The organism is Trinickia caryophylli (assembly GCF_034424545.1).
GTDB classification, from domain to species: domain Bacteria; phylum Pseudomonadota; class Gammaproteobacteria; order Burkholderiales; family Burkholderiaceae; genus Trinickia; species Trinickia caryophylli.
On record NZ_CP139970.1, the window covers coordinates 2177943 to 2235613 of the forward strand.

The 57671-nt window shown below is 65.0% G+C and carries 48 protein-coding genes (2 of these 48 cut by a window edge); 14 read left to right on the forward strand and 34 right to left on the reverse strand.

Going from position 1 to position 57671, the window contains the following annotated elements:
- A protein-coding gene (gene dnaA / locus U0034_RS09765; RefSeq protein WP_085229968.1) for a chromosomal replication initiator protein DnaA crosses the window boundary here: on the reverse strand, positions 1 to 106 show its beginning. 1430 nt of this gene lie to the left of the window's left edge; only the first 106 of its 1536 coding nucleotides appear in the window; it begins with the start codon at positions 104 to 106; its stop codon lies off the left edge, out of view.
- A 469-nt stretch (positions 107 to 575) separates the two neighbouring features.
- Between dnaA and rpmH the strand changes: the two genes are divergently transcribed.
- The 4 genes from rpmH (at position 576) to yidC (ending at position 3206) form a co-directional block, all read left to right on the forward strand.
- Positions 576 to 710 (forward strand): 50S ribosomal protein L34, encoded by a 135-nt coding sequence (gene rpmH, locus U0034_RS09770; protein WP_006998755.1) that lies wholly within the window; start codon positions 576 to 578, stop codon positions 708 to 710.
- A 91-nt stretch (positions 711 to 801) separates the two neighbouring features.
- A complete protein-coding gene (rnpA, locus tag U0034_RS09775; protein ID WP_085229969.1) occupies positions 802 to 1251 on the forward strand; it encodes a ribonuclease P protein component in 450 nt (149 codons plus the stop codon).
- 29 nt (positions 1252 to 1280) lie between these two features.
- Positions 1281 to 1511 (forward strand): membrane protein insertion efficiency factor YidD, encoded by a 231-nt coding sequence (gene yidD / locus U0034_RS09780; protein WP_085229970.1) that lies wholly within the window; start codon positions 1281 to 1283, stop codon positions 1509 to 1511.
- 30 nt (positions 1512 to 1541) lie between these two features.
- On the forward strand, positions 1542 to 3206 hold the full coding sequence (gene yidC, locus U0034_RS09785; protein WP_085229971.1) for a membrane protein insertase YidC: 1665 nt from the start codon (positions 1542 to 1544) through the stop codon (positions 3204 to 3206).
- Positions 3207 to 3339: 133 nt separating this feature from the next.
- Here yidC and U0034_RS09790 read toward each other — a convergent pair whose 3' ends face one another.
- Positions 3340 to 3762, reverse strand: a complete 423-nt coding sequence (locus tag U0034_RS09790; RefSeq protein WP_085229972.1) for a transcriptional regulator — start codon at positions 3760 to 3762, stop codon at positions 3340 to 3342.
- A gap of 349 nt (positions 3763 to 4111) precedes the next feature.
- Here U0034_RS09790 and mnmE point away from each other — a divergent pair, with 349 nt between their 5' ends.
- A complete protein-coding gene (gene mnmE, locus U0034_RS09795; RefSeq protein ID WP_085229973.1) occupies positions 4112 to 5515 on the forward strand; it encodes a tRNA uridine-5-carboxymethylaminomethyl(34) synthesis GTPase MnmE in 1404 nt (467 codons plus the stop codon).
- A gap of 116 nt (positions 5516 to 5631) precedes the next feature.
- On the forward strand, positions 5632 to 5949 hold the full coding sequence (locus tag U0034_RS09800) for a DUF3761 domain-containing protein (protein ID WP_085230031.1): 318 nt from the start codon (positions 5632 to 5634) through the stop codon (positions 5947 to 5949).
- Between the two features lie 166 nt (positions 5950 to 6115).
- On the opposite strand, the gene gcvA is transcribed toward U0034_RS09800, so the two are convergent.
- The gene (gene gcvA, locus U0034_RS09805) at positions 6116 to 7009 is read right to left on the reverse strand and encodes a transcriptional regulator GcvA (RefSeq protein WP_085229974.1); all 894 of its coding nucleotides are present in this window, start codon (positions 7007 to 7009) and stop codon (positions 6116 to 6118) included.
- Positions 7010 to 7425: 416 nt separating this feature from the next.
- Here gcvA and U0034_RS09810 point away from each other — a divergent pair, with 416 nt between their 5' ends.
- Positions 7426 to 8682: an MFS transporter gene (locus tag U0034_RS09810; protein WP_085230032.1), complete on the forward strand. Its 1257-nt coding sequence runs from the start codon at positions 7426 to 7428 to the stop codon at positions 8680 to 8682.
- A gap of 156 nt (positions 8683 to 8838) precedes the next feature.
- Here U0034_RS09810 and U0034_RS09815 read toward each other — a convergent pair whose 3' ends face one another.
- Both U0034_RS09815 and U0034_RS09820 read right to left on the reverse strand, forming a co-directional pair.
- Complete coding sequence (locus U0034_RS09815; protein ID WP_085229975.1) at positions 8839 to 10329, reverse strand: putative bifunctional diguanylate cyclase/phosphodiesterase; 1491 nt, start codon at positions 10327 to 10329, stop codon at positions 8839 to 8841.
- Positions 10330 to 10617: 288 nt separating this feature from the next.
- Positions 10618 to 11535 (reverse strand): LysR family transcriptional regulator, encoded by a 918-nt coding sequence (locus U0034_RS09820; protein ID WP_085230034.1) that lies wholly within the window; start codon positions 11533 to 11535, stop codon positions 10618 to 10620.
- 121 nt (positions 11536 to 11656) lie between these two features.
- Here U0034_RS09820 and U0034_RS09825 point away from each other — a divergent pair, with 121 nt between their 5' ends.
- From U0034_RS09825 to U0034_RS09840, 4 genes are all read left to right on the forward strand, one after another.
- Positions 11657 to 12661 (forward strand): zinc-binding alcohol dehydrogenase family protein, encoded by a 1005-nt coding sequence (locus U0034_RS09825; RefSeq protein ID WP_085230033.1) that lies wholly within the window; start codon positions 11657 to 11659, stop codon positions 12659 to 12661.
- 67 nt (positions 12662 to 12728) lie between these two features.
- Complete coding sequence (gene nfsB, locus U0034_RS09830; RefSeq protein ID WP_085229976.1) at positions 12729 to 13382, forward strand: oxygen-insensitive NAD(P)H nitroreductase; 654 nt, start codon at positions 12729 to 12731, stop codon at positions 13380 to 13382.
- Positions 13383 to 13556: 174 nt separating this feature from the next.
- Positions 13557 to 15101: a methyl-accepting chemotaxis protein gene (locus tag U0034_RS09835; RefSeq protein WP_085229977.1), complete on the forward strand. Its 1545-nt coding sequence runs from the start codon at positions 13557 to 13559 to the stop codon at positions 15099 to 15101.
- Between the two features lie 195 nt (positions 15102 to 15296).
- Positions 15297 to 16274 carry a M14 family metallopeptidase gene (locus U0034_RS09840; RefSeq protein WP_085229978.1) on the forward strand — a complete coding sequence of 326 codons (978 nt, stop codon included), beginning with the start codon at positions 15297 to 15299 and terminating at the stop codon, positions 16272 to 16274.
- A 21-nt stretch (positions 16275 to 16295) separates the two neighbouring features.
- On the opposite strand, the gene U0034_RS09845 is transcribed toward U0034_RS09840, so the two are convergent.
- The 3 genes from U0034_RS09845 to U0034_RS09855 all read right to left on the reverse strand — a co-directional run bounded on the left by U0034_RS09845 (position 16296) and on the right by U0034_RS09855 (position 21558).
- Positions 16296 to 18524, reverse strand: a complete 2229-nt coding sequence (locus U0034_RS09845; RefSeq protein WP_085229979.1) for a LamG-like jellyroll fold domain-containing protein — start codon at positions 18522 to 18524, stop codon at positions 16296 to 16298.
- 315 nt (positions 18525 to 18839) lie between these two features.
- Complete coding sequence (locus U0034_RS09850; protein WP_085230035.1) at positions 18840 to 19190, reverse strand: VOC family protein; 351 nt, start codon at positions 19188 to 19190, stop codon at positions 18840 to 18842.
- Positions 19191 to 19350: 160 nt separating this feature from the next.
- The gene (locus U0034_RS09855) at positions 19351 to 21558 is read right to left on the reverse strand and encodes a heavy metal translocating P-type ATPase (protein ID WP_085229980.1); all 2208 of its coding nucleotides are present in this window, start codon (positions 21556 to 21558) and stop codon (positions 19351 to 19353) included.
- A gap of 104 nt (positions 21559 to 21662) precedes the next feature.
- Here U0034_RS09855 and cadR point away from each other — a divergent pair, with 104 nt between their 5' ends.
- Positions 21663 to 22094: a Cd(II)/Pb(II)-responsive transcriptional regulator gene (gene cadR, locus U0034_RS09860; protein ID WP_085229981.1), complete on the forward strand. Its 432-nt coding sequence runs from the start codon at positions 21663 to 21665 to the stop codon at positions 22092 to 22094.
- Positions 22095 to 22207: 113 nt separating this feature from the next.
- Here cadR and U0034_RS09865 read toward each other — a convergent pair whose 3' ends face one another.
- Both U0034_RS09865 and putA read right to left on the reverse strand, forming a co-directional pair.
- Entirely contained in the window at positions 22208 to 23356 is a 1149-nt protein-coding gene (locus U0034_RS09865; protein ID WP_085229982.1) for a branched-chain amino acid ABC transporter substrate-binding protein, read from the reverse strand.
- 84 nt (positions 23357 to 23440) lie between these two features.
- Positions 23441 to 27382: a trifunctional transcriptional regulator/proline dehydrogenase/L-glutamate gamma-semialdehyde dehydrogenase gene (gene putA / locus U0034_RS09870; protein WP_085229983.1), complete on the reverse strand. Its 3942-nt coding sequence runs from the start codon at positions 27380 to 27382 to the stop codon at positions 23441 to 23443.
- Positions 27383 to 27662: 280 nt separating this feature from the next.
- On the opposite strand from putA, the gene U0034_RS09875 reads away from it, so the two are divergent.
- A complete protein-coding gene (locus U0034_RS09875; protein ID WP_085229984.1) occupies positions 27663 to 27845 on the forward strand; it encodes a hypothetical protein in 183 nt (60 codons plus the stop codon).
- Between the two features lie 333 nt (positions 27846 to 28178).
- Here the strand turns inward: U0034_RS09875 and U0034_RS09880 are convergent, their stop codons facing one another.
- Together U0034_RS09880 and hemE are read right to left on the reverse strand one after the other, a co-directional pair.
- Positions 28179 to 30464 carry a primosomal protein N' gene (locus U0034_RS09880; protein ID WP_085229985.1) on the reverse strand — a complete coding sequence of 762 codons (2286 nt, stop codon included), beginning with the start codon at positions 30462 to 30464 and terminating at the stop codon, positions 28179 to 28181.
- A 443-nt stretch (positions 30465 to 30907) separates the two neighbouring features.
- On the reverse strand, positions 30908 to 32005 hold the full coding sequence (hemE, locus tag U0034_RS09885; RefSeq protein ID WP_085229986.1) for a uroporphyrinogen decarboxylase: 1098 nt from the start codon (positions 32003 to 32005) through the stop codon (positions 30908 to 30910).
- 154 nt (positions 32006 to 32159) lie between these two features.
- On the opposite strand from hemE, the gene U0034_RS09890 reads away from it, so the two are divergent.
- Positions 32160 to 32963 carry a transporter substrate-binding domain-containing protein gene (locus tag U0034_RS09890; RefSeq protein ID WP_085229987.1) on the forward strand — a complete coding sequence of 268 codons (804 nt, stop codon included), beginning with the start codon at positions 32160 to 32162 and terminating at the stop codon, positions 32961 to 32963.
- Between the two features lie 640 nt (positions 32964 to 33603).
- On the opposite strand, the gene U0034_RS09895 is transcribed toward U0034_RS09890, so the two are convergent.
- The 22 genes from U0034_RS09895 to U0034_RS10000 form a co-directional block, all read right to left on the reverse strand.
- Complete coding sequence (locus tag U0034_RS09895) at positions 33604 to 35334, reverse strand: AMP-binding protein (protein WP_085229989.1); 1731 nt, start codon at positions 35332 to 35334, stop codon at positions 33604 to 33606.
- A gap of 367 nt (positions 35335 to 35701) precedes the next feature.
- Positions 35702 to 36127 carry a F0F1 ATP synthase subunit epsilon gene (locus tag U0034_RS09900; RefSeq protein ID WP_085229990.1) on the reverse strand — a complete coding sequence of 142 codons (426 nt, stop codon included), beginning with the start codon at positions 36125 to 36127 and terminating at the stop codon, positions 35702 to 35704.
- A gap of 78 nt (positions 36128 to 36205) precedes the next feature.
- A complete protein-coding gene (atpD, locus tag U0034_RS09905) occupies positions 36206 to 37600 on the reverse strand; it encodes a F0F1 ATP synthase subunit beta (RefSeq protein ID WP_085229991.1) in 1395 nt (464 codons plus the stop codon).
- Positions 37601 to 37655: 55 nt separating this feature from the next.
- Positions 37656 to 38531: a F0F1 ATP synthase subunit gamma gene (gene atpG, locus U0034_RS09910; RefSeq protein WP_085229992.1), complete on the reverse strand. Its 876-nt coding sequence runs from the start codon at positions 38529 to 38531 to the stop codon at positions 37656 to 37658.
- A gap of 75 nt (positions 38532 to 38606) precedes the next feature.
- On the reverse strand, positions 38607 to 40148 hold the full coding sequence (atpA, locus tag U0034_RS09915) for a F0F1 ATP synthase subunit alpha (protein WP_085229993.1): 1542 nt from the start codon (positions 40146 to 40148) through the stop codon (positions 38607 to 38609).
- A 55-nt stretch (positions 40149 to 40203) separates the two neighbouring features.
- The gene (locus U0034_RS09920) at positions 40204 to 40743 is read right to left on the reverse strand and encodes a F0F1 ATP synthase subunit delta (protein WP_085229994.1); all 540 of its coding nucleotides are present in this window, start codon (positions 40741 to 40743) and stop codon (positions 40204 to 40206) included.
- 2 nt (positions 40744 to 40745) lie between these two features.
- Positions 40746 to 41216, reverse strand: a complete 471-nt coding sequence (locus tag U0034_RS09925; protein WP_085229995.1) for a F0F1 ATP synthase subunit B — start codon at positions 41214 to 41216, stop codon at positions 40746 to 40748.
- A 137-nt stretch (positions 41217 to 41353) separates the two neighbouring features.
- Positions 41354 to 41623, reverse strand: a complete 270-nt coding sequence (atpE, locus tag U0034_RS09930) for a F0F1 ATP synthase subunit C (protein ID WP_007180033.1) — start codon at positions 41621 to 41623, stop codon at positions 41354 to 41356.
- Positions 41624 to 41700: 77 nt separating this feature from the next.
- Entirely contained in the window at positions 41701 to 42552 is an 852-nt protein-coding gene (gene atpB, locus U0034_RS09935; protein ID WP_085229996.1) for a F0F1 ATP synthase subunit A, read from the reverse strand.
- Between the two features lie 135 nt (positions 42553 to 42687).
- On the reverse strand, positions 42688 to 43227 hold the full coding sequence (locus tag U0034_RS09940; RefSeq protein WP_085229997.1) for an ATP synthase subunit I: 540 nt from the start codon (positions 43225 to 43227) through the stop codon (positions 42688 to 42690).
- A 253-nt stretch (positions 43228 to 43480) separates the two neighbouring features.
- Positions 43481 to 44629, reverse strand: a complete 1149-nt coding sequence (locus U0034_RS09945; protein WP_085230036.1) for an SLC13 family permease — start codon at positions 44627 to 44629, stop codon at positions 43481 to 43483.
- Between the two features lie 50 nt (positions 44630 to 44679).
- Positions 44680 to 45570 carry a ParB/RepB/Spo0J family partition protein gene (locus tag U0034_RS09950; protein ID WP_085229998.1) on the reverse strand — a complete coding sequence of 297 codons (891 nt, stop codon included), beginning with the start codon at positions 45568 to 45570 and terminating at the stop codon, positions 44680 to 44682.
- Positions 45571 to 45602: 32 nt separating this feature from the next.
- Positions 45603 to 46382 carry a ParA family protein gene (locus U0034_RS09955; protein ID WP_085229999.1) on the reverse strand — a complete coding sequence of 260 codons (780 nt, stop codon included), beginning with the start codon at positions 46380 to 46382 and terminating at the stop codon, positions 45603 to 45605.
- A gap of 45 nt (positions 46383 to 46427) precedes the next feature.
- Entirely contained in the window at positions 46428 to 47117 is a 690-nt protein-coding gene (rsmG, locus tag U0034_RS09960) for a 16S rRNA (guanine(527)-N(7))-methyltransferase RsmG (protein WP_085230000.1), read from the reverse strand.
- A complete protein-coding gene (mnmG, locus tag U0034_RS09965) occupies positions 47114 to 49081 on the reverse strand; it encodes a tRNA uridine-5-carboxymethylaminomethyl(34) synthesis enzyme MnmG (protein WP_085230001.1) in 1968 nt (655 codons plus the stop codon). Before mnmG ends, rsmG begins: the two co-directional genes overlap by 4 nt.
- A 349-nt stretch (positions 49082 to 49430) precedes the next feature.
- Positions 49431 to 50216 (reverse strand): ABC transporter ATP-binding protein, encoded by a 786-nt coding sequence (locus U0034_RS09970; RefSeq protein WP_085230002.1) that lies wholly within the window; start codon positions 50214 to 50216, stop codon positions 49431 to 49433.
- 1 nt (position 50217) lies between these two features.
- Positions 50218 to 52005: a branched-chain amino acid ABC transporter ATP-binding protein/permease gene (locus U0034_RS09975; protein WP_085230003.1), complete on the reverse strand. Its 1788-nt coding sequence runs from the start codon at positions 52003 to 52005 to the stop codon at positions 50218 to 50220.
- A 4-nt stretch (positions 52006 to 52009) separates the two neighbouring features.
- Positions 52010 to 53065, reverse strand: a complete 1056-nt coding sequence (locus U0034_RS09980; protein WP_085230004.1) for a branched-chain amino acid ABC transporter permease — start codon at positions 53063 to 53065, stop codon at positions 52010 to 52012.
- Between the two features lie 185 nt (positions 53066 to 53250).
- Positions 53251 to 54408 carry an ABC transporter substrate-binding protein gene (locus U0034_RS09985; RefSeq protein WP_085230037.1) on the reverse strand — a complete coding sequence of 386 codons (1158 nt, stop codon included), beginning with the start codon at positions 54406 to 54408 and terminating at the stop codon, positions 53251 to 53253.
- 503 nt (positions 54409 to 54911) lie between these two features.
- Complete coding sequence (locus U0034_RS09990) at positions 54912 to 55883, reverse strand: branched-chain amino acid ABC transporter permease (RefSeq protein ID WP_085230005.1); 972 nt, start codon at positions 55881 to 55883, stop codon at positions 54912 to 54914.
- Positions 55883 to 56767: a branched-chain amino acid ABC transporter permease gene (locus U0034_RS09995; RefSeq protein WP_085230006.1), complete on the reverse strand. Its 885-nt coding sequence runs from the start codon at positions 56765 to 56767 to the stop codon at positions 55883 to 55885. The genes U0034_RS09990 and U0034_RS09995 overlap by 1 nt, the downstream gene beginning before the upstream one ends.
- 123 nt (positions 56768 to 56890) lie before the next feature.
- Positions 56891 to 57671, reverse strand: the 3' portion of a protein-coding gene (locus U0034_RS10000; RefSeq protein ID WP_085230007.1) for an ABC transporter substrate-binding protein. 440 nt of this gene lie beyond the right edge of the window; 781 of the gene's 1221 nt are visible here — the last part of the coding sequence; its start codon lies off the right edge, out of view — the gene reads right to left on this strand; its stop codon occupies positions 56891 to 56893.

Consider the following 57671-nt stretch of genomic DNA (forward strand, 5'->3'; position numbering starts at 1 on the left):
CGGCGTCGAAGGCGACCGGGGCCAACGGTTTGATCCACGTCACGTACTGCTGGGGCGTCAATTCGCGCTCCAACAATGCGGAACAGTGTTGCCAGAATTCGTTCATCAAAGGTGACGTCGTTTTTTAGTGCACCGCGACTCGCCGCCGCCTCGACGACAGATCGGGCGAGCGCGAACGCTCCCCGCTCCTGCCGACAAGCGGCAAGGCGCGACGAAGCCCCGGGTCCGGACGGACGAGATCAGCCACAACTCCTTTCGCGACAAGCACTTGCAGCGAATGGACGAGCTGAGAGCGGCGTGCTGGATTCTTGAGACAAGGCGAGATTCTACCGCCAAAACCGGTCGGCCAGGAAGTTATCCACAGGGCCGGATCGAGCACCGGGTGCGCGGCGTCCGCGCCCGGTGCGCGCCGGCTCCCCGCTTCGACGAACACCTAACGTATTGACGACCAAGAGAAAACCGGTTTAAATAGCGGGTTCCCGCGAAAGCGTAAACAAATTTTCGACCTCGTCGACTGTCTTCGGCCCGATCCGCAGGCATCAGCGTACGCGGTCCACTTGTCCAGTGAGAACGACATGAAACGTACCTACCAGCCTTCCGTGACGCGCCGCAAGCGCACCCATGGCTTCCGCGTCCGCATGAAGACCGCGGGTGGCCGCAAAGTCATCAACGCACGCCGCGCGAAGGGCCGCAAGCGTCTGGCCGTCTGACGCGCTGACGTAGCGTCGATCTAACGTCCAGCGCGATGATGCGCGTCGTGTCCGATGCCCCGCGGCAACGCCGGGCGGCTCGCACGTCGCCATCGGGCCCAGTCCGTTGCGAGCGCAAGCCGCCTTTCCCAAAGCCGCGAGGCTCCTCAAAACGGATGAGTTTTCATCCGTTTTTCGTTTACGTCCGTGGCGCCGCTCGGCCCATTTTGTCGTTTACGCGCGGCCAACCGGCAACGAAGCACGCCTCGGGCTCGTCATCGGCAAGAAGTTCGCGCCGCGCGCGGCCTCGCGCAATCTCGTGCGGCGTATCGCGCGTGAGGCGTTTCGCCTTCGGCGGGCCGATTTCGGCGGCTGGGACATTCTGCTGCGCCTGACCACGCGTTTCGACAAGGCCGCGTTCTCGAGCGCCTCGTCACCGCCGCTCAAGGCCCTGTGCCGAAGCGAGATCGAGGCATTGCTCGACAAGGTCGCGCGCGAGATCGCCCGTCGCGAGGCGGCGAGCGCGCAGCACGCCGCGCCCGGCAATGCGGGCGGGGATTGAAGTTCGGGGTGGCTTCGCCACTTGATGGCATGCAAACGGTACTGATCGCATTGCTGCGCTTCTACAAGATTGCCGTGAGCCCTCTGCTCGGCAGCCGGTGCCGTTTTTATCCCTCCTGTTCTGATTACGCACGCGAGGCAATCCAGTATCATGGCGCCGCGCGCGGCAGTTACCTCGCGTTCAAGCGCGTGTGCCGCTGTCATCCCTTTTCCGCGGGCGGGGTCGATCTCGTTCCACCCGCTCCCTCGAAAAAGCGCTGAAGCGCCGCTTTATCGACTCTGAGACCACGCATGGATATCAAACGCACCGTCCTATGGGCGATCTTCTTCGTGTCAGCGATCATGCTGTTCGACAACTGGCAGCGCGAGCACGGTCGCCCGTCGATGTTCTTCCCGAACCCGGAGGCCACGCGCCCGGCCGCGGGCACCGCGCCCGGTTCGTCGGCGTCGGCATCGCAGGCCGGCGCGAGCGCGGCGCCCTCGGCGGCCGCCTCGGCACCGGGCGCAGCGGGCGGGCAGCCGCAGGCAGCAGCCCAACTGATCGACTTCAGCACGGACGTCTATAAAGGCCAGATCGACACGCGCGGCGGCACGCTCGAGAAGCTCACGCTCACGCGCAACAGCGATCCGAAGCAGGCCGACCTCAACGTCACGCTCTTCGACCGCACCGCGAATCACACGTATCTCGCGCGCACGGGCCTCGTAGGCGGCGACTTCCCGAACCACAACGACGTCTTCACCGTCGTGCAGGGCCCGCGTTCGCTTTCGGGCGACGCGAAGTCGTTTCAAATCAGCCTCGAATCGCCCGTCAAGGGCGGCGTAAAGGTCGTCAAGACCTACACGTTCACGCGCGACAGCTATGTGATCGGTGTCGATACGAAGATTCAAAACGTGGGCACGGCCCCCGTCACGCCGAGCGTCTACATGGAACTCGTGCGCGACAGCGAGCCCGTGGAAACGCCGCGTTTCTCGCACACGTTCATCGGCCCGGCTGTCTATACGAACGAGCATCACTTCCAGAAGATCTCGTTCAGCGACATCGACAAGAAGAAGGAAGAGTACGCACCGAGCGCGGATAACGGCTGGATCGCAATGGTGCAGCACTACTTCGCGACGGCCTGGATTCCGCAGCAAGGCGTGAAGCGCGACATCTACGTCGAGAAGATCGACCCGACGCTCTACCGTGTCGGCATGCGCGAGCCGCTTGCATCGATTGCGCCGGGGCAGACCGTGGACGTTTCCGCCCGGCTTTTCGCCGGCCCCGAAGAGGAACGCGTGCTCGAGGGCATCGCGCCGGGCCTGGACCTCGTGAAAGACTACGGATGGGTGACGATCATCGCGAAGCCGCTTTTCTGGCTGCTCGAGAAGATCAACGGCGTGGTCGGCAACTGGGGTTGGGCGATCGTGCTGCTCACGCTGCTCATCAAGGCCGTGTTCTTCCCGCTGTCGGCAGCGAGCTACAAGTCGATGGCGCGCATGAAGGAAATCACGCCGCGCATGCAGGCGCTGCGCGAGCGCTTCAAGGGCGATCCGCAGAAGATGAACGCGGCACTGATGGAGCTCTACAAGACCGAGAAGGTGAACCCGTTCGGCGGCTGTCTGCCGATCGTGATTCAGATTCCGGTGTTCATTTCGCTGTACTGGGTGCTGCTCTCGTCGGTGGAAATGCGCGGCGCGCCGTGGGTGCTCTGGATTCACGACCTGTCGCAGCAGGACCCGTACTACATCCTGCCCGTGCTGATGGCCGTGTCGATGTTCGTGCAGACCAAGCTGAACCCCACGCCGCCCGATCCCGTGCAGGCGAAGATGATGATGTTCATGCCGATCGCCTTCTCGGTCATGTTCTTCTTCTTCCCCTCGGGCCTGGTGCTCTACTACGTCGTGAACAACGTGCTGTCCATCGCGCAGCAGTACTACATCACGCGCATGATGGGCGCACAGAAGAAAGCGGCCTGACGGCCGCCCGCCCAGGCCCGGCTGCCTTCACGGCCGGCCGGGTCCGGCGCCTGAACAAAAAACGCCCTGCCGGGCGTTTTTTTTCGGGCGTACGAGCGAAAGGCGCCGATCCTATCGGCCTGCTGCCTCGAACTTATTGATCCGCCTTGTCGCCGTAGAACTGCGAAACGAGTTCCTGCACCAGATAGCGGTGATGCGGAGAAAGCGCCTCGATCTTCGATGCCAACTCGATCGTCTCGGGCGTCAGTGGATATTTTTCGTCGCGCGGCAGCGGCTTCGGCGTCGTACGCGCGGCGGCATTCGGCGGCGGGCCATAGTGGAGCCAGTGCAGGTCTACGCGCAGCCATTCGGCCAGCGTCTGCAGTTTGTCGGCGGTGGGAATCGTGCGCCCGGTCAGCCACTTGTGGGCGGTCTGCGGAGAAATCGGGTGCTCGCCGCGATGGCGCAAGTTGAAGTGCAACGCGAGCTGCGTCCCGCCCGTCACTTTTTCGGGGCTGCGCTGCAACGCGAACTTGAGGCGCTCGGAGAACGCCGCTTTTTCTTCAGCGGTTGGCATCGCAAAATTGTGCAGTCGAGCCGCCCCCAAGGAGACAACCAGTCAGGACAGGTTTAGCCCGTCCGGGCGGCCCTTTAGCCGAAATACGCGCCGCGAGCGCAAGCAGCCATGCGCCTTACCTGCCGGAGAGCCCCACGGGCAAAAGGCCGCAGCCCCTTGCAGGTTGCCGCTGCTCCCCTCGTCCGAACAATACACTATCCCAACTAAGATAAATCGGATTTGTGCTAAGCGCTGGACGGCACGCGCCGCGGGCGGCGGCGAGGCGTCGGAGGCGGCGCGCTACAATGCGGGGCGCACCCGCCGCTCGAGTCATTCGTGCGAACGTTCAACCCGCTTTTGCCTTCCTGCCATGCTTGCCGCCGACTCCGATCCAATCGTTGCCATTGCCACTGCGCCCGGTCGCGGAGGTATCGGCGTCGTGCGCATCTCGTGCGGCCGCGGTGCCGAAAAAGCCGCGGCGACACTGATGCAGGCACTGTGCGGCCAGGCGCTCACGCCGCGTCATGCGAGCTATCTCCCTTTTCTCGACGCCGGCGGTAATGCGCTCGATCGGGGCATTGCGCTCTACTTTCCGGCGCCGCACTCCTATACCGGCGAGCATGTCGTCGAATTGCAGGGGCACGGTGGTCCGGTCGTGCTGCAGCTCGTGCTCCAGCGCTGCATCGAGGCCGGCGCCTCGTTCGGCCTGCGGCTTGCCGAGCCCGGCGAGTTCACACGCCGGGCCTTCCTGAACGACAAGCTCGATCTGGCGCAGGCCGAGGCGGTGGCCGACCTCATCGAAGCGAGCACCGAGGCGGCCGCGCGCTCGGCCGGACGCTCGCTTGAAGGCGCGTTCTCGCGCGACATTCATGCACTCGTCGATGAAGTCATTTCGCTGCGTATGCTCGTGGAAGCGACGCTCGACTTCCCCGAGGAGGAAATCGATTTTCTGGAGGCGGCCGATGCGCGCGGCAAGCTCGTTCGCATCCGCGAGCGGCTCGATGGCGTGCTCGGCGACGCGAGACAGGGAGCGTTGCTGCGCGAGGGGCTGTCGGTCGTAATGGCCGGGCAGCCGAACGTGGGCAAGTCTTCCCTGCTCAATGCGCTGGCCGGGGCGGAACTCGCCATCGTGACGCCGATCGCGGGCACCACGCGCGACAAAGTGGCGCAGACCATCCAGATCGAAGGCATTCCGCTGCATATCATCGATACGGCCGGCCTGCGCGAGACGGAGGACGAAGTCGAGAAGATCGGCATCGCGCGTACCTGGAGCGAGATCGAAAAGGCCGACGTCGTGCTGCATTTGCTCGATGCGCGCACGGGCGTCACGCCTGACGACGAGGTGATCGCCGCGCGGTTCCCGCTGGGCGTGCCCGTCGTGCGCGTGCTCAACAAGACGGATTTGACGGGAGCGGCGCCGGAAGTGAGTCGATTGGCCGCCGCACGCGGCGACAGCGAGCTTTGCGAGGTTCGGCTCTCTGCGAAGAAAAGCGAAGGGATCGGCTTGCTGCGCGCCGAGCTGCTGCGCATCGCCGGCTGGCAGGCGGGCACGGAAAGCGTTTATCTCGCGCGCGAAAGACATCTGACGGCGTTGCGCGCGGCGCAGGATCATCTCGAACTCGCCGCCGAGCATGCGCAGGCGGGCAACCAGTTGCTCGATTTGTTCGCCGAGGAACTGCGGCTCGCGCAGGATGCGCTCAATTCGATTACTGGCGAATTCACGTCCGATGATCTGCTCGGCGTGATTTTCAGCCGGTTTTGTATCGGGAAGTAGCGCTCGCGCAATGCCGCGAGAGGTCGGCCGGATCGGTATCCCGGTGGCGAGCGCTCTGTATGCACTATCAGAACCGTACAGGCCACACGAACGTCAGCTCGGATTTCGGGGGTGTCATGAATGGATTGATACAGGCGGCCAGACGGCGCGCGCCGGCGGCGATCGTCGCGCTTGCTTGTGTGCTCATCACAGCAAACGCTCAGGCACGCACGCCGCCCGCAACGGGCACCTGGGAACAGCCCGACGAAAGCGACCTCACCTCGCACGGACACTACCTCAATCGGGACGGCCAGGACGTGCATTCGCCATCGAAAACAAAGGACAACAAGGCCCCGCCCGGTGCGACGGCCCGCTGTCGCGACGGCAGCTACAGTTTCAGCCGCCATCGTTCGGGCACCTGCTCCCGGCACGGCGGCGTCGCCGAGTGGGAATAAGCGAACCGCCGCCACATGCGCCGCGGTGGCACCCTCGCTCCGAGTCGAGGGAGAGTGGGAAGCCCTTCCGCGGCGGCGGCTGAACGGTCGATCGTCGCTTGATTGCGGCACCGAGGTCGGATGGACCGCCCAAAGCGCCCCGCCTTTACAGACCGCCCAGCGGCGTCTACCGCCGCGCCGCCGGCCATCGGAGGATCCACTCTCGAAACGCCGCCACCTTGGCGCGATCCTGCGTGCCCTCGGGGCACACGAGGTAATAAGCAAGCTCTTCGATATACGTGGCTGCCACGAGCCGTACCAATCGCCGGCTCGCCATTTCCTCGTCGACGAGCGCGGCCGGCAAGAGCCCCGCGCCCTGCCCCGACAGCACCGCTTTCAACAGCAAACCCGCATCGTCGAACGAAGGGCCGCGCGGGGGCCCCACTTCATCGACACCATTGCGCTCGAACCAAAGGCTCCAGGCCTTGCGATCCGCATCGTGCACGTGCGGCCACCGCGCGAGATCGGCTGGCCCCGCGGGCAACCCGAAACGTTCGACGAGCCCTGGCGCCGCAGCCGCCACCATCTCCACCGTCAACACCCGGTCGCAGCGCATGCCCGAATAGCGGCCAAGGCCATGGCGAATCGCCACATCCACACCGCTACGCGAGAAATCCACCAACGAAGTCCCCGTGACGATCCGCAAATCGAGGTCCGGATGCGCTTGCTGAAACGTCGCCATGCGCGGAACCAGCCACGCCGATGCAAAAAACGGCGTGACACTGACCGTCAACACGCCGTCGTCCGCCGTCTCCATCACGCGCCGCGATGCTTCGGCAATCTGACGAAACGCATTGCGGATCGACGGAAGATATTCGCGCCCCGCGCGCGTCAGATAAATGCCCCGTTTCTCGCGCTCGAACAACCGCACGCCAAGGTGCTGCTCGAGCGCCTTGATCATCTGGCTGACAGCGCCGGGCGTCACGCAGAGCTCCTCGGCCGCCAGCTTCACCGACAGGTGCCGTGCCGCGGACTCGAATGCCTTCAACGCGTTCAATGGCGGAATTCGACGAGTACTCATTTAGTTTTTCTAAACCAAATCAGGCAGATTTTCTCGGTTGCCCCGGCCGCATCACGGTTGGATTATAGGGACTTCAGCGCGTGTCCGTGCATCGCGACACCGCTGTCACTTAAAGAGTTTAGCTAATGCATAGGCACAGCAGGTGCCCGTGCCGGAGAAAGCCGAATGACGCCCCATTCCGACGATTGGGCCTACATGGGCCTCACCGGGATCGCAGCCTTGATCAAGACCCGGCGCTGTCCTCGCGCCAAGTGGTGCAGTCACAGCTTCAACGCATCGCTGCCCTCGATGGTGCGCTTCACAGCTACGCGCAAGTGCCGGAAAGCAGCCGGCAGCACGTCACCCGCCTCACCCATCATCGGATGGCCGTGCGCCCTTTCAATCCGCGCTCATCGCGCGAACACCGGGAGTTCATCATGACTACCGTGACTGCCGAGCGAAAGCTTTTCCATGGGTGGGTCGTCGTTGCCGCCGCTTTCGCCGTTACCTTCATCGGATTCGGCTGCGCCTATACGTTCAGCTCGTTCGTCCAACCACTGCAAGCCGAGTTCGGCGCGTCGCGCGGCTCGGTCGCGCTCGTCTTCTCGATCGCGGGATTCCTTTACTTCGCGCTCGGTGCGGCCTCCGGCCCTCTGGCGGACCGGTGGGGAACCAAACGGCTCGCCGTGGCCGGGATGTTATTGGTGGGCGCTGGCTTCGCACTCGCCAGCCATGCGAACACGATCGCCGCGGTTTACGCCTTTTATGGCCTCGGGATCGGTCTGGGCGTCGGGACGGCATTCGTGCCGACCGTCGGCGTCGTGCAACGCTGGTTCGTCAGGCGGCGTGCGTTCGCGTCGGGGCTCGCCGTCAGCGGCATCGGTGTCGGCACCCTCGTCATGCCACCGCTCGCGACCTGGCTGATCGCACGCTTCGGCTGGCGCGAGACCTATCTCCTGCTGGGCATCGTGGCCGCGGCCATCGGAACGGGCATGGCGCTGCTGCTGGAAGACGATCCGCGCCGCCGGGGCCTGCTGCCCGATGGCGACGCCCCCGATTCGGATCAGGCATCGGCGCCCCCGACTTCAGGTGTGCCGCTCGCCCGAGCGTGGCGCAGCCCGCGGTTCATCGGCCTTTATGCGGCCTGCCTCGCCAGTTCGCTCGGCGTGTTCGTTCCGTTCGTGCACCTCGTGCCGTTCGCCATCGATCATCACGTGAGTGCCGCACGCGCCGTGCTGCTGTTCGGCGCCATCGGCGCTGGCAGCACGGCGGGCCGCGTCTTGCTCGGCAATGTCGCCGACCGTATCGGCCGGGATACGTTCCTGGTCGTCGTCTATGCCGGAATGGCGGTCACGCTCGCCATCTGGGCGGCGGCTGCGAGCTGGTGGATGCTGATGCTGTTCGCCCTGTCGTTCGGGCTTTTCTATGGCGGTTGGGTGGCCGTCCTGCCGGCGATCGTCGCCGATCACTTCGGCGGCCGCCACGTCGGCGCGATCATCGGCGCGCTTTCGACGAGCGTGGCGATCGGAACGCTCGTCGGCCCGAGCGCGGCTGGGTTCGCCTTCGACAAAACCCACAGCTATGTGCTGCCTGTGGCGCTCAGCGCGCTCGGCAACGCCGCCGCGGGCGCGATCGCGTTCGCGACGAACCGCCTTGGTCGAGCGCCGAATCGAGCGTTCTGGCAACCGAACTGAGCGCAGCGCCAACGCGCCAGCCTGTAAGCAAAGGAGTCCCGTCGGCCAGCCAGCGAGCCCTTGAACATCCACCTCTACAGGCAGGCGCCCCGCGTGCCTCGCCCACGTCGCACATCCCGCGCGGGCGGGGCTAACCACTTACGCGCAGTGAACCCCTCACGACGCCATCGGTTCGAGCCCGAGGTCGAACTGTTCAGCCGGCATCGGCCGGCCGAACAGATAACCCTGCGCCTTGCCGCAGCCGAGCGCGGCCAGCAATTCGGCTTCGCTGCGTGTCTCCACGCCCTCGGCCACGACGTCGAGCGAAAACGCATGCGCCATCGAGACGATCGCGGAAACGAGCGCGAGCTTGTGCGTATCGCCCTCGAGGCCGCGCACGAACGAGCGATCGATCTTGAGCGCACGTACGGGGAATTTGCCGAGATAACTAAGCCCGCAGTAGCCGGTGCCGAAATCGTCGATGGCGGCGGCCACGCCCATCTCCGCCAGCGCCTCCAGTGCCGCGCGCACCTGCGAGCCGTCTTCCAGCAGCAGACTCTCGGTGATTTCGAGCATGAGCCATTGCGGCTCGCAGCCGCTCACGGCCAGCGCCCGCTGCACGCTTTGTACGAGATCGCACGAGACGAATTGACGCGGCGACACGTTGACGGAAACGCGCAGCATGCTCCCGCCACGCGCATTCCAACGCGCGACCGTCCGGCAGGCCTGCTCGAGCACCCATTCGCCAATCGGGACGATCGCACCGTTTTCTTCAGCCAGATCGACGAACTCGTCGGGGCCGATGAGCCCCCGCTGCGGGTGTTTCCAGCGCAACAGCGCCTCCGCGCCGATGATGGCTCCCCCGGGCAAGGCAACGATAGGCTGAAAGAGCAGTGCGAACTCGTCGCGATCGAGCGCCCCATGCAGCGCCTTCGCGAGTTCCGCGCGCTCGTGGATCGCGCGCGCGGCCACGGGGTCGTGAAAGCGGAATTGATTGCCGCCCGCGCGCTTGGCCGACTCCAGTGCCGCGTCGGCCGCGCGAAACAATGCTTGCGCGTCGCCCCCGTCCACCGGCGCGCGCGCCACACCGATGCTCGCCGAAAGCCTGATCGTGTGGCCGTCGATGTCGAAGCCTTGCGAAAGCACGGCGGCAATCCGACCCGCGACGACGGTGAGGCCGGGGTCGTCCGCGTTCGCGACCACGACGAGCGCGAATTCGTCGGATGCAAGCCGCGCGAGCATGCCGACCGATGATGCGCATTGCAAAAGCGCCGCCGCCACCGCGCACAACACGCGGTCGCCGCTCGTATGTCCGCGGGCGTCGTTGATTTCCTTGAACTTGTCGAGATCGATCAGCAGAAGGCCGACTCGTCGGCCGTCCGCCTGGGCCTCGGCGAGGGCCGATTCGAGCCGCTCGTTGACGATGGCGCGGTTGGGCAGCCGCGTAAGCGGATCGCCGCCGCGCACGTCCACCGATTGCGATGCCGCGCCCGCCTTGCCCGGCCGTGCGATGCCTGCGGTAAGTGCGGCGGATACGGGCCGCGTCGCGTCGCCCTCGGGGGCGGCCGCCCGCGTGCGCCGTCGCCTGCGCCCCGCGCCGTAGCCTATGGCCGAACCCGCGCCCGCCGCGACGAGCGCCGTCAACGCCAAGCTCACGAAGTCAGCCATGTCGGATACGCGTCCCAAGTTGTTCGGCGGAATCCCGGCGCGTCTTTGTTGCCATCGTTATCTTTGCCGCCGGCCAGGCCGCACGATGCGGCGTACCCATGAATGGTAGAAGGTCACGGCGCACCCCGCTTCTGAAAAACGTGTCGGATATTCCTGAATCGCTGCTCCGCGCATGGTCTTTTGTGCGGCTGAAAATTCCACAAGTATGCCCCAGACAAATTTCCCCTTCCGAAATGAGGGCTGAGACAGTTCCGCCCATCGCGGTGAGTGTGCCAATCGCATCCCTCGTCAGCCCCGCGCCGCCGGGGCGTCCGACGCCAGCGCCGCGAGTTTTTCCCGCAGCACCGCGTGCAGCGCGCGCGTCGCTGGCCAGAACTGCTTGCGATGCGGACAAATCAGATTCAGCGGCGTCAGCTCGCCGAGCTGCTCGGGCAACAGCACCTCCAGGCGGCCGGCCCGCACGTCGGCGCACACGTCGAGCCAGGATTTGTAGGCGACGCCCTGCCCGTCCACGGCCCAGCGGCGAATAACGTCGGCATCGTCGCAAAAGAGCGATCCCGCCACCGCCACCACGCGGCGCGCGCCGTCCGCGGGGAACACCCATTTGTCGTAGACGCGCCCCGCCCGCTCGTACAGCAGGCAGCGGTGCCGCTTGAGGTCCTCGAGCGCCTGCGGCCGTCCGTGCCGCCCCAGGTATGCGGGCGAGGCCACGAGCACGCGGCGGTTGTCGACGAGCGGCAACGCCACGTAGCTCGCTTCATCGGCCACGCCGTAGCGAATCGCAATGTCCACGGGATCGCGGAACACGTCGGCCAGTTGGTCGGACAGAAAGAGCCGCACGGAAAGCCGCGGATGCGCCTCGCGAAACGCCGTGATCCAAGGCAGCAGCACGTTGCGGCCAAGATCAGACGGCGCCGCGATCTGCAGCAGCCCCTGCAGCGCATGCGCTTCGCCACGCAACCGCTCCCCGCCTTCGCGCAGCGTCGCAAGCACCTCCTCGGCGTAGGGCAGATATTGATCGCCCTCGGCCGTGAGGCGCAGGCTGCGTGTCGATCGCGCAAAAAGCCGCACGTCCAGCTCCCGCTCGAGCCGCTGAATCGCCGCACTGACCTGGCCCGGCAGCAAATCCGCTTCGCGCGCGGCATTCGAAAAACTCCCGAGCGCAGCCGTACGCACGAAAAGCATCAAGTCGTCCAGGCGGATCATTTTCATTTCCACAGTGAAAGTGCTGCCCTATTTTCGCTATTTTTCGACAAGCCTGTCCGGACGATCATTCGGCCTGCGAGAACCGCCGCCGTACGCGGCCCCTCTTCCAAAGGAAATCAGCATGAAGGCGATCGTCTATCAGCAGCACGAACTGCCCGTCGAAGATCCGCGTTCGCTTTACGAGACGGAGCTTGCCCAGCCTGTACCCGGGCCACGCGACCTGCTCGTGAAGATTCGCGCTATCGCCGTCAATCCCGTCGACACGAAAGTGCGCCGCTCGCCAACCGCCAGCCCGCGCGTGCTCGGCTGGGATGCGGTGGGCCGGGTCGAGGCCGTCGGCCGCGACGTGACGCGCTTCGCGCCCGGCGACGACGTCTATTACGCGGGCTCGATCGCGCGGCCCGGCGCCTATGCCGAATATGGCGTCGTGGACGAGCGCATCGCCGGCCACAAACCGAAATCGCTGGACGATGCCCGTGCGGCCGCGCTGCCGCTCACTTCGCTCACCGCCTGGGAGCTGCTCTTCGATCGACTTGGCGTGGAAGCCGGTGGCGGCGAGGGCGATGCGATCCTCATCGTCGGCGCCGCCGGCGGAGTCGGCTCGATGCTGACGCAACTCGCGCGGCAGCTCACGAAGCTGCGCGTAATCGGCACGGCCTCGCGCGACGAGACGCGGGCCTGGGTGCGCGAGCTCGGCGCCCACGACGTGATCGACCACAGCGGCGGATTGTCGCGCGGGCTGCAGCCACTGGGCCTGCCATCGGTCCGCTATGTCGCGAGCCTTACGCACACCGATCAGCACTACGGCGAGATCGTCGAAGCACTGGCGCCGCAAGGCCGTCTCGCCGTGATCGACGATCCGGCCGTGCTCGATGCGATGCCGCTCAAGCGCAAGTCGATTTCGCTGCACTGGGAGCTGATGTTCACGCGCGCCCTTTTCGAGACGCCCGATATGATCCGCCAGCACGACATTCTCGAGCGCGTGGCAGCACTGATCGACGCCGGGACGCTGCGCACGACCCTTGCCGAACACTTCGGCAGGATCGACGCAGACAACCTGCGCCGCGCGCACGCAGTGATCGAAAGCGGGCGCGCGCGCGGCAAGATCGTGCTCGAAGGATTATGACCGCGGGCGCGGCTCGGCCAGGCACTCGAGAACCAAAAACCAAAAACCAAAACCCGAAAGGACTTATATGAACCTCATCGACGCACTCCACACCCGCCACACCGCGAAGGCCTTCGATGCCGGCCGCGCCCTCGCTCGAACCGACGTCGAAGCCCTCTTGAGCACGCTGCACCTGAGCCCGTCTTCCGTGAACTCGCAGCCGTGGCACCACGTCGTCGCCTCGACGCCCGAGGGCCGCGCCCGAATCGCGAAGGCCACGCAGGGCACCTACAGCTACAACGAACCGAAGGTACGCGACGCATCTCACGTGATCGCCCTATGCGTGCGCGCGGATATGGACGAGCAACATCTGCGCGCAGTGCTCGAGCAGGAAGAGCGCGACGGGCGTTTCACGAAGGATGGCGCGAAAGCCGGGCAGGACAAGGCGCGCCGCTCGTATGTCGAATTGCACCGCTACGGCCAGCGCGACATTCAGCAATGGATGGAAAAGCAGGTCTACCTGGCACTGGGCGGCCTGCTCGTCGGCGCAGCGACGCTCGGCATCGAGGCCACCCCGATGGAAGGCTTCGACCAAGCCGCGCTCGACCACGAACTCGGCTTGCGCGAGCTCGGCTTCACGAGCGTCGTACTCGCCGCTTTCGGCCATCGCAGCGAACAGGACTTCAATGCCGCGCTGCCGAAATCCCGTCTTCCGCGCGAACAGGTATTCACCTTCATTTGAGAAAACGAGCGCACGAAATTCCGGATCGGCAAATAGGTATTACTAATACGACAGCTTTTTCGAGGAAATATTCTCCACACGACCCTAATGTTTGCTGAAAGCAGGCCGTAATCACCGTATATCCAAAGAGACGCGAGCCGCCGGACTCGCGTCCGTTCCCCAAAGGAGTCGTCGGTGAAGCTGTCTTTCTCGCAGAAGCTGTGGCTGCCGCTTTTGATCAGCCTCGTTTGTCTCGCCGCATTGGCCGTCACCGATGCATGGCGCACCCGCGCAATTCGCCTCGAAGAACGAAAAGCCGATCTCGTGCATGCAACCGAAGTGGCACTGAGCGTGGTTAAAACGTTCGCCGATCAAGCCGCCGCCGGCACGATCCCCCAGGACGAAGCGAAAACCAAAGCCCTCGAAGTCGTGCGTAACATGCGTTACGGCGGCTCCGGTTATTTCACGATCCTCGATTCGCAGCCCGTCGTGCTGATGCACCCGTTCAAGCCCGAGCTGCAGGGGCGCAACATGGCCGGATTCACGGACCCGAACGGCGTGCCGCTTTATCAGGACGTCGTAGCTCAAATCAAGCGCGACGGCCATGGCTTCACCACTTATTCGTTTTCGAAGCCGAATGCGGCGGGTGTCTTTCCGAAGCTGTCGTACAACGACAGCTATCGGCCGTGGGATTGGATCTTCATGACAGGCGTCTACATCGACGACATCGACGCCGCCTTTCGCACAGCGCTCTATCAAAGCATCGGCTGGCTCGCCGTGGCGGCCGCGCTGCTGAGCGCCGTGGTCGTCGCCATCAATCGCGGCATCAGGCGCACGCTCGGCGGCGAGCCCGCCTATGCCGCGCAGATCGCCGAGCGCATCGCCAACAACGACCTCGCCGTCACGGTCGACATTGCCGCGACAGATCGCCACAGCCTGCTTTATTCGATGAAACGCATGCAGGAGCAATTGGCCGGCACGATCCGCTCGATCAAGATATCGAGCGATTCGATCGCCACCGCCACGAGCCAGATCGCCTCGGGTAATCAGGACCTCTCGCAGCGTACCGAAGAGCAGGCGGCTTCGCTGCAGGAAACCGCAGCCAGCATGGAAGAGCTCACGTCCACCGTCAACCAGAATGCCGAAAACGCGCGGCAGGCGAGCCAGGTAGCCGCACAGGCCGTGCAGGTGGCCGAACGCGGCAGCACGATCGTGACGCAGGTCATCGATACGATGAGCGGCATCAACGCGAGTTCGGACCGGATCGCCGATATCGTCGGCATGATCGAAAGTATCGCGTTCCAGACCAACATTCTCGCGCTGAATGCGGCTGTGGAGGCGGCGCGCGCGGGCGAGCAGGGCCGCGGGTTCGCCGTCGTCGCATCCGAAGTGCGCTCGCTCGCGCAACGCTCGTCAGCGGCGTCCAAAGAGATCAAGACGCTGATCCAGGATTCGGTCGAGCGCGTGCGGCACGGTACGGAATTCGTCGATTCGGCGGGCGTGACGATGACGGAAATCATGCAGTCCGTGCGGCGCGTCACCGACATCATGGGCGAGATCGCCGCCGCCTCGGTCGAGCAGAGCAAGGGGATCGGCCAGGTCAGCGATGCAGTCTCGCAGATGGATTCCGTGACCCAGCAAAACGCGGCGCTCGTCGAGCAAGCCGCGGCGGCCGCCGCCTCGCTCGAATCGCAGGCAAGCGGCCTGCAATCGGCCGTTTCGATCTTCCGTTTGCGCTGAAGCGATCGACGGCGGCGGCGCTCGTGCGGGAGACGGCCGTGCGCCGGCCGATGCCGCCGTTGCGCGATACCTCCGCCGGCCGCTCGGCAGGATCGTCCTAGCGCGGCGCCGCCGCGCGGTGCCACACTTTCGCATCGTCCTCTTCCGCCCGCCGTCCGACGACCGCCACCCACCGTCCGACGGCCACCCCGACCGATGACCGAAGACAACTACCCGATCGAAGTCGATTTTCCCGACATTTCAGCCCACGCGGCCGGCAACACCGGCGTCGAGTACGTCCACAGCTTCGATTCGGGCCTGGCCGGCCCGCACGTGATGATCAATGCGCTCACGCACGGCAACGAAGTCTGCGGCGCGATCGTCGTCGACGCGCTGCTGCGTATGGGCCTGCGGCCGCGCCGCGGCCGTATCGCGCTCGCGTTCGCGAACGTCGCGGCCTATGCGCGCTTCGAGCGTGCCCGTCCCGATGCTTCCCGTTTCGTCGACCAGGATTTCAATCGGGTGTGGATGCCGGAACGCCTCGACGACGAGGCCCTGACGTCGACGGAACTCGCGCGTGCGCACGCCATGCGGCCCGTGGTCGATACCGTCGATCTGCTGCTCGATCTCCATTCGATGCATGAAAAAAGCGCGCCGCTTATCGTCGCGGGCCCACTCGATAAAGGCATCGACCTCGCACTCGCGCTCGGCACGCCGGCTACAGTGATCTGCGATGCGGGCCATCCCGAGGGCCGCCGCATGCGCGACTACGCGGACTTCGGCCGCGCCGGCAGTGCGCGCAACGCGCTCCTGATCGAATGCGGGCAGCATTGGGAGCGACGCGCGCTCGAGGTGGCGCGCGATTGTACGGCCCGGTTCCTGGTGCTCTCCGGCGCAATCGACCAAGGCGATCTGCCGGGCGAGTGGTTCCGGCCGCTGCCCGAAACGATGTCGATCGTGCGCGTGACCGAGCCCGTAGTCGCACGGAGCATGGATTTCCGTTTCGCCGGGCCCTATACCGGGCTCGAAGTCTTCCCGCACGCCGGCACGGTCATCGGCTGGTCCGATGGCGAGCCGGTGGTCACGCCTTACGACGACTGCATGCTGGTGATGCCGTCTCTCAGGCAATTGCGGCCCGGCGTCACCGTTGTTCGCCTGGGCCGCGTCGAGCGCCGCGTCACGCGCGCGGCGTAACGCGCCCCGCCGCCAGGGCGGTCACGTGCCTTGCGCGAGTGCGGCGACCTGATCGGACGTCATCGCCCCGCGATAGATGCGCAACTCATCGATCGAGCCGCTGAAACGCGGGTCGCCCGAAAACTGCGAGCGGCCGATCCAGTTCTGCGCGGTCTTGCCGATGCGCCACGGCGCAAACACGACGTCGCCGGCGCTCGCCACGGCCGCGCCGTCGACATAGAGCGTCGCCGTCGTGCCCGCGAGCGTCACCGCCACATGCGTCCACTGATTCGTCGGCAGCGCCGCCTTGCCGTCGAGGCGACGTTCACCATGACCGCCGTTGGTCGTAATGGCGAAGCGCACCACGCCGGCTCCGCCCATCGGCGAAAGGAACATATAGCGCCCCGTACCCGCGCCGAAATCGAATACACGTGCCCAACGCTTCGCGCTCGTCCAATATACCCACGCGGCAATGGTGAAATCGGAAACGTCGGCGAGCAGGTCGTTCGGCAAGTTCGCGTAGCCGCTCGTGCCGTCGAGCACGAGTGCATTGCCGAGCTTGCCCGCGCCGAACGACGCACCCGGGGCGAGCGTGGCCGAGTGGGCGTTGCCCGTGGCATCGGCGGCCGTCGCACCGCTCGCTTCGTCGAACGGAAGGTACGTATGCAACTGAAGCGCGGTGACCGCCACGGCCTCGCTGGAATTCGCCGTCTCGCCCGATGACCCCGTTGCGCTCACGACGTAGTACCACGTGCCCGCGTCGGGGCTGTCCGTATAGGTCAGCGGATCGGCGATGCCGCTGGCAATCGTCGTATAGGGCCCGCCCGTATTCGCGGCACGTTTGACGCTGTAGCCCGTCGCGCCTGCAACGCCCCACCAGGACAGCACGACGCGGCCCGCGCTCGGGTACGCGGTAAGCCCGCTCGGCGCGCCCGCCGGCGTCACGGCATCGCGCGTGCAGGTGAGCGTGCCGTAGCCGAGCTGATCGTAGCCCCCGCTCGTCGACCCGTAGTTGCCGCCGCCGCCCTCGGGCTGGATCGCCTGAGCGAATCGGGTCGACCAGGGCGCGGCGAGTCCCTTGCGATTGACGTAGTGGTTGTAGACGAGCGCCCAGCATGGCCGGATCGTTCCCTGTGACGCCGTGGAGAAACCGGGCTGGGTCACATCGACGTTCGAATACGTCACGTAGGGGACCGTGAGATAGGTGCCGTCGGACTGCACGAGATTTGCCTTCGCCACGTATTCGGCGCCGGCAAGAAAGCGGTTGTTGTCGTGGCCGTACAAATCGATGCCCTGATTCCAGGCCATCTCGCAGATCGCGCCGCCCAACGCGATGCCGAGCGTATTGTGCCCCTGGTCGCGGCCCGTCTCCTGCCACTGGCCCAGGTAGCCCGGGTGCACGTAATAGACCGCCTGCGCGATCGCGCCATTGCCCTGGCCGCCGAGGAAGTAGTTCACGGCCGAATCGAAGAGCGTATGGTCGTCGCACAGCACGCCGATGGCCATGACCGAGGCGATGTTGCAAAGGTCCCAGTTCGCCCAGTAATGCGTGATGTCGGTGTTGTTGTGGCGATCGAGAAAGTCTGCGTTGATCGGATAGAAGATGTTGCGCATCATCGCCTGGAACGCGGCGAAATCGGCCGGGGCCCAGCCGGCGTAGTCGCGCATGATCTCGCCGGCGTTGGCGAATTCGTAGCCGTAGATACCGGCAGCCAAATCGACGTTGCTGTCGCCGCCAAGACGCTGCAGCGTGGACGACCAGGCGTTCATGATCTGCACCGCCTTGTCGGCATAGCGCGTGTCGCCGCTCACCTTCCAGCGCAGCGCGCAGGCGTACGCGGCCGCGATGTCGTTGTAGAGCACCGGGTAGTTCTGCGTACCGGTGCCGCCGCGATCGACTTCGACCTGCGGGCGCGGCGTCCACGAAAGGCTCGCATGGCCGTTCGAGATCAGCCTGGTCCAGCACTCGTACCAGGGCGACGACTGCGCCGCGACCTTTTGCGCCATGCGGTCGAAATCGACCTGCGTGTGGAGGAGCCCCGGATGCACGAACGCGGCACTCGTCGAGACCGCGGCTTCGCCCGTCACGGCAGGGGCGAACTTGAGCGTCGAAGCCGAGGCCGATGTGGTGCTGCCCGTTCGACTCACCGCCGATTCGGCACTCGCGGCGGCGCCGCCTCCGCACGCCGAGAGCGCGAGCGCGCCCAGGCTGTATAGAAATGTCCTCCGTGAAATCGCCGTTTCCAGCTCGTTGCGCTGCTGGTCGTTCATGTCTTCTTTTCCTTTTTTCCTTGATTGGACCGCTGGCTTTCTCTGGGCTATACGGCAGATCGAACGCGCAAACGTTTCCCCGCGCGGGCGCAGTTCCCCCGCAGTTCCCCCGCAGTTCCCCCGCAGTTCCCCCGCAGTTCCCCGTTACGGGACATCGGCGTGTTGCTGCGTACTGCCACCGTACTGCCACCGTACTGCAACTTTAACGGCCGAGGCCGCGCGTGGCGACAGGAGCGCCGGCCGTAGGGATCGGCGGAATATTCGGTCAGGAAAGACTGAGCGGGTGGCGTGCGAGGCAACCGCATGCCCCACCGATCAAGTGTGCACGAGCACGTTGACGAGCCGGCCGAACGGATCGCGCAGATAAAAGCGCCGCACGCCCCACGGCTCGTCCGCGGGGCCGTACTCGATCGGCAGACCGGCATCGCGCACGCGCGCCAGGATGGCGTCGAGGTCGTCGACCTCGATGGACAGATCCGGCACCAGCGTGCCGGAGCCGCCCTCGGAGGCAAGACTCATCTGCACGGTCATGCGCTCGGCGCAGCCTAGTGTCACGAGCCAGCCGTGATCCATCAGCACATCGAGCTCGAACAGGTCGCGATAGAACGATGCGGCGAGCGCAACGTCGGGCGCGTAAAGATTCATTACGATGCGTTTGACTTTCATGGCGCAAACCTCCCGGGCTTCGTGGTCTGAATCTTCGTCCCGATCCGGATTCGAACCGGCATCCGCGGGCACTTTCACCTTCACCGCGGCACGATTGCCGTACGCCGCCAGTGGCGAGGCGCTTGCGGCGCCGGCCGCCGCCCGCTGGTTCGGCGCCGGCTCACTTGCGCAGCAGCCGCAGCCCGTTACCGACGACGACGAGGCTCGCTCCCGCATCGGCGAAGACGGCCATCCACATCGTACCGAGGCCGGCGAGCGTAAGCCCGAAAAAGACGAGCTTGATCGCCAGGGCAAAAACGATATTTTGCACGAGCACCGCATGCGTCGCCCGCGAGAGCCGGACGAACGAAGCGATCTTGCGCAGATCGTCGTCCATCAGCGCGACGTCGGCGGTCTCGATCGCCGCGTCGGTGCCCAGCGCGCCCATCGCGAATCCGATGTGGGCGCGCGCGAGCGCCGGCGCATCGTTGATGCCGTCGCCGACCATCCCGACAACGGCGCCGCCCGCCGCCAGCGATTCGACCGCGCGCAGCTTATCCTCGGGCAACTGGCCGCCGCGCGCGTCGTCGATCCCCACGGCGTCGCCGATGGCTCGCGCCGTATGCGCGTTATCGCCCGTCAGCATGGCCGTGCGAATGCCGAGACGGTGCAGCTCGGCCACGGCCACCCGGCTCGTTTCCTTGACCGTATCCGCCACGCCGAAGACGGCCAGCGGGTGTCGCTCGTCGAACAGCACCACCGCTGTCTTGCCCTGACGTTCGATGCGCTCGAGCCGGGCTTCTATTTCGGGCACGCAGCGGTGCGTCGCCTCGACGAGCGCGTGATTGCCGAGCCAGTAGCGTTGGCCGTCGATCACGCCCGCGACGCCCTGGCCCGGCAACGCCTCGAACCCAGCCACCGTCGCCGCCGCGGCCGCCCCGGCGCTCGCGGCGATGGCCCGCGATACCGGATGGTTCGAGCGCGCGCCGAGGCTCGCGGCGAGCCGCAGGCAATCGGCGTCGCCAAGTGCGCCACAGGGTTCGAAATCGGTTCGCACGGGCTTGCCATGGGTGAGGGTGCCCGTCTTGTCGAGCGCGAGCCAGCGCAGCCGCCGCCCCTGCTCCAGATAGACGCCGCCCTTGATCAGGATGCCGCGTCGCGCCGCGGCCGCGAGCGCGCTCACGATCGTAACGGGCGTGGAAATGACGAGCGCGCACGGGCACGCGATGACGAGCAGCACCAGCGCCCGATAGATCCATTCGCGCCAGCCGCCGCCGAGCGCGAGCGGCGCGATGACGGCCACGGCGGCCGCCATGGCAACGACGATCGGCGTATAGATGCGCGAGAAACGGTCGACGAAGCGCTGCGTCGCCGCCTTCTTGCCTTGTGCGGCTTCGACGGCGTGAATGATGCGCGCAAGCGTCGTATCGCCAGCCGCGGCGCGCACGCGATAGTGAAACGAGCCGGCCTCGTTGACGGTGCCCGCGAACACGGCGTCGCCCACGCCTTTCTCGACGGGCAGGCTCTCACCCGTGATCGCCGCCTCGTTCACGGTCGAGCGCCCCTCGACCACGGCGCCGTCGAGCGCGATACGCTCGCCCGGCTGCACACGCACGAGCGCGCCGAGGGCGACGTCGCGTGCGCGAACGGTGGCCCAACTGCCGTCGGCCTGCTGTACGGTCGCCATCTCGGGGGCGAGGCGCATCAGCCCCTCGATGGCATTGCGCGCGCGATCGAGCGACTTCGCCTCGATCAGTTCGGCCAGCGCGAAAAGCACCATTACCATTGCCGCTTCGGGCCACTGCCCGAGCAGCATCGCGCCGGTGACCGCGATGCTCATCAGCGCGTTGATGTTGAGTTGGCCGTTGCGAATCGAGATCCAGCCTTTGCGGTAGGTGCCGAGCCCCGAAAATGCGATCGCGAAGCCGCCCAGCGCGCCCGCGAACCAGCCCGGCAAGCCCATCCAGGAAACAGCCTCGGCCGCCGCCGCCGCCGCGGCCGCGCCGCCCACGGCGAGCGGCCACCACCGGCGCATGGGCACCGTAGCGGCAGTGGCGGGCTGCGTGCCCCCAACCACCTCGGGAATGAAACCGAGCGAGCGGATCGTATCGAGAATGCGCTCGCGCGCATCGGGCGCGTGAACCACGGTCAGCACGCGCTGCATCAGATTGAACTCGAGGCCGCTTACGCCTGCCATGCCGGTGAGCTTGTCGCGAATCAGCCGCTCCTCGGTCGGGCAGTCCATCTGCATGATTCGAATCGCCGTGCGCACGCCGTCGGCCGTCTCTTCGGCAAGCGGCAACGCGGCGCGCTCCGGCGCGTGCTCGTGCTCGTGGTCACAGCAGGACACGTGGGCGGCACAACCGGCCTGATGCGGCGGTTCGGACATGATGGCTTCCTCGATCTGGCGATGGAGTACAGTTAACACCCTGAAGTAACTCCAAGGTCAACCATCGTGGCGAAGGCCAAGGTCGCGGCAATGAGGGCGACATCATGAAAATCGGCGAACTGGCGAAGGCAGCGTGCTGCACGACCGAGACGATCCGTTTCTACGAGAAATCGGGACTCATGCAGGGTGCCCACCGTACGGAGGCGAACTATCGGCAGTACACGGAGGAGCACCTCGAGCGCCTGCGCTTCATCCGCAACTGCCGCGCACTCGACATGACACACGACGAAATACGCGCGCTGCTTGGCCTCATGGACGATCCGGCCGGCCGCTGCGGGTCCATCGACGCCCTGCTCGACGAGCATATCGGCCACGTCGAGGCGCGACTCGCGGAACTCGCGCGGCTCAAGAGCCAGCTCGTGAAGCTGCGCGAACAATGCACGGGCGCGCGCAGCGTCGACGCCTGCGGCATCGTACAAGGGCTCGCCGCCATGGCGCCCGCCTCCTCGCCGGCCAAGCGGACGCACCTCGGATAAAGGCGCGGCAAGCCGCTCCCACAAAAAAGCCCTGCGGGACGCGAATCCCACAGGGCTTTCGTCATGCGTCCGCGCGGCTCGCCACGCGTCGCGCGCGTTAGTGCGTTAATGCATTACTTGGCGCCGACCGTATCGAGCGTCGTCCACTTGCCGCCCTGGGCCTTGTAGATCGTGATGCCGCCGTTCTTCAGATCGCCGCGCTCGTCATACGCGAGGTGGATCGTCGTGACGCCGGCCATGTCGGTCTTCGCGAGCAACGGCAGGTACTTCGCCGGATCGGTCGAGTTTGCCTTCTGCATCGCCTTGAACATGGCCATTGCACCGTCGTACGCGTACGGCGAGTACGTCTCGACATCCTTGCCGAAGCGCTTCTTGTACTTCGCCACGTAATCGCCGCCGCCAGGCATCTTGTCGAGCGGCAGGCCCGCGAGCGATGCGTAGGTACCGTCGGCCGAGTCGCCGGCGATCTTCAGGAAGTCCGGCGTGTGGACCATCTCGCCGCCCATCAGCGACGCCTTGATGCCAAGCGACTTCATCTGCTTGACCATCGGCGCAGCCTGCGCGTCCGCGCCGCCGAAGTAGATCAGTTCCGGGTTCGCGGCCTTCAGCTTCGTCAGAATGGCCTTGAAGTCCACAGCCTTGTCGTTCGTGTACTCGCGATCGATGATCGTCGCGCCGGCGGCCTTGGCGGCCTTCACGAACTGGTCGGCCAGACCCTGGCCGTACGCGGTGCGGTCGTCCACCACCGCGATCTTCTTCATCTTGAGGGTCTTCACGGCGTACGTGCCCGCGACCGAACCTTGCTGCGTGTCCGAGGTCATCATGCGGAACGTCGTCTTGAAGCCTTGCTGCGTGTACTCGGGTGCCGTCGCCATCGCGATCTGCGGAATGCCGGCGTTCGCGTAGATGCGCGAGGCCGGGATCGTCGTACCCGAGTTGAAGTGGCCGAGCATGCCCTTGATGCCGTCGTCCACGAGCTTTTGCGCGACCGTCGTGCCCGTGCGCGGGTCAGCCTGGTCGTCAGCCGTGTCCAGCACGATCTGCACCGGCTTGCCGCCGATCACGGGCTTCGTCGCATTGAAATCTTCGATCGCGAGCGTCACGCCGTTTTGCATGTCGACGCCGTAGTGCGCCTGTGCGCCCGTCATCGGCGCGGCAAAGCCGACCTTCACCTGCTCGGCCTGCTGTGCGTGTGCCGTCCCCATCAGCGCAGCCGCTGCTGCCAGCGTCGCGCCCGCCAGCTGTTTCATCTTGTGTTGCATATCTTCTCCTTGGTACCAGGTAGGTGTGGAGCGGCTTCGGGTTCGCCGTGCCGCTTCCGTTTTTGATCCATCGGCAAGGGTCGCTCAGCCGATCGTCATCAAACTCGCATTGCCGCCCGCCGCAGCCGTGTTCACGCTGACCGAGCGCTCGGTGAGCAAACGCTCCAGCGCGTAGTCCTCGTCGGCGCCGTCGGCGAACGCGTTCGTCGCCACGCCTTGCACGGACACAATCGGCCCCGGACGCTTGGCCACTTCCTTCACGAACGCCAGCAGCTCGTCGCTGTCGCCTTCGAAAAGAACCGCATCGTAAGGCGCGTCGGTACTCGGCTGCACGCTCGCAAACGCCTTGAGCGGCGCCGGCAGCGCGGCCACGAGCGCCTCGCCGGCCGCACCCGAGAACAACGCGCGGTTGCCCGTCGCCAGCACGGCCGCGAGCTGGGCGCGCGCGCCGCTCGCCGTCGAAGGCACGCAGCATACCGTGCCTCGCGCGCCGAGCGTATAGGTATTGCGTTCGCCCGTCGGCCCCGGCAGCACCGCGGTGGCGCCCGCCGGCAGGTTTTCCAGATAACCGTCGCAGCGGGCCGCGAGCGCCGGCTCGCGCTCGGCGATGAGCCAGTCGCGCAACGCCGCAAGCGCAGCGCGCGGGCTCGACGCCGCGGCGCCGTCCGCCTGCGCCTCGCGGGTGTCGGCGACGAGCGCGGCCGCGAGCGCCTTCGGCAAGCCGGCCGGGCGCTTCGCAAGCAGCCGCTGCAGATAGAGCGCGCCGCCGGCCTTCGGCCCCGTGCCCGACAGCCCCTCGCCGCCGAACGGCTGCACCCCCACCACTGCGCCGATCACGTTGCGGTTCACGTAGATGTTGCCCACATGTGCCCGCCCGATCACGTGTGCGATGGTTTCGTCGATGCGCGTATGGATGCCGAGCGTGAGTCCGTAGCCCGTCGCGCGGATCTGCTCGAGCAGTTGATCCAGTTCGGCGCGGCGATACCGCACGACGTGCAGCACGGGCCCGAAAACCTCGCGCTTGAGTTCGGCAAGGCTGTCGATTTCGATCAGCGTCGGCGCGACGAACGTGCCGTGCGCGCAGGCCTGATCGAGCGGAAGCTGCGTGACGGCGCGGCCCTTCTCGCGCATTGCGGCGATATGGTTCTCGATCGTGCGGCGCGCCTCGCCGTCGATGACGGGGCCGACGTCGGCCGAGAGCCGATCGGGGTTGCCGACCGACAGCTCGCGCATGGCGCCCTTGAGCATCGTGAGCGTGCGCTCGGCCACGTCGTCCTGCAGACACAGTACGCGCAGCGCCGAGCAGCGCTGGCCAGCCGAGTCGAAGGCCGACTGCATGACGTCGGCGACCACCTGCTCCGCGAGCGCCGACGAATCGACGATCATCGCGTTCTGGCCGCCCGTCTCGGCAATCAGAGGAATCGGCCTGCCGTCCGGGTCGAGCCGGCTCGAAAGCGTCTTGTTGATGAGGCGAGCGACTTCCGTGGAACCCGTGAACATGACGGCACGCACGCGTGCGTCGGCCACGAGCGCCGCGCCGACCGTCTCGCCGTCGCCGGGCAGCAGTTGCACGGCGCCGGCCGGCACGCCGGCCTCACGCAGAATACGTACCGCCTGCGCGGCAATGAGCGGCGTTTGCTCGGCCGGCTTCGCGAGCACCGTGTTGCCCGCGGCCAACGCCGCGGCCACCTGCCCCATGAAAATCGCAAGCGGGAAGTTCCACGGGCTGATGCAGACGACCGGCCCGAGGGGGCGGTGCGTGTCGTTCGAGAATTCGTCTCGGATCTGCGCCGAGTAATAGCGCAGGAAATCGACGGCTTCGCGGATTTCGGCGATCGAGTTCGGCAGCGATTTACCGGCCTCGCGCACGATGAGGCCCATCAGCGTGTGCATCTGCGCCTCGAGCAGATCGGCCGCGCGGGCCAGGCAGTCCGCACGGGCCTCCACCGGCGTCGCCTGCCAGATCGGTGCCGCCGCAACGGCATTCGCGAGCGCGGTATTCACATGCTCTCGCGTCGCCTCGACGACGGTGCCGACGAGATCGCGTTGATCGGCCGGGTTGCGCACGTCGCGCGCGGTGCCCGTGGCCGGCTCGTTGCTGCCGAGCATCGGCGCGGCACGCCACGTATGATGCGCACTCGCGAGCAGCGCCGACGAGAGCGACGCGAGCCGGTGCTCGTTCGAGAGATCGAGCCCCGTCGAATTGAGGCGCTCGGCGCCGTAGAGCTGGCGCGGCAGCGGGATCTTCGCGTGCGGCGCGCCAAGCGGCACGATCTTCGATGCCTCGTCGACCGGGTCGGCAACGAGGGAATCGACCGGCACGGTTTCGTCGGCGATGCGGTTGACGAACGAGGTGTTCGCGCCGTTTTCCAGCAGACGCCGCACGAGGTAGGCGAGCAGCGTTTCATGCGTGCCGACGGGCGCGTAGATGCGGCAGGGCCGGTTCAGCTTGTCGCGGCCCGTCACCTCTTCATAGAGCGGCTCGCCCATGCCGTGCAGACACTGGAACTCGTACTGCCCCGGATAGTAGTTCTGCCCGGCAAGGTGATAGATCGCCGAGAGCGTATGCGCGTTGTGCGTGGCGAACTGCGGGAAAACGGCATCGGGCGCGCCGAGCAGCCGCTTCGCGCAGGCCAGATACGACACGTCGGTGTAGACCTTGCGCGTGTAGACAGGGTAGCCCTCGAGGCCGTCCACCTGTGCGCGCTTGATTTCGCTGTCCCAATAAGCGCCCTTCACGAGGCGCACCATGATGCGATGGCGGCTGCGGCGCGCGAGATCGATCACATAGTCGATCACGTACGGGCAGCGCTTCTGATAGGCCTGCACGACGAAGCCAATGCCGTTCCAGCCCGCAAGCTCCGGATCGAAGCACAGCGCTTCGAGCAGATCGAGCGAGATTTCGAGGCGATCCGCTTCCTCGGCGTCGATGTTCAGGCCGATGTCGTAGCGGCGCGCGAGGATCGCGAGCGAGCGCACCCGCGGCAGCAGCTCGTTCATCGTGCGCTCCTGCTGGGCGCGCGAGTAGCGCGGATGCAGCGCCGAGAGCTTGATCGAGATGCCCGGCCCTTCATAGATGCCACGGCCGCCGGCCGCCTTGCCGATGGCGTTGATCGCCTGCTCGTAGGAGGCGTAGTAGCGCTGTGCGTCTTCTTCCGTCGTGGCGGCCTCGCCGAGCATATCGTACGAGTAGCGGAAACCGCGCGCTTCGTACTTGCGGCTGTTCGCGAGCGCCTCGGAGATCGTCTCGCCCGTGACGAACTGCTCGCCCATCAGGCGCATCGCCATATCCACGCCCTTGCGGATCAGCGGCTCGCCGCCCCTGCCGATCAGACGCGTGAGCGCGGACGAGAGCCCTGCCTCGCTATTGGTCGTAACGAGCTTGCCCGTGATCATGAGACCCCAGGTGGCCGCATTGACGAAGAGCGACGGCGCGTGTCCGACGTGAGACTTCCAGTCGCCCTTGCTGATTTTGTCGCGAATGAGCGCGTCGCGCGTCGCCCGATCGGGAATGCGCAGCAACGCCTCGGCCAGGCACATGAGCGCGACGCCTTCCTGGCTCGAGAGCGAGAACTCGTGAATGAGACCCTCCACACCGCCGCCCGTGCGCTTCGCGCGCAAGGCCTCGACGAGGCCCGCCGCCATCTTGCGCGCATCGCTCGCGAGCGCCGCCGGCATGCGGGCTTCGCCGATCAGGAACGGCAGGCACTCGGGCTCGGGGCGCCGGTAGGCGGCCGTGATCGCGGCACGCAGCACGGACTGCGGCTGCACGCTCTGCGCGAAGTCGAGGAACGGATGTGGCGCACCATCCTCGTCGTGCTCGCCGGGCGCGCTTTCGCCGAACTCCGCGAGCTCGGTTGCACCCGACAGCTCGGGCGGCACCTGCCCATGCTCGATTCTCTCGAGATAAGCGAAGATCGCCTGCTTGATGAGCCAGTGGGGGGTGCGCTCGAGACGCGCTGCGGCTTCCTTGAGCCGCGTACGGAGGAGGTCGTCGACCTTCACGCCTAGGGTGGTGCTTGCCATGATTCGTCGCCGGTTGTTTGCCGGTCTATCGCAGAAAAGTTGGCGGAATCGTACGCCTGCCAATAAAAAGGTGCAACCGCCACCTCAAAAAGGTTGCACCCTGCCGAGCCCCTTGCCAGGCAATGGGTTGCGCGAAATCGACCCGCCGGTTTTCACGTCTTGCCCCGTCGGTGTTTTCCCTGAGCCGAAAACGTTCTCATCCCCCTCTTGGCGCGCGCCGCGCTGCCGTAAACACAGGTGAGCGCCCGGAGGTCGGGCGCGGAACGAAAGGAGAGGCGAAATGGAAAAGTGGATTGTGCTCGGCGGCATCTGGACGATGACCGTGGTGTGCCTCGCGCTTTTCGTTCGTGGCGCTTCGCCGGCGATGAGCCGGGCCGTGGCGATCGCCCGCGTGCGTCAGGCGCGCGAGCGGGCCGAAGCGCAGTACGGCGCTCAAAAGGCCCGCGCGCTCGTCGATCGCTGACGCGAAACGACGCAGACGAAAGCGTAACGTGGCGCGGCGAACGGGGGGCCGCCTCACGGATCGCGCAGCCGGCCGCGCATCGGCCCGCTCGACGATCACGCCCGAGCCCCCGAAAGCATTCCCGCGAGGCTCGCCATGCTTTGTTCACATGAGGGCCGGTTTTCGGCCAGATACCGGCAGCCGCAGAAACGAACGCGGCAGGCCACACCCGCGCCCGCCCGAAAAGCGTCGGGCGACACCGACACCGTCAAGCCCGGCTACTCCCGGCAATTCCGCGCACGCGCGCGCAGCGCCCGTTACCGCCTGCGATGGGCATGAACGCCGGCGGCGGCGTCAGATATCGAGCGGATCGACTTCGAGACTGAAGCGCAGCACGCCCTTGAGCGTGCGCAGCGCCGGCTGCCAGGCGCGCAGCGTGGCAAGCAGCGCCGCGCGCGACGCGCTTTCGAGCAGGAGTTGCGCCCGATGGGCGTTCGCCACTTTGACGATGGTCATCGGCACCGGGTCGTACACGGTCACATGCCCGGCCGCCTCGATTTCGCCGAGCGCCGCGGCAGCCGCGCCGAGAAATGCGAGCGCCGCCTCGAGCGTGCGCGCTTCGGCGCGCAGCAACGCCTGGTAGACGAACGGCGGCAGCCGCGCGTCGCGGCGCTCCGCCAGCGTCGACGCCGCAAACCCCACGTAGTCGTGGCGCACGAGCGCCTGATAGAGCGCGTGGCGTGGATAGCGCGTCTGAACGAGCACCTCTCCGGCCAAGCCGGCCCGACCCGCGCGCCCGCTCACCTGCATCAACTGCGCGAACAGCCGCTCGCCGGCGCGAAAATCATGCGAAAAAAGCGCCGCATCGGCGTTCAACACGCCGACGAGCGACACGCGCTGGAAGTCGTGCCCCTTCGCGATCATCTGCGTCCCGACTAGGATATCGACCTCGCCCGCGTGAACGTCGGAAAAAAGCTGTTCGGCGCTGCCTTTGCGCCGCGTGCTGTCGGCGTCGATGCGCAGCACACGCGCACCGGGCACGAGTAACGCGAGCGCCTCCTCGACGCGCTGCGTGCCGCGACCGAACGGCGCGATATCGACGTTACCGCAGTCCGGGCACGCGCGCGGGATACGCGTCTCCCACCCGCAGTGATGGCAGCGCAGCGCCCGCTCGGGTTTGTGCAGCACCACATAGGCGCTGCAGCGCGGGCATCCGGCCACCCAGCCGCACGCGTCGCACGAGAGCACGGGCGCATAGCCGCGCCTGTTCAGAAAAACGAGACTCTGCTCGCCGCGCTCGAGCCGTGCCTTGAGCGCCGCCACGAGCGTGGCCGAAAGCCCTTCGGCGCTGGCCCGGCCGCGCCGGCGCTCCTCTTCGAGGTCGATCAGACGTACGGCCGGCAGTGCCGCGTCGGCCAGCGCGCGGCGCGCGAGCGTGAGCCGCCGGTAGCGCCCCTGCTCGGCCTGCCACCAGCTTTCGAGCGACGGCGTGGCCGAGCCCAGCACGATCGGTATCGCAAGCTGCTTGGCGCGCCAGACCGCCAGGTCGCGCGCCGAATAGCGCAGCCCCTCCTGCTGCTTGTAAGCGGGCTCGTGCTCCTCGTCGACGATCACGAGCGCAAGGTTCGGCAGCGACGCGAGCACGGCGAGCCGCGTGCCGAGCACGATGCGCGCACGGCCCTCGTGCGCCGCAAGCCAGCTCTGGGCGCGTTCGCCGTCCGCCATCGCACTGTGCAGCGTGACGATCGAGGCCGCACCGTGCAATGCGGCGAACCGGCGGCGAAACGCGGCCTCGAACTGCGGCGTCAGGTTGATTTCCGGCACGAGCACGAGCGCCTGGGCGTCGGGCTGCGCGGCGAAAAGCGCATCGAGCGCGTGCAGGTAGACCTCGGTCTTGCCGCTGCCGGTCACACCGTGCAGCAGGAACGGCGCGAAGCCGCGCGCCTCGCGAATCGCCTCCACCGCGGCAGCCTGCTCGTCGGTCAGCGTGGGCCGCGAGGGCGCCGAAACGATGCCCTCGCCCGCGCCGCTCGCAGGCACCGTAACGTTCGAGGCACCCGAGCCGGCGCCTTCCGCCCGGGCGTCGGTCTCGCGCGCCTCGACCCAGCCGGCAGTCTCCCATTCGGCGAGTGCGGCACTGGCTTTCGCGCAGAGCGCGCGTGCCTCGCCCGCGGTCAACCCCGGGCCGTCGCCAAGCGCCATGGCGAGCCGGCGAAGCGCGCTCGCCCGGGCCGGCAGTGCTTCGGGCAGCGCCTCGCGGCCGGTGTTCGTCAGCCGATAAAGTTTCCGCCTTGCGAAAAGCCGTGGCCAGCGAGCCGGGTCGCGCAAGGCTTGCGGCAGCGCCGGCAACGCGACTTCGCCCGTCGAGCGCTGGTAGTAATCCCCGGCGAATGCCACGAGGGCGAGCCACTCGGGCGAAAGCGGCGCGCAGCCGACACAGGCCGCGGCGACATCGCGCAGCCGCTGCGGCGCAACGTCGCTGTGCTGCGCCACCTCGCAAACGAGCCCCACCACCTGCCGCCGTCCGAACGGCACGCAAACGAGCATGCCTGGCATGGGACGCAGCGCCGGGTTGCAGCGATAGTCGAAAAGCGTCGGCAGCGGATGGTCGAGCGCGACGCGCACGAAAACCTCAGTCACGAGCCGCCCGCGCGTTCAGCGAATCGATGACGCCCCCGATCTGCGCAGGCAGTCGCCAAGCCGCGAACTTAAAGTGAAACATCACATTCGTCGCTAAGTTCAGGATCTTTCTCGGGATTGCCGGCGGCTGTCGGCCGCCTGTGGATAACTTTGTTGAAAAGTGGCCCGGGAAAAGCCAGCGAACGGCATGGGCCCGCCGTTTCGTGGGGAACCGCACATTTCTCGTACTTCCCGCAAACCCTTGTCGAACAAGGCCAGCGGCGCTCGGCTACATCGTTTTGCCACCCCCGTCAACCCGCGCCGGCTCTACCGCGCCGCAACGTGAAGAATGTGTATAAGTCAAGTCTTGACAAGACTGGAACGACGCGGCGGCGGGACTTGGCACGCGGGTTGACCCTTAGGCCGAGAGCCCGGCCCATTGCGCTGCAATATAAACGTGCCGCTTATGCTCCAGCCTCTTGGGCCCTGATGGCGCGACTCGCACGGTGCACCTCGTCCACGAGTTCGGCCACGGCGTCGGGCGGCGTGAACTGGGAAATACCATGCCCCAGGTTGAACACGTGCCCGGCGTGATTGCCGAAACGCTCGAGAACGGCGCGTGCCTCGGCGCGAATCGTCTCGGCCGGCGCAAACAGCACAGCGGGATCGAGGTTGCCCTGCAGCGCCACACGCTGGCCGACGCGCTCGCGCGCGCGGGCGAGATCGACGGTCCAGTCGAGCCCCACGGCGTCGACGCCCGTGGCGGAGATCTCTTCCAGCCACTGGCCGCCGCCCTTCGTGAACGTAATGACGGGCACGCGCGCGCCGGCGTGCTCGCGCTTCAGATGCCGCACCACTTCGGCCGTGTAGGCGAGCGAGAACCGCTGATAGGCGCCATCGGCCAGGGCACCGCCCCAGGTGTCGAAGATCATGACGGCCTGCGCGCCGGCCTCTATCTGCGCATTCAGATACGCCGCCACGGCCCGCGCGTTGACGTCGAGGATCCGATGCATCAGGTCGGGCCGGCCATAGAGCATTGCCTTGACGGTTCGGAAGTCGTCCGAGCCACCGCCTTCCACCATGTAACAGGCGAGCGTCCACGGGCTGCCGGAAAAACCGATGAGCGGCACGCGCTGGCGCCCCTGGCCGTCCGTGAGCGCCCGGCGGATCTCGCGCACCGCATCCGTCACGTAGCCGAGCGTCGCGCCGATATCGGGCACCGCAAGGCGCGCGACGTCGGCTTCGGTGCGCACCGGATGGGCAAAGCGCGGTCCCTCGCCCGCCGCGAACGAAAGCCCGAGCCCCATCGCGTCGGGAATCGTCAGTATGTCCGAGAACAGGATGGCGGCATCGAGAGGATACCGATCGAGCGGCTGAAGCGTGACCTCCGTCGCGTAGTCGGGATTTTTCGCAAGGCCCAGAAAACTGCCGGCACGCTCGCGCGTGGCGTTGTACTCGGGCAGGTAGCGTCCGGCCTGGCGCATGAGCCAGACAGGCGTGTAATCGGTCGGCTCGCGCAGGAGCGCGCGCAGAAAAGTGTCGTTGAGCAGGGTGGAGGCCACGATGAAAGCGCGAAGCGGCAGACGGAAGAAGCGGCCATTCTACCGGAGGCCAGCCGTGCCGCCGCATGGCGCCGTCTCCATCGCCCGATTTTCGACCTGCTACGATCGACGCCTCGTCCCCCGCTTCATCCAACCCCAAAAAAGGAGACAAACCATGAAGAAAACCATGCTCGCCTGCTTGCTCGGCGCGGCCGCCGTCTGTTCGGGTGTCGGCATCCCCGCACTGGCCGAAACCGCCGAGACGCCGCCGGCCGCGGCCTCGCGCCTCGATGCGATCATGGCGAGCGGCAAGCTGCGCGTGTGCACGACGGGCGACTACAAGCCTTATTCGTTCCTCAAGGCGGACGGCACATTCGAGGGCATCGACATCGACATGGCCGAGGCGCTGGCCAAATCCCTCGGCGCGAAGGCCGAGTACGTGAAGACGACGTGGTCGAACCTGATGCGCGATTTCATCGCACGCTGCGATATCGCGGTCGGCGGCGTGTCCACCACCCTCGAGCGCCAAAAACATGTTTTCTTCACTGAACCGTACATGGTGGACGGCAAGGCGCCGATCGTGCGCTGTGCGGACGTCGACAAGTACCAGACGCTCGCGCAGATCGACTCGCCGGGCACACGCGTGATCGTGAACCCCGGCGGGACGAACGAAAGGTTCGCGAAGCAGTATCTCGGTCACGCCACGTTGACGGTCTACCCCGACAACGTGACGATCTTCAAACAGATCCTGGCCGGCAAGGCCGACGTCATGGTCACCGACGCGTCGGAAACGCTGCTGCAGCAAAAGCTCAACCCCGGACTCTGTTCGGTGCACCCCGACAAGCCGTTCCAGTACGGCGAGAAAGCCTACATGGTGCCGCGCGGCGATCTCGTCTACCAGCAATACGTCGACCAGTGGCTTCACCTTGCGCGCGCAACGGGGGAATTCCAGACAATTGCCGACAAATGGCTGAAGTAGGGGTCGCGGACGCGGAGAAGATGGCCTTCGGGTGGCCCTGCTGCGCAGAGCCGCCCTTTTGTTTGGCTCTGCGGCGCCATTCCACGTTGGCGCCGCACTCGCGCCGAAATATTCGACGAAACTGGACGAAATCGCGGGCTCTGCGGAATTCTGACAAATCTTATTTCGAGAGCAATTGACCGATTATCGATGGATAACGAATACCAGTTATGTGACAATCGAACAATTAATTAGGAATTGCATTTGAGTCACCGGGCCGTAATCGATACCAAGCATCTAAAATCGGAAATATTGACACGCCGCTTTCTCAATAACGGCAAAAAATCCCGGAAAGCCTTGTCTGGCGGGCGTTACATCCTGAAACACTTTGTTACCGCATCCCGGCGTCAATTCGCCCACAATGCCTTCAACGGTTTCAACACGGATGTTGTTGAACGCCGGTCACTTTCGATGTGCGCAATGCATGACAAATCGAAGGCTTGGCTGGATCCCGAATTTGGGGAACATCTTTGTTGGAGCCGTTGCAGGTGGCAATGCAGCGCCTGTTTGGTTCCTTCATTGGTCTCCTCGCGCTAACCCCGTAGCGTGTGGTTTTTAGCGGGCCGCTGGCCCGCTTTTTTTTTGCCTGTCGCAGCCGCATTCAGCATGTTTTCGGCGCGGCCAATCCCAGCGCGTCAACCATCTGTTCGCGCATCACGAATTTCTGCACCTTGCCTGTGACCGTCATCGGCATTTCCTCGACGAAACGCACGTAGCGAGGCACTTTGTAGTGGGCAATCTGCCCGCGGCAATACTCCCGCAGTTCCTCGTCGGTCATCGTCTCGCCGGGCCGCAGGATCACCCAGGCGCACACTTCCTCACCGTACCGGGCGTCCGGCACACCGAATACCTGCACGCTCTGAATCTTGGGGTGCCGGAACAGAAACTCCTCGATTTCGCGCGGGTAGATGTTTTCGCCACCACGAATCAGCATGTCCTTCAGACGGCCGACGATGTTGCAGTAGCCCTCGGCATCGATCGTCGCCAGATCGCCCGTGCGCATCCATCCGTCGACGACGGCCTCGCGCGTGCGCGCCTCCTCGTCCCAGTAGCCGAGCATGACCGAGTAGCCGCGCGTCCACAGCTCCCCCGTTTCGCCCACAGGCAGGGTCTGCCCCATCGCGTCGACGATGCGCGCCTCGAGATGGGGCTGGATGCGCCCCACCGTCGACGTGCGCTTGTCGAGCGGGTCGGTGGTCGAACTCTGGAAAGAAACCGGGCTCGTCTCGGTCATGCCATAGGCGATCGTGATCTCGGATAGGTGCATGCGCGCCACCACGCGCTTCATCGTTTCGATCGGGCACGGCGAACCGGCCATGATGCCGGTGCGCAGCGAGGTGAGATCGAAGTGGTCAAACTCGGGGTGGTCGAGTTCGGCGATGAACATGGTCGGCACCCCGTGCAACGCCGTGCAGCGTTCTTCGCTGACGGCCGCGAGCGTTGCGCCCGGCTCGAATGCTTCGCCCGGAAACACCATCGTCGCACCCGATGAAACGCAGGCGAGCACCGCCAGGACCATTCCGAAGCAGTGATAAAGCGGCACGGGAATGCAAAGCGAATCGGCCTGGGTGAGCCGCATCGCCATCGCGATGAAACGCGCGTTGTTCACGACGTTGCGGTGCGTGAGCGTCGCCCCCTTCGGGTTGCCGGTAGTGCCGCTCGTAAACTGAATGTTGATCGGGTCGCGGCACGAAAGGCCGGCGCAGACGGCATCGAGCGCCGCGCGATCGAGCGCGACGCGGCCGCTCTCCACGAGTTCGCAAAACGTCAGCATCCCAGGCGTGGCCGTATCGCCCATGCGAACGACGGTGCGCAGGTGCGGCAGGCGCGCGGCGTGTAAGTCTCCCGGCTTCGCATGATCGAGCTCAGGGGCCAGCGTGCGAAGCATCTCCAGATAGTGCGACGTCTTGAAGCGCTCGGCAGCAACGATGGCTGTGCAGCCCGATTTGTTGAGCGCGTATTCGAGTTCGGCGAGCCGGTAGGCCGGATTGATGTTCACGAGAATGGCGCCGAGGCGTGCCGTGGCGAACTGCGTCATCAGCCATTCCACACGGTTCGGCGACCAGATGCCCACGCGATCGCCGCGGCCGATGCCGAGCGAAGCGAAACCCGCTGCGAGTACATCGACTTCCTCGGCGAATTCGCGCCAGGTCCAGCGAATACCCTGCTCGCGAAAGACAACGGCCAGCCGATCGGGAAACTGTTCGACCGTATCGGCGAGGAACTGCGGAATCGTTGCTTCGGAAAGGGGGACATCGGTCGCGCCGCGCACATAGGACGATCCATCGTGCGGGGCGATCGAGGCACTCGCTTTGGGGGCTTGCATGGCCATCGCGTCGTCTCCTCGGGGTGGTCGCTTTTTTTAAGGCTTCTGATTCTCCCACCCGGGGAAGACCGGCCGCATCGAGTGTTACCCGCATGGCGCGCCGGCGATCGCTCCCGCGGGGGGCGGCCGGTTGCGGCAAACCGCCACAACCGGCCACAGCCGGCCACGATCGGCCACGATCGGCCACAATCGGCCACGATCCGGCCGCGGCGACGCGCCGACGGCGCCCCAGGCCGACCAAGGTCAGGCCAAAACGGATACCGGACGGCCGAAATGACCGGAAATGCCAGGCACAAAAAAAAGCCGCCCGGCGGTAAAACCCGGGCGGCATCGGTGCGCGGCGCGTCAGAAGAGGCGCGCCCCGCCTGTGCTGTCAGTGCTGCGTGCGCATCTTGCGCAGGCGCTGGATCGCAGCCAGCTGCGCGACGGCATAGGCCAGCTCGGCCTGCGCCGTTGCGTATTCGAGGTTGGAGCCCGAATTCTGCAGTGCCTCTTCGGCGCGCTTGCGCGCCTGATCGGCCTTTGCTTCGTCGAGATCCTTGCCGCGAATTGCCGTATCGGCAAGCACGGTCACCGCACCGGGCTGCACTTCGAGGATACCGCCCGCGACGAAGACAAACTCCTCTTCGCCGTTTTCGGCCTCGATGCGCACGGCGCCCGGGCGAATGCGCGTGATGAGCGGCGTATGGCCCGGCAGAATCCCGAGCTCACCGGCTTCGCCCGGCAGCGCGACGAATTTCGCCTGGCCGGAGAAGATCTGCTCTTCCGCGCTGACGACGTCTACTTTAATGGTTGCCATGTCGAATCCCGTCCCAAAGGCTGGTTGAACGTATGCGGCGGGCGCCGGCAGCCGGCACCCGCTCCGTTACACCCGGCCTTACTGGATCTTCTTGGCCTTCTCGAAGGCTTCGTCGATCGTACCGACCATGTAGAACGCCTGCTCGGGCAGGTGATCGCATTCGCCTTCGACGATCATCTTGAAGCCGCGGATCGTTTCCTTCAGCGGAACGTACTTGCCCGGCGAGCCCGTGAACACTTCAGCGACGTGGAACGGCTGCGACAGGAAACGCTGGATCTTGCGCGCGCGCGCAACCGACAGCTTGTCTTCCGGCGAGAGCTCGTCCATGCCGAGAATCGCGATGATGTCGCGCAGTTCCTTGTAGCGCTGCAGCGTTTGCTGCACGCGGCGCGTGATCGAGTAGTGCTCTTCGCCGATCACGTTCGGGTCGATCTGGCGCGACGTCGAATCGAGCGGGTCCACAGCGGGGTAGATACCGAGCGAGGCGATGTCACGCGAGAGCACGACCGTTGCGTCGAGGTGGCCGAAGGTCGTGGCCGGCGACGGGTCGGTCAAGTCGTCAGCAGGCACGTACACGGCTTGCACCGAGGTGATCGAGCCCGTCTTCGTCGACGTGATGCGCTCCTGCAGCTTGCCCATTTCCTCGGCCAGCGTCGGCTGGTAGCCCACCGCCGACGGCATCCGGCCCAGCAGAGCCGAGACTTCCGTACCGGCCAGCGTGAAGCGGTAGATGTTGTCGACGAAGAACAGCACGTCGCGGCCTTCGTCGCGGAAGTGCTCGGCCATCGTCAGGCCCGTCAGTGCCACGCGCAGACGGTTGCCCGGCGGCTCGTTCATCTGACCGTACACGAGCGCGACCTTGTCGAGCACGTTCGAGTCCTTCATTTCGTGGTAGAAGTCGTTCCCTTCACGGGTACGCTCGCCCACGCCCGCGAACACGGAGTAGCCGCCGTGCTCCTTCGCGATGTTGTTGATGAGCTCCATCATGTTGACGGTCTTGCCCACGCCGGCACCGCCGAAGAGGCCAACCTTGCCGCCCTTCGCGAACGGGCAGATCAGGTCGATAACCTTGATGCCCGTTTCGAGCAGCTCCGTCGACGGCGAGAGCTCGTCGAACGCCGGGGCCTTCTGGTGAATCGAACGCACATGCTCGCTTTCGATCGGACCCGCTTCGTCGATCGGGCGGCCGAGCACGTCCATGATGCGGCCGAGCGTGGCCGTGCCAACGGGCACGCTGATCGGCTTGCCCGTGTTCTTGACCGTCACGCCGCGGCGCAGGCCGTCCGACGCACCGAGACAGATGGTGCGCACGACGCCGTCGCCCAGCTGCTGCTGGACTTCGAGCGTCAGTTCCGTGCCTTCGAGCACGAGCGCGTCGTAGACCTTCGGCATGTGCTCGCGCGGAAATTCCACGTCGATCACCGCGCCGATGCACTGTACGATCTTGCCTTCCACCAAAGCAGTAGTACTCATCGCTTTTCCTTTAGATACTCAATTCTTCACTCGCGCAAAGGGCGCGGCGCGCGCGTCAGACCGCGGCGGCGCCACCCACGATCTCCGAGAGTTCCTTCGTGATCGCGGCCTGGCGGCTCTTGTTGTACGACAGCTGCAGTTCGCTGATGACCGTCTTCGCGTTGTCCGACGCGGCCTTCATTGCCACCATGCGCGCCGATTGCTCGGACGCCATGTTCTCGGCAACGGCCTGATAGACGAGCGCTTCGACGTAACGCACGAGCAGCTCGTCGACCACCGCTTGCGCATCGGGCTCGTAGATGTAGTCCCACGTCGTGCTCGGCGTCGTCTCGTCGCCCTCGAAGCGCTCGGCCGACAGCGGCAGCAGCTGCTCGATGACAGGCTCCTGCTTCATCGTGTTGACGAAGCGTGTGTAGGCGAGATAAACCGCCGAGAGCTTGCCTTCCGAGTACAGGTCGAGCTGCACCTTCACGGCGCCGATCAGCTTTTCGAGGTGCGGCGTGTCGCCGAGGTGCACGACATGCGAGGCGATCTTCGCGCCGAGCCGGTTCAAAAAGCCGAAGCCCTTACTGCCAATGGCCGTGGCCTCGACCGTCTGGCCGCTCGTGTCGAGTTCCTTGATCTTCTGCAGTGTGCCGCGCAGCACGTTCGTGTTCAAACCGCCGCACAGCCCCTTGTCGGTCGTGACGAGGATGATGCCGGCCGCCTTCGCGCCCTCGTTCGCCACCATGAACGGGTGACGGTACTCGGGGTTCGCGCGGCTCATGTGCGCAGCGATGTCGCGGACCTTGTCGGCGTATGGACGAGCGGCGCGCATGCGCTCCTGGGCGCGGCGCATCTTCGATGCCGCGACCATCTCCATGGCCTTGGTGATCTTGCGCGTGTTCTGCACGCTCTTGATCTTGCCGCGGATTTCCTTCATTCCAGCCATTGCTTGCTCCTGATCGAAACCGCGCGCCGCCCGATGCTTCGAGGCGCGCGGCTTCAGGTCGTTATGCCTCGCGGATCAATAAGCGCCCGACTTCTTGAAGTCCTTCAGAGCGGCATGGAGCGCGCCCTCGTCGTCCTTCGACAAGTCCTTGCTGTCTTCGATGCGTTTGATGAGCTCGGCATGGCTCGTCTTCAGGTACTCGCGCAGCCCCTTCTCGAATGCCAGCACGTCCTTGACTTCGATGTCGTCGAGATAGCCGTTGTTAGCCGCGAAGAGCGACACGGCCAGCTCCCATACCTGAAGCGGCTGGTATTGCGGCTGCTTGAGCAGTTCCGTCACGCGGCGGCCGCGCTCGAGCTGCTTGCGGGTCGCTTCGTCGAGGTCCGATGCGAACTGCGCGAACGCAGCCAGCTCGCGGTACTGCGCGAGGTCGGTACGGATACCGCCCGACAGCTTCTTGACGACCTTCGTCTGCGCCGCACCGCCCACGCGCGAGACCGACACGCCGGCGTTGATGGCCGGACGGATACCCGCGTTGAAGAGGTCCGTTTCCAGGAAGATCTGGCCGTCGGTGATCGAGATCACGTTCGTCGGCACGAACGCCGTCACGTCGCCGGCTTGCGTTTCGATAACGGGCAGCGCCGTCAGCGAGCCGCTCTTGCCCTTCACTTCGCCGTTCGTGAATTTCTCGACGTACTCTTCCGAGACGCGCGCGGCGCGCTCGAGCAGACGCGAGTGCAGATAGAAGACGTCGCCGGGGTAGGCTTCGCGGCCCGGCGGGCGGCGCAGCAGCAGCGAGATCTGACGATAGGCCCAGGCTTGCTTGGTCAAGTCGTCATAGATAATGAGGGCGTCCTGGCCGCGGTCGCGGAAGTATTCGCCCATCGTGCAGCCCGAGTACGGAGCGAGGTACTGCATCGCCGCCGATTCCGACGCCGAGGCAGCCACGACGATCGTGTATTCGAGCGCGCCCGTTTCCTCGAGCTTGCGGACCACGTTCATGATCGACGATGCCTTCTGGCCGATCGCGACGTAGATACAGATGAGATCCTTGCCCTTCTGGTTGATGATCGCGTCGATCGCCACCGCGGTCTTGCCGCACTGACGGTCGCCGATGATCAGCTCGCGCTGGCCGCGGCCGATCGGCACCATCGAGTCGATCGACTTCAGACCCGTTTGCACCGGCTGCGACACCGACTTGCGCCAGATCACGCCCGGGGCGATCTTCTCGACCGCGTCGGTCAGCTTGGCGTTGATCGGGCCCTTGCCGTCGATCGGGTTACCGAGCGCGTCGACCACGCGGCCGATCAGTTCCGGGCCCACCGGCACTTCGAGAATGCGGCCCGTCGTCTTGACGATATCGCCTTCGGAAATGTGCTCGTACTCGCCCAGAATCACCGCGCCGACCGAGTCGCGCTCGAGGTTCAGCGCGAGGCCGAACGTGTTGCCCGGGAATTCGAGCATTTCGCCCTGCATCACGTCCGACAGACCGTGAATGCGCACGATACCGTCGGTCACGGAGATCACGGTGCCCTGGTTGCGAACGTCGGCGCTCGCTTCAAGGCCCTGGATCCGGCTCTTGATCAGCTCGCTGATCTCAGAGGGATTGAGTTGCATTATTCGCTCCTGATGTTCAATTCTGTTGCGTGCCGGCGGGCATCGCGCGCGTCGCTTACGCCGTCAGCGCAGCCTGCATGCCGGCGAGCCGCGCACGTACCGAGCTGTCGAGCACCTCGTCGCCTACGGTCACGCGCACGCCCCCGATGAGCGACGGGTCGAGTTCGACCGTCGGCTTGAGCTTGCGCTTGAACTTGCGTTCGAGGCTCGCGACGAGATCGGCGAGCGGCTGGCCTTCGAGCGGGAACGCGCTTACGATCAGCGCATCGGCCGCACCTTCGCGAGCGTTTTTCAATTCGTCGAACTGCACGGCGATTTCGGGCAGGAGCGCGAGTCGATGGTTGTCGACGAGCATCTGCACGAGATTCTTCGCCTGCGGGGTGTCCTTGAGCGGCGAGCGCACGGCCGCAAGCAACAGCTCGACGACTTGCGCACGGCTCACTTTCGGGCTCGAGGCGACCGACAGCACTTCGGGCAGACGCGCAACCTGTGCCAGCTCCTGCAGCAGAGCGGACCAGGCAGCGACGTCGCCGTCAACGGCTACGCCAAAGAGCGCTTCCGCGTACGGGCGGGCGATGGTTGCAAGTTCGGCCATGATCAGAGCTCGGCTTTGAGTTGATTGAGCAATTCGGCGTGGGCCGACTGATCGACTTCGCGCTTCAGGATCTGCTCGGCGCCCTTGACCGCGAGCGCGGCCACTTCCGCGCGCAGCGTTTCGCGTGCCTTCACGACCTGCTGATCGGCATCGGCCTTCGCCTGCGCGACGATGCGAGCGGCTTCGGCGTGCGCGTTGGCCTTGATTTCCTCGGCCACGGCGAGCGCGCGCTTTTCGGCATCGGCGACGCGCTGCTGACCTTCGTTGCGGGCGGTTGCGAGTTCCTGGTCGACGCGCTTGTGCGCGGCCTCGAGTTCCGTCTTGCCACGCTCCGCGGCCGCGAGACCGTCTGCGATCTTCTTGGCGCGCTCGTCGAGGGCGTTGATCAGCGGCGGCCACACGAACTTCATCGTGAACCACGCGAGGATCAGGAACACGACCATTTGCGCAAACAGAGTTGCGTTGAGATTCACGGTGTTTCCTTAAACGTTGCTAATTCGGAAAGTGAAACGGTAAGGCGCTCATCGACATTGCATTCGATCAGCGCCCAAGATCCGTTTCGCCCCTGCGCCCCGGGCCTTCGCCCCGCGGCGCAAACTTCCGAGAAACCTCAGCCTGCGAGCTTCGAGAGCAGCGGGTTCGCGAACGCAAACAGCATTGCCACACCGACGCCGATCAGGAACGCCGCGTCGATCAGACCAGCCAGCAGGAACATCTTCGTTTGCAGCGGGTTCATCAGCTCGGGCTGACGTGCGCACGCTTCGATGTACTTGCCGCCCATCAGGCCGATACCGATACAGGCGCCGATCGCACCCAGGCCGATGATGATGCCGATACCGATGGCGGTCAGACCCTGGATGTTGGCGATGAAAGCTTGCATGATCACTCCTTTGTCAAAGACTTTTTAGAACTGGATTTAGAAAAACGAAAGCGGATCCGCTCGTGCACGCCCCGCGGTCAGTGCGAGTCGTGCGCCTGACCGATGTACACGAGCGTCAGCATCATGAAGATGAACGCTTGCAGCAACACGATCAGGATGTGGAAGATCGCCCAGACACTGCCTGCGATCACGTGGCCGATGAAGCCGAGCACCGTCGTGTCCGCGCCGAAGTTCCAGATGCTGCCGAGCAATGCGATCAGCAGGAACAGCAGTTCGCCTGCGTACATGTTCCCGAAAAGCCGCATGCCGAGCGAAACCGTCTTGGCGACGAACTCGATGATGTTCAGGGCGAGGTTCGGGATCCACAGAAGCGGATGCGCGCCGAACGGAGCGGAGAGCAGCTCGTGCACGAAGCCGCCCGCACCTTTGATCTTGAAGTTGTAATAGATCATCAGCACGAACACGCCGAGCGCGATGCCGATGGTGCCGTTCAGATCGGCCGTGGGCACGATGCGGTGGTGCGAAATGACGTCCGACAGGCCCAGCAAGCCGATGATGCGGCCCGGCAGGTCGACCGGAATGAAGTCGAGCGAGTTCATGAGCGCGACCCAGACGAACACGGTCAGCGCGAGCGGCGCGATGAACTTACGGTTGCCGTGGATCATCGACTTCGATTGATCTTCGACCATCTCGACGAGCATCTCGATCGCGCACTGGAAGCGCCCCGGCACACCGGAAGTGGCCTTGCGCGCCGCGAGACGCAGCAAGAGGATGGTCACGAGACCGCAGACGATCGACCAGAACAGCGTGTCGATATTCCAGACGTGGATATCGAAGATCGACGTCTGATGCGCGGTGGAAAGGTTCTGCAAGTGGTGCGCGATGTACTCGGACGGATCGAGGACGCGCGTGCCTTCGCTAGCTGCCATATCGTTAGTGCCACCCAAATTGTCGAAAATCGTTCAGGCGCCGGCGCATGCCGGCCCTTCGGGAGGAAGCCCGCCCCGGGCGCGTTTCACGAACGCACCGCGCGAGACGGCTTCCACCTGCCATCCATTCGTTTATCAGTGCCAGGCCAGCGCGACCCAGTACGTCTTGAGCGCAATGAGATAGGTCACGAGCAACGGCAGCCACCGTACGTCGTGATACCAAAAGGCGATTGCGACGAACATCGCAACCGTCACCCCCATCTTGAGCGCTTCGCCGATCATCCAACCGAGGATCGATGCGCTTGCGCCCCTGCTCCTGAGACGTGCCGCGAACAACGCGCTCGGCACCCAGCACACCGCTCCCCCCAGGAACGCCGACAGCGCAGCATCGCCCGGCGGCTCGCAAAACAGCCACCAAACCAGCGTCGCGACCAGGGACAAGACCATTTGCGCCATCACCACCTTCAGCGGCGTGACGCGCGATGGGCGGCTCACTTGCGGGCCAAAGAGCTTTTCGGCCTCGGCCCGCGTGAGCGGAACGGTATTTGTATCTTGCTGCTCGGCATCCCACGCGTCGTCGTCGAACTTCCTCGCATGGCCGACGCCCATCGGGGGGGAAGAAACGGTTTGAGGCGCGCGTGCTTCGTGCCTTTGATTCGGCTCTCGATCCGCCATCGCCCTATTCCGCAAAGACTCTTTCCGACCCACCGTGTGCGTCGCGCGCCGCTTTTGTCAAGCTTTCGCCACGCGCTTTCGACGTGCTTACGGGGCTGCCTAGCTAATAAATCCGGGCGATTGTAAGCGATAGTTGCAGGCGATTCAAGACTTTAGCCCGGAACAAAATCGCCTCGCGAACGGGCCGCAGGCGGGGTACGCAGGCGAGTGCGGGCCGGTGCGGGCCGGTGCGGGCGGCGGCGGCGCGGACGCGTCACCAGCCGCGGAGGAGGACGGCGCCGAGCACGAGCGCAATGATCCAGAAGGGAATCGAAAGGAGATGAAAGCCGAACCAGATGCCGCGCTGCTTCACGAGCCGCACGGCGATCAGATTGGCGAGCGAGCCGATCGCGATGCCGAACCCGCCTACGCTCACGCCGAAAGCGAGCGCGCGCCAATCGTGCGAGAACTCCGCGAGCATGATCGCGGCCGGCACGTTGCTGATCCCCTGGGACAGCACCGCGCCTGCGACATATGCGCGCACCGGCGTGCCGATGCCGATGGCCGCGATGGACTCGCGCACCCACGGCAGCGCGGCGGCGCTGCGCAAGACGATGAACATGAGCGCGAAGATGACGAGGAGCGGCCAGTCGATCTTCAGCACCGCGTCGCGGCGCCAGATCAGCAGGCCCGCCGCGATACCGGCGAGCGCTATGCCGGGCCGGTGGGCGTCAGCCAGCAGTACGAAGGCGACGAAGAGCACCGCGGCGGTTGCCGCATACGCGCGATCGACGCGCCCGCTCGGCGCGTCGCGCGACAAATCGAGCGGTGCCGCCTTGAACGAAAAAAAAGCGAGGCCGTACAGCATCGCCATCAAAAGCGCGCAAAGCGGCAGCAGCGCATAAACGAAGGCGCCGAACGACACGCCGCTCGTTTGCCACAGGAAAAGATTCTGAGGATTGCCGAGCGGGGTGAGCACCGAGCCCGCGTTGACGGCAAGCGCCGCGAAGATGGCGAGCCTTTTGACCGGCAGCGGTGTCAGATGATTGAGCGAGAGCACGAGCGGCACGACGACGAACAGCGCCACGTCGTTCGTCACGATCATCGACAAAAACGCCGCAAGCCCGATCACGAGGCAGGCGAGCCCCCGCTCGGAATGCACGTGGTGCACGACGCGGTGCGCAAGCCACATCAGAAAACCGGAAAGCTCGACGGCCTTCGTCAGGATCAGCAGCCCCGTGAGCGTCATGATCGTCGGCCAGTCGACGAGCCCGGGCAATGCGCTCCATGCGCGCGGGTGAAGCGTCTGCAGCGCGGCGAGCGCGATGACGAGCACCGTGAGCACCGGCTCGTTGACGAAGAATGCAAAGATGACGCGAGGCCACGCGCCGCGCGCCCGCGGTGCTTTTTCCGACACTGTCATGATGGTTTCGTTGCCCTCGTTGCGCACCAGCCCTGCCGCCTGCCCTGCCATTACGCAGCCGTGTTGCCACGCAGGCGCACGAGGATGCCCTCGAGGGCGTCGAGGTTGCCGAAGTCGATCTGTACCTGCCCCCTGCCGCGGCGCCCCATCTTGATCTTCACCGCGGCGGCGAGCAGATCGGACAGCTCTTCCTCGAGACGCCGCGTGTCGCGGCCGCCGTCCGCCGGGTTCGCGCGCGCCTTGACCGCGGGCGCCGCCTTCGTCGTTACCGCCACGAGCCGCTCCGTCTCGCGCACCGACATGCGCTTGCTCACGACCTGATTCGCGAGCGTGATCTGCGTGGCCGCATCGACGGCCAGCAATGCACGCGCGTGCCCCATGTCGAGATCGCCCGCGAGCAGCATCGTCTGCACCGGCGCCGCCAGATTAAGCAGCCGCAGCAGGTTCGAGACGGCACTACGCGAACGGCCCACCGATTCGGCCGCCTGCTCGTGCGTAAAGTTGAATTCGTCGAGCAGGCGCTGAATGCCCTGAGCCTCTTCGAGCGGATTCAAGTCCTCGCGTTGGATGTTCTCGATCAGCGCCATGGCAGCGGCAGCCTGATCGGGCACATGCTTCACGAGCACGGGCACTTCCGCGAGCCCGGCCAGGTGCGCGGCACGGAAACGCCGTTCGCCCGCGATGATCTCGTATTTCTCGTCGGACACGGGGCGTACCAGGATCGGCTGCATCAGCCCCTGCGCCCGAATGCTCGCCGCCAGCTCCTGCAGACTGCCCTCGTCCATGCGCGTGCGCGGCTGGTACTTGCCCGCCTGCAGCCTGCCGAGCGGCAGCACATTCGGCGCCCCCTCGTTTTTCGCTGCAGCCGTGATGTCCGGGCTGCCGCCGAGCAGCGCCTCCAGACCGCGCCCCAACCCCTTCTTTTTCGCTACCGCGTTCATGCTCTGTCCTCGGTCCGCTTATTCCATATCGGTCATGCGTCGGCGAGCGCGCGCACGCGCTCGATCATCTCGGTGCCGAACTGCACGTACGCCTGCGCGCCGCGCGAAGCCCGGTCGAACACGACTCCCGGCAACCCATAGCTCGGCGCCTCGGCCAATCGCACGTTGCGTGGAATCACGGCGTCGAACACCTTGTCGCCGAAATGCTCCTTCAACTGATCGGACACCTGCTGCTGCAAGGTAATGCGCGGGTCGAACATGACACGCAGCAAGCCGATCACCTTCAGATCGCGGTTGAGGTTCGCGTGCACCTGCTTGATCGTATTGACGAGGTCGGACAGGCCCTCGAGCGCGAAATATTCGCACTGCATAGGAATCACGACGCCATGCGCCGCGCATAACGCGTTCAGCGTCAGCAATGAAAGCGCCGGCGGGCAATCGATGAGCACGAAGTCATAGTCGTCGGCTACGCGCGAGAGCGCTTCCTTGAGCTGGCGCTCGCGGTTCTGCACGCTGACGAGCTCGATCTCGGCGCCCGCGAGCTCACGGTTCGCCGGCAGTACGTCGTAGCCGACCGCCTCCGGCTTTACGCGCGCCTCCGAGACGGAAACACCGTCTACGAGCACCTCGTATACGGTGTTTTCGCAATCGGCCTTGTTGATGCCGCTGCCCATCGTCGCATTGCCCTGCGGGTCCAGATCGATCAACAGCACGCGCTGCCCCTGCGACGCGAGACTCGCCGCGAGGTTGACCGCTGTCGTCGTTTTGCCGACGCCGCCTTTTTGATTCGCGACGCAGAAGATTTTTGCCATCGTAGGTTGAATCCTAAGGCATTGATTTTGAAGCAAAAATACCAATCAGGCGACGGCCGGAGGCACCACTTCCACCAGATGGCGCTCGGCGTCGAGCATCGGTACCGTCAGCCGAATGACCTGTACCACGCGAACATCGGCCGGCAACCGGGCGATTTCGGCGTCAGGCTGCACGCCCTTCATTGCCCAAATCGAGCCGCGCTCGCTGACAAGATGACGCGCAAGTTTAACGAAATCCGCGAGTTCCGCGAATGCGCGCGAAACAATCGCGTCGAATCGTGCCGGTACTTCGATACCCGGTCGCAGTGTTTCCACGCGCCCGGTCACGACCGACAAATTGCCGAGCTTCAGCTCAGCCTTGACCTGCGACTGAAAGGCCGTCTTCTTGTGAACAATGTCGTTCAACGTAACAGTACGATCAGGCAATACGATCGCGAGCACGATGCCGGGCAGGCCACCACCCGATCCAACGTCGAGAATCGATTGACCGGCGCGCGCAGCGAGGTGCGGAACAATCGAAAGCGAATCGAGCACGTGCTGAATCAACATCTGCCGCGGATCGCGAATCGCCGTCAGGTTGTAGACGGTATTCCACTTCGCTAGCAACGCGACGTAATCGATCAGCTTGTTCGACTGCTCCGCGGACAATTCGACGCCGAGCGCGGTACTGCCCTCGCTCAACAGTGCAAGCAAAGCGTCTCTGTCGATCGCGCCCGGCACCGTGCGCGCCGTCATTGCGCCGCCGGGGCTGCGTCTGCCCCGTGATCATCGTTGACGGCCGGCGATACGCCTCGGCGCCCCAGCCCTTTCTTCAGATGGACCATCAGCAACGAAATCGTGGCCGGGGTGATCCCCGAAATCCGCGAGGCCTGCCCGATCGTTTCGGGCCGGTGCTGGTTGAGCTTCTGCCGCGCTTCAAAGGAAAGGCCGCGTACGGCCATATAGTCGATGCTCTCGGGCAAGCGCGTGTTCTCGTTCGCTTCGTTTCGCTCGATCTCGCCAGCTTGCCGCTCGATGTAGCCCTGATACTTGACCCCGATCTCGATCTGCTCCTTGATCTGAGCAAGCAAAACCGGATCATCGGCCAGCGGCTCAGCCGGGCCGCACGTTCCTTCCCGCAAACCGCAAACACCGTCGTAGGTCACGCCGGGCCGGCGCAGTAACTCGGCGAGGCTGTACTCGTGATCGATCGGCTTTCCGAGCAATGCGGTCGCCTCTGCGGCGGACAATGTCTTGGGATTCACCCACATCATCCTCAGCCGCTCTGTTTCACGTGAAACAGCGTCGCGCTTGCGGCTGAATGCCCCCCACCGCTCGTCGTCCACGACACCGAGTTCGCGCCCGATTTCGGTCAGACGCATATCGGCATTGTCCTCGCGCAAGCTGAGGCGATATTCGGCCCGGCTCGTGAACATCCGGTACGGCTCGGACACACCGCGTGTCACAAGGTCGTCCACCAGCACGCCGAGGTAGGCTTGATCGCGGCGTGGCGCCCACGCCTCTTTCTCCTGAACATAGCGGCCGGCATTGATGCCCGCCAGCAGGCCCTGTGCAGCGGCCTCCTCATAACCCGTCGTGCCGTTGATCTGTCCGGCAAAGAAAAGGCCACGAATCGCTTTAGTTTCGAGAGAAGCCTTCAGGCCCCGCGGATCGAAGTAGTCGTACTCGATTGCGTAGCCGGGCCGCAGGATATGCGCGTTTTCCAGCCCCGACATGGATCGGACGAGGGCCAGTTGAACGTCGAAAGGCAAGCTTGTCGAAATGCCGTTCGGATAGAACTCGTTGGTCGTCAGCCCCTCCGGTTCAAGGAAGATCTGGTGCGAGTCCTTCGATGCAAACCGGTGAATCTTGTCTTCGATCGACGGGCAGTAGCGCGGCCCTACTCCTTCGATGACGCCGGTATACATCGGCGACCGGTCGAGTCCCCCGCGGATGATCTCGTGGGTCCGCTCATTCGTATGCGTCACCCAGCAAGGCAACTGCCGCGGGTGTTGCTCTGCCCGGCCGAGAAACGAGAAAACCGGGATAGGGTCCAGATCGCCCGGCTGCTCTTCCAGCTTCGAGAAGTCGATCGTGCGCCCATCGATACGCGGCGGCGTACCGGTTTTCAGTCGGCCTTGAGGCAGCTTCAGCTCCTTCAAACGAGCAGACAACGTCACGGCGGCCGGATCGCCCGCGCGCCCGCCCGTATAGTTGTTCAAGCCCACGTGGATCTTGCCATCGAGGAAGGTGCCCGCCGTAAGAACGACAGCGCGCGAGCGGAAGCGAATGCCAACTTGGGTAACGGCGCCGACCACGCGATCGCCTTCGACCATCAGGTCTTCCACGGCCTGCTGGAACAGCCAGAGGTTAGGCTGGTTCTCGAGCCGGCGCCGAATGGCCTGCTTATAGAGAATGCGGTCAGCCTGGGCCCTCGTCGCACGAACGGCGGGTCCCTTGGACGAGTTGAGAATTCGAAACTGAATGCCGCCCTCGTCTGTGGCCGCAGCCATGGCACCGCCGAGCGCATCCACCTCTTTGACCAGATGACCTTTGCCGATCCCGCCAATCGACGGGTTGCAACTCATCTGGCCAAGCGTTTCGATGTTGTGCGTAAGCAGCAGTGTCTTGGCGCCCATGCGCGCCGACGCCAATGCGGCCTCGGTGCCGGCATGACCACCGCCGACAACGATGACGTCAAATTCAGTGGGATAAAGCATTGCGGACCTCGCGCATCGAAAAAGCGCGAGCCTGTGGGAAATGGGATATGCGCGGAATTATAACGGGTTCGCCTGGGCCGCGACCTTCCCCGAATGGTCAAAACAATGTTCCACGTGAAACAAGACCGGCAAAATCACGTGGAATGCCTCGGCAGCGGCGTTTCCGAGGCGCTTCATATGCTTTCCACCGCAGGCGCTTAGTCACGCGTTGGCCTTGGATTGAAGCCTGCCGTGCGAACCCGCGAGTACGAGCGATTCAGCAGCTTCAAAAATGGAAACGGGCCACAAGGGCCCGTTCTTCACTCGTTACGCGCGAGGATTGGTAGGACGCGGAACACCCGCGCCATGGTCATGCCGCCGACTTCCTGGCTAAGCCCAGATAAGTTTCGACAACGCGCGGATGGTTCGCCAAAAACGCGGCCTCTCCCTCCAAGACCTGCTCGCCGGTCTCGAGGACGTAGCCATAATCGGAGACCTGCAGCGCAGCTCGCGCATTCTGCTCGACGAGCAGGATCGCCACACCGGTGCGCTTGAGCGCGCTGATGATGTGGAAGATCTCCTTGACGATCAGCGGCGCCAGCCCGAGGCTCGGCTCGTCGAGCATAAGGACGTCGGGCTTGCCCATCAGGGCGCGCCCCAGCGCCAGCATTTGCCGCTCGCCGCCGGAGAGCGTTCCTGCAGCCTGCCTGCGGCGTTCCTTCAAGCGAGGAAACAGCTCGAAGACCGGGGCCAACTGATCGAGGAAGTCGCGCTCGCCAGCTCGCTTGCGCCGATAGGCGCCAAGCAGCAGGTTGTCCTCCACCGTCATCGTCGCAAACAACTCGCGCTTTTCGGGCACGAGGCAAACACCGCGTGCGACGCGCGCCTCCACCGGCAGCGCACCGATATCTTCGCCGCGGTAGACAACGGCCCCACTCGCTCGTCCGGTGGCCGGCAGCGCTCCCATGATGGCATTCAGCAGCGTCGATTTGCCCGCACCGTTGGGGCCGATGACGCTCACGATCTGCCCTGGTCGGGCTACGATCGAGGCATCGCGCAATGCCTCCACCTTGCCGTACCGGACAAACAGATGCGACGCGGCGAGCAACGGCGTGGCGGGCGTGGGGGTTGCCTGGGAAGTCTCGATTTCGCTCATCTCAGTCCACCCCTCCCAAATAAGCTTCGAGTACGGCCGGATCTTTCTGAACCTCCTCGGGCAGTCCATGTGCGATACGCGTGCCGAACTCCATGACAACGACGCGGTCTGCCAGGTTCATGACGAAATCCATGTCGTGCTCGACCAGCAGCACGCTCATGCCCTCCGCTTTCAGTTTGCGCAGCAACTCCGCCAGCCGCTGCGTCTCCAGGTACCGCAGGCCTGCGGCGGGCTCGTCGAGCAGCAACAGCGCCGGGTCGCCGGCCAGCGCCCGCGCGATTTCGAGCACCCGCTGCTGGCCCAGCGCGAGGCTCCCCGCCTCTTCGTAGAGATGGGGCTCGAGGCCGACACGGCGAATCTGCCGAGCGGCCTCGGCCATCAGGCGATTCTCTTCCGAGCGGTTGAGCCGCGCGATACTGCGCCACACGCCTGCGTGGCCCCGCAAGTGCGCACCGAGCGCGACGTTCTCGAGCACCGTCATTCCGGGCAGCAGCTTGACGTGCTGGAACGTCCGGGCGATCCCGCGTCTGGCGATTTCACGTGAGCCGAGCCGGTCGATCCGTTCGCCGGCGAAATGGATCGCGCCGCCGGTAAGCTGCAGCACGCCGGTCACGAGGTTGAACGTCGTCGATTTGCCTGCCCCGTTGGGTCCGATCAACGCGACGATCTCGCCAGCCTCCACGCTGAAGCTGACATCGTTGACGGCAACGAGCCCGCCGAAGGCCTTTCTCGCTCGCTCGACGGCCAGCAACGGCGCGCCCGCCCGCGCTTTTGTGCGATGCGGCAAATTCTCCGCCGTTTCGGGCACCTGCGCCGCGGGACCACGTGGAAAGAGCCGAGCCACAAAGGGCCATACGCCCTCGCGCGCATATTGCAGCAGCACAACCATGACGATGCCGAAGACGATCGTCTCGAAATTGCCGCTTTGGCCCAGCAACGCGGGCAACAGCGTTTGGAGGTAATCCTGAACCACGGTCAGAACAGCCGCACCCAGAATCGCGCCCCACACGTGCGAGACACCGCCCACGACCGCCATGAACAAATACTCGATGCCGTGATTGAGGCCGAATGGCGTCGGGTTCACGGCCCGCTGCAGATGGGCGTAGAGAAAGCCCGAAATGGCCGCGAGCACGGCCGAATAGACGAAGATGACGACGCGCAGCCACGCCGTATGAACACCCATCGCCTCGGCCATGACACCGGCGCCGCGCAGCGCGCGAATGGCACGCCCAGGCCGGCTGTCGAGAAGGTTCTGAACCGAGAGCACGGCCAAGAGCACGACGAGCCAGATCAGATAGTAGACGCTGCGTCCCGAAGCGAGCGCGAAGCCGAACACGGACAACGGTGGAATACCGTTGATGCCGTCGTATTTCCCGAGCCAGTCGACATTGCCGAACAGGTAGTAAAGAGACAGCCCCCAGGCGATCGTGCCGAGCGGCAGGAAATGCCCCGACAAGCGCATCGTGACGGCACCGATCACGAGCGCGACCACGACCGTGAGCGCGATGCCGACGAGAAGCGCGAGCCACGGCGAGACTGCGAATTGCGTCGTCAGATAGGCACTCGCATAGGCCCCTACGCCGACAAACGCAGCCTGGCCGAAGCTCGTCATGCCGCCGATACCCGTCAGCAGCACGAGCCCGATTGCGACGATCGAATAAAGGCCGATGTAGTTCGCAAGGGTGATCCAGTATTCGGGCACGCGCAGCGCGCCTGGCAGCACCGGCAGCAGGAAGATGACGACGAGGAAAAGCCGGAACGGCGTGACGACGGAGAAAAAGCGTTTCATGTGCTCACTCCGCTTCTTCTTCGACGTGGCCGCTCGTGAGGCTGCGCCAGAGCAGGACGGGAATGATCAGCGTAAAGACGATCACTTCCTTGTAGGCGCTCGCCCAGAACGACGAATACGATTCGAGCAGACCGACGAGCAGCGAGCCCGCCGCGGCGAGCGGATAGCTGACGAGGCCGCCGACGATCGCGCCAACGAAGCCCTTGAGGCCGATCAAGAACCCCGAGTCGTAATAGATCGTCGTAATCGGCGCCACGAGCACGCCGGACAGCACGCCCAGCCCGGCCGCCAGCGTGAAGGCGAGCCGCCCCGCCTGCGCCGTCCCGATGCCGACGAGCCGGGCGCCGAGGCGGTTGATCGACGTCGCGCGCAACGCCTTGCCCGAGATCGACCGGCCGAAATAAACATACAGCGCGACGATCAGCGCGAGGGCTGTGAGAACGACCCAGATGCTTTGCCCTGTGACCGACAGGCTCCCCACGGCGAACGTCGCATCGGAAAACGGCGCGGTGCGCGAGCCCTCGGCGCCGAACATGAGAAGCCCGAGCCCCACCATCGCGAAATGGACGGCCACCGCGACGATCAGCAGCAGCAACGTCGAAGCTTCCGCAATCGGCTCATAGGCGAGCCGATAAACGAGCGGCCCCATGGGCACGACGATCAGCAGCGTCAATGCGATCTGCGCGATCATCGGCAATGCCATCGTGCTCGCCTTGGTGCTCAGCAGATAGACCGCAGCCGGCAACAGCAAATAGCGCCCCGCGCCGAGTGCGATCGTGCGCGAAAGCTGCCGCCGCCGTTCGGCATGGCGTATGACGCCCAACATCTCGACGACGAAACAGGCGGCGCCCAGCGCAAGCAACAGCCTCGACGTGGGCGGCACCTTGTTCGACTGCAGCATCGCCAGCGTCAACGCGCCATACGAGACGAATTCGCCTTGCGGAATGAAGATGACGCGCGTCACCGAAAAGACGAGCACGAGCGCCAGCGCGAGCAGTGCGTAAACGGCGCCTGTGGTGATCCCGTCCTGCGCCAGGATTGCGGCGATCGATAAATCCATGCTTCGTTGTTGTCCTAATGCATGGCGCGGCCCGCGCTGCGCGCACGGCCGGCCCGGGAGACGATATACAGCACGCAGAAAAACGGTGAGACGATCGAAGCGCCCCGCGACCGCGAAAATGCGCGAGTGGCAAGGACGCGCATGCGAACGCACCCTGCCCGCCGTGGCACCTCGTCAACGGCGCATTACTCGCCGACGACCTTCCATTTGCCGTCGAGGATCTGCACCATCACGCGGGCGCGCTTGTCGAAACCGTTGTGGTCGGTCGGCGTGACGTTCATGACCCCATGCGAGACGCTCAAGTCCTTGAGCCCTTCGAGCGCCGCGCGCAGCGCCGTGCGGAACGCCTCCGTGCCGGGTTGCGCCTGTTTGAGCGCCACCGGAATGGCTTTTTGCAGCATCTGGCCGGCGTCCCATGCATGTCCGCCGAACGTGACGACGGAGTCCTTGCCGTACTTCGCCTCATAGGCGTTCTTGTAGGCAAGTGCCGAGCGCTTGACCGGGTTGCTGTCGGCAAGCTGATCGGCGACGAGAATCGGGCCGGCCGGCAGTACTTCGCCGTTGCAGTCCTTGCCGCACAGGCGCAGGAAATCGTTGTTGGCCACGCCGTGCGTCTGATAGACGGCGCCGGCATAGCCGCGTGCCTTCAGCTCCTTGGCCGGCAGCGCGGCAGGCGTGCCGGAGCCCGCGATGAGCACCGCATCGGGCCGCGCGCTGATCGTCTTGAGCACCTGTCCCGTCACAGAGGTGTCGTTGCGCGCGTAGCGCTCGTCGCCGACGAGCTTGATGCCGTGCTCTTGCGCCGCCTTCGTAAAGGCTTTGTGCCAGCTCTCGCCATACGCGTCGGTGAAGCCGATGAAGCCGACTGTTTTCACGCCGTGCGCCTGCATGTACGCCGCGATGGCATCCGCCATGAGGCTATCGTTTTGCGGCGTCTTGAACGCCCATTGGCGGCGCGCGTCCACCGGCTGCACGATGTCGGCCGAGGCGGCGAGCGAGATCATCGGCGTCTTCGCCTGCGACACGATGTCGAGCATCGCCATCGAGTTGGGCGTGATCGTGGAGCCGACGATCACGTCGACATGATCTTCATCGATGAGCTTGTGCGTGTCCTGCACTGCTTTCGTGGAATCGGTTGCGTCGTCGAGCACGATGTACTCCACGCTCTTGCCGCCGATTTCCTTCGGCAGCAGATCGATGGTCTTTTTCTCGGGAATGCCGAGCGACGCCGCGGGACCCGTCAGCGAAAGCACCACACCGACCTTGACCTGCGCCTGTGCCGCGCTTGCGATACCGACCAATGCCGCGACGACCCCGCTCGCCACCCAATGCCTCATTGTCATCTCCAATCTCCAGACGCTTTGCGCAAGCGCACTTGCGGCCGGCCAGACAGGCCGGCATTCGAAACGAATTGAATCGAAAAAAAGAATCGTATCGCGCCGCGATCGAATCGCGCTCGAATCATGCACCAATGATCGGATAAAAAAACGACAGAGCCGGCGCGCAGTGGATTGCGCCTGCGCAAAGCAGGCAAGGAAGTACAGCGCGAATGCAGCCGCGCACATCACCGGTGCACGCAGCGCATGCGGCACGGAACGACTGCACGGAAAACGTATGCGCGAAACGCACATGGGCACGCATGCGGAAAATTGGACGCGCAAATAAAAAGCGCTGTTGGATCCTATCCAACAGCGCTTTCGTCCGGGCACTGAGTGCCTCGCTTGTCTCCTCGTTCTCCACCTGCAAATTCGGTGCATCAGAACTGGAACGAAGATTAAACGTCCGCGTCTGCTGCGACAACCTAGCACTTTCCCTAGTGGTGCAAGCTCGCACGCAATTAGCGCATCTACGCGCGCAATGTTCGCACGCGCGCGATGACCTCGCCGACGATGCCTCGCCTGAATGCGAGCACACAGACGATGAAGATGAAGCCGACCACGATCGTCGTCGATTCGCCAAGCGTCGAGAACCAGTCGATGCCTGTGAGCGACGCGAGTGCCGTACCGATATCGCCGAGCCGGTCCTCGAGAATCACGATCAGCGCGGCGCCGAGCACGGGCCCGAAAAGCGTGCCCATGCCGCCCACGAGCGTCATCAGCACGACGAGCCCCGACATCGTCCAATGCGCGTCGCTGAGCGTCTCGAACCCGAGCACGAGCACCTTCAACGCGCCGGCGAATCCCGCGAACCCGGCCGACAACACGAACGCGAGCAGCTTGAAGCGATCGGTGTCGTAACCGAGCGAGATCGCACGCGGCTCGTTCTCGCGCACGGCGGTCATCACTTGCCCGAACGGCGAATGCACGATGCGCACGATGAGCAGGAACGCAAGCACGATCGCCACGAGCACGACGTAGTACAGCGTGATGTCGGGCGACAGATCGATCAAGCCGAACAGCCGGCCGCGAGCCACGCCCTGCAGGCCATCCTCGCCGTGCGTGAATGGCGCCTGCAGATAAATGAAGTAGACCATCTGCGCGAACGCCAGCGTGACCATCGCGAAATAGATGCCCTGCCTGCGGATTGCGAACAGGCCGACGACGAGGCCGAGCAGCGTTGCGGCAGCCGTGCCCGCCAGCACGCCGACGAGCGGCGAAAAGCCGAGCGACTGAATCGCATAACCCGCCACGTAGCCGGCTGTCGCGAGAAACATCGCGTGTCCGAAGGAAAGCAGCCCCGTGTAGCCGATCAAGAGGTTGAATGCCGCGGCGAAGAGCGCGAAGCAGAGCACCTTCATGACGAAGACGGGGTAGACGCCCACCCACGGTGCGACGAGCAGGCCCGCGAAGAGCAAGCCGTAAAGCGCCTTCCTTTGCATTACCGCTCCTTGCCGAAAAGGCCTGCCGGACGCACGAGCAGCACGAGCGCCATGATGACGAACACGACGGTGGCCGAGGCCTCCGGATAGAACACGCGCGTCAAACCTTCGATCACGCCGAGCCCGAGGCCCGTCAGAATCGAGCCCATGATCGAGCCCATTCCGCCGATCACGACCACCGCGAACACCGTGATGATCATCGACTGGCCCATCAGCGGCGACACCTGGATGACGGGCGCCGCCAACACGCCCGCGAACGCGGCGAGCGCCACGCCGAAACCGTAGGTCAGCGTGATCATGAGCGGCACGTTGACGCCGAAGGCTTCGACGATCTTCGGGTTTTCGGTGCCCGCGCGCAGATAGGCGCCGATGCGCGTCTTCTCGATGACGAACCAGGTCGCGAAGCAGACGACGAGCGATGCGACGACGACCCACGCGCGGTAATTCGGCAGATACATGAAGCCGAGATTCGTTGCGCCCGCAAGCAGATCGGGCACATCGTAGGGCTGGCCCGATACGCCGTAGATCGACCGAAACACGCCTTCGATCACGAGCGTGAGCCCGAACGTCAGCAACAGGCCATAGAGATGATCGAGCCGGTAGAGCCAGCGCAGCATCGAGCGCTCGATGACGATGCCGAACGCACCCACTGCGAGCGGTGCCAGTACGAGCATCGCCCAGTACGGCAGACCGAGGTAGTTGAGCCCGATCCAGGCGAGCATCGCCCCGAGCATAAACAACGCGCCGTGCGCGAAGTTGATCACGTTGAGCATGCCGAAGATCACGGCCAGCCCGAGGCTCAGGATCGCGTAGAACGACCCGTTGACGAGCCCGAGCAGGAGCTGGCTCAGCATCGCCGGCAACGGAATGCCAAAGATTTCCATTGAACCTGCCGTCAAGTTTGTGGGCCGGCGCCCGCGCAAAAACACGAGCGCCGGGTCCCATGCGAAGCGGGACCCGCAGGCGCGCCCTGCGCGAAAACCACTCACGCAAAGGTACGCATCACGTCACTTCCAGAGCGCGCAGCGCGTTTCCGCCTTGGTCGTGAAAGCCTGGTCGCCGGAAATCGTCGAAATGAGCTTGTAGTAATCCCAAGGCTTCTTGGATTCGCCGGGCGCCTTCACCTGATACAGATACATATCGTGGATCAGACTGCCGTCTTCCCGCAGCGTCCCCTTCGCGTAGAAGTCGTTGACGCCCTGCTTGCGGATCTGCGCCATGACCTTGTCCGCATCGGTCGAGCCCACCGCCTTCACCGCGTTCAGATACGTCATCGCCGACGAGTAATCCGCCGCCTGCAGGCTCGACGGCATCTTGCCCATCTTCGCGAAGTAGCGTTGCGCCCACTTGCGCGAGGCATCGCTCTGATCCCAGTACCAGCTGTCGGTCAGCAAGAGCCCTTGTGCCGTCGGCAGGCCCACGCTGTGCACGTCGTCGATGAACATCAGCAGTGCGGCGATCTTCATCGATTTCGTGATGCCGAACTCCTTCGCGGCCTTGATCGAGTTGACCGTATCGCCGCCCGCGTTCGCGAGGCCGAGGATCTGTGCTTTCGACGATTGGGCCTGCAGCAGGAACGACGAGAAATCGGACGCGGAAAGCGGGTGGCGCGCTTGTCCAAGCACCGTTCCGCCCGCCTTCCCGACCACATCCGAGGTGTTCTTCTCGAGCGATTTGCCGAATGCGTAATCGGCCGTCAAGAAGTACCAGGTCTTGCCGCCGTTCTTGACGACGGCCGAGCCGGTGCCCTTCGCGAGTGCCGTCGTATCGTAGGCATAGTGGATGGTA

What these genes read in the sequence shown, in the direction of transcription:
- rpmH (WP_006998755.1), top strand. Translation starts at nt 576, where the DNA reads ATGAAACGTACCTACCAGCCTTCCGTGACGCGCCGCAAGCGCACCCAT.
- yidD (WP_085229970.1), top strand. Translation starts at nt 1,281, where the DNA reads ATGCAAACGGTACTGATCGCATTGCTGCGCTTCTACAAGATTGCCGTG.
- yidC (WP_085229971.1), top strand. Translation starts at nt 1,542, where the DNA reads ATGGATATCAAACGCACCGTCCTATGGGCGATCTTCTTCGTGTCAGCG.
- U0034_RS09790 (WP_085229972.1), bottom strand. Translation starts at nt 3,762, where the DNA reads ATGCCAACCGCTGAAGAAAAAGCGGCGTTCTCCGAGCGCCTCAAGTTC.
- mnmE (WP_085229973.1), top strand. Translation starts at nt 4,112, where the DNA reads ATGCTTGCCGCCGACTCCGATCCAATCGTTGCCATTGCCACTGCGCCC.
- U0034_RS09800 (WP_085230031.1), top strand. Translation starts at nt 5,632, where the DNA reads ATGAATGGATTGATACAGGCGGCCAGACGGCGCGCGCCGGCGGCGATC.
- gcvA (WP_085229974.1), bottom strand. Translation starts at nt 7,009, where the DNA reads ATGAGTACTCGTCGAATTCCGCCATTGAACGCGTTGAAGGCATTCGAG.
- U0034_RS09810 (WP_085230032.1), top strand. Translation starts at nt 7,426, where the DNA reads ATGACTACCGTGACTGCCGAGCGAAAGCTTTTCCATGGGTGGGTCGTC.
- U0034_RS09815 (WP_085229975.1), bottom strand. Translation starts at nt 10,329, where the DNA reads ATGGCTGACTTCGTGAGCTTGGCGTTGACGGCGCTCGTCGCGGCGGGC.
- U0034_RS09820 (WP_085230034.1), bottom strand. Translation starts at nt 11,535, where the DNA reads ATGATCCGCCTGGACGACTTGATGCTTTTCGTGCGTACGGCTGCGCTC.
- U0034_RS09825 (WP_085230033.1), top strand. Translation starts at nt 11,657, where the DNA reads ATGAAGGCGATCGTCTATCAGCAGCACGAACTGCCCGTCGAAGATCCG.
- nfsB (WP_085229976.1), top strand. Translation starts at nt 12,729, where the DNA reads ATGAACCTCATCGACGCACTCCACACCCGCCACACCGCGAAGGCCTTC.
- U0034_RS09840 (WP_085229978.1), top strand. Translation starts at nt 15,297, where the DNA reads ATGACCGAAGACAACTACCCGATCGAAGTCGATTTTCCCGACATTTCA.
- U0034_RS09845 (WP_085229979.1), bottom strand. Translation starts at nt 18,524, where the DNA reads ATGAACGACCAGCAGCGCAACGAGCTGGAAACGGCGATTTCACGGAGG.
- U0034_RS09850 (WP_085230035.1), bottom strand. Translation starts at nt 19,190, where the DNA reads ATGAAAGTCAAACGCATCGTAATGAATCTTTACGCGCCCGACGTTGCG.
- U0034_RS09855 (WP_085229980.1), bottom strand. Translation starts at nt 21,558, where the DNA reads ATGTCCGAACCGCCGCATCAGGCCGGTTGTGCCGCCCACGTGTCCTGC.
- cadR (WP_085229981.1), top strand. Translation starts at nt 21,663, where the DNA reads ATGAAAATCGGCGAACTGGCGAAGGCAGCGTGCTGCACGACCGAGACG.
- U0034_RS09865 (WP_085229982.1), bottom strand. Translation starts at nt 23,356, where the DNA reads ATGCAACACAAGATGAAACAGCTGGCGGGCGCGACGCTGGCAGCAGCG.
- putA (WP_085229983.1), bottom strand. Translation starts at nt 27,382, where the DNA reads ATGGCAAGCACCACCCTAGGCGTGAAGGTCGACGACCTCCTCCGTACG.
- U0034_RS09875 (WP_085229984.1), top strand. Translation starts at nt 27,663, where the DNA reads ATGGAAAAGTGGATTGTGCTCGGCGGCATCTGGACGATGACCGTGGTG.
- U0034_RS09890 (WP_085229987.1), top strand. Translation starts at nt 32,160, where the DNA reads ATGAAGAAAACCATGCTCGCCTGCTTGCTCGGCGCGGCCGCCGTCTGT.
- U0034_RS09895 (WP_085229989.1), bottom strand. Translation starts at nt 35,334, where the DNA reads ATGGCCATGCAAGCCCCCAAAGCGAGTGCCTCGATCGCCCCGCACGAT.
- U0034_RS09900 (WP_085229990.1), bottom strand. Translation starts at nt 36,127, where the DNA reads ATGGCAACCATTAAAGTAGACGTCGTCAGCGCGGAAGAGCAGATCTTC.
- atpD (WP_085229991.1), bottom strand. Translation starts at nt 37,600, where the DNA reads ATGAGTACTACTGCTTTGGTGGAAGGCAAGATCGTACAGTGCATCGGC.
- atpG (WP_085229992.1), bottom strand. Translation starts at nt 38,531, where the DNA reads ATGGCTGGAATGAAGGAAATCCGCGGCAAGATCAAGAGCGTGCAGAAC.
- atpA (WP_085229993.1), bottom strand. Translation starts at nt 40,148, where the DNA reads ATGCAACTCAATCCCTCTGAGATCAGCGAGCTGATCAAGAGCCGGATC.
- U0034_RS09920 (WP_085229994.1), bottom strand. Translation starts at nt 40,743, where the DNA reads ATGGCCGAACTTGCAACCATCGCCCGCCCGTACGCGGAAGCGCTCTTT.
- atpE (WP_007180033.1), bottom strand. Translation starts at nt 41,623, where the DNA reads ATGCAAGCTTTCATCGCCAACATCCAGGGTCTGACCGCCATCGGTATC.
- atpB (WP_085229996.1), bottom strand. Translation starts at nt 42,552, where the DNA reads ATGGCAGCTAGCGAAGGCACGCGCGTCCTCGATCCGTCCGAGTACATC.
- U0034_RS09940 (WP_085229997.1), bottom strand. Translation starts at nt 43,227, where the DNA reads ATGGCGGATCGAGAGCCGAATCAAAGGCACGAAGCACGCGCGCCTCAA.
- U0034_RS09945 (WP_085230036.1), bottom strand. Translation starts at nt 44,629, where the DNA reads ATGACAGTGTCGGAAAAAGCACCGCGGGCGCGCGGCGCGTGGCCTCGC.
- U0034_RS09950 (WP_085229998.1), bottom strand. Translation starts at nt 45,570, where the DNA reads ATGAACGCGGTAGCGAAAAAGAAGGGGTTGGGGCGCGGTCTGGAGGCG.
- U0034_RS09955 (WP_085229999.1), bottom strand. Translation starts at nt 46,382, where the DNA reads ATGGCAAAAATCTTCTGCGTCGCGAATCAAAAAGGCGGCGTCGGCAAA.
- rsmG (WP_085230000.1), bottom strand. Translation starts at nt 47,117, where the DNA reads ATGACGGCGCGCACGGTGCCGGGCGCGATCGACAGAGACGCTTTGCTT.
- mnmG (WP_085230001.1), bottom strand. Translation starts at nt 49,081, where the DNA reads ATGCTTTATCCCACTGAATTTGACGTCATCGTTGTCGGCGGTGGTCAT.
- U0034_RS09970 (WP_085230002.1), bottom strand. Translation starts at nt 50,216, where the DNA reads ATGAGCGAAATCGAGACTTCCCAGGCAACCCCCACGCCCGCCACGCCG.
- U0034_RS09975 (WP_085230003.1), bottom strand. Translation starts at nt 52,005, where the DNA reads ATGAAACGCTTTTTCTCCGTCGTCACGCCGTTCCGGCTTTTCCTCGTC.
- U0034_RS09980 (WP_085230004.1), bottom strand. Translation starts at nt 53,065, where the DNA reads ATGGATTTATCGATCGCCGCAATCCTGGCGCAGGACGGGATCACCACA.
- U0034_RS09985 (WP_085230037.1), bottom strand. Translation starts at nt 54,408, where the DNA reads ATGACAATGAGGCATTGGGTGGCGAGCGGGGTCGTCGCGGCATTGGTC.
- U0034_RS09990 (WP_085230005.1), bottom strand. Translation starts at nt 55,883, where the DNA reads ATGCAAAGGAAGGCGCTTTACGGCTTGCTCTTCGCGGGCCTGCTCGTC.
- U0034_RS09995 (WP_085230006.1), bottom strand. Translation starts at nt 56,767, where the DNA reads ATGGAAATCTTTGGCATTCCGTTGCCGGCGATGCTGAGCCAGCTCCTG.